General features: G+C 44.6%; 62 protein-coding genes (1 of these 62 only partly in view). 14 read left to right on the top strand and 48 right to left on the bottom strand.

Annotation, left to right across the window (positions count from 1 at the left end; translation table 11 throughout):
- The 19 genes from K08M4_RS19920 to K08M4_RS20005 all read right to left on the bottom strand — a co-directional run.
- Positions 1-127 carry the start of a phage tail-collar fiber domain-containing protein gene (locus K08M4_RS19920; RefSeq protein ID WP_086051172.1) on the bottom strand. Its footprint begins 1394 nt before the window's first position, so 127 of the gene's 1521 nt are visible here — the first part of the coding sequence; its start codon is at positions 125-127; the stop codon falls past the left edge of the window.
- Between the two features lie 35 nt (positions 128-162).
- Complete coding sequence (locus K08M4_RS19925; protein ID WP_086051173.1) at positions 163-825, bottom strand: phage tail protein; 663 nt, start codon at positions 823-825, stop codon at positions 163-165.
- Positions 826-828: 3 nt separating this feature from the next.
- Complete coding sequence (locus tag K08M4_RS19930) at positions 829-2022, bottom strand: baseplate J/gp47 family protein (RefSeq protein ID WP_086051174.1); 1194 nt, start codon at positions 2020-2022, stop codon at positions 829-831.
- The gene (locus K08M4_RS19935; RefSeq protein WP_086051175.1) at positions 2019-2384 is read right to left on the bottom strand and encodes a DUF2590 family protein; all 366 of its coding nucleotides are present in this window, start codon (positions 2382-2384) and stop codon (positions 2019-2021) included. Before K08M4_RS19935 ends, K08M4_RS19930 begins: the two co-directional genes overlap by 4 nt.
- Complete coding sequence (locus K08M4_RS19940) at positions 2365-4263, bottom strand: phage tail tape measure protein (RefSeq protein ID WP_086051176.1); 1899 nt, start codon at positions 4261-4263, stop codon at positions 2365-2367. Before K08M4_RS19940 ends, K08M4_RS19935 begins: the two co-directional genes overlap by 20 nt.
- A gap of 30 nt (positions 4264-4293) precedes the next feature.
- Positions 4294-4482: a DUF6890 family protein gene (locus K08M4_RS22565; RefSeq protein ID WP_372156481.1), complete on the bottom strand. Its 189-nt coding sequence runs from the start codon at positions 4480-4482 to the stop codon at positions 4294-4296.
- Complete coding sequence (locus K08M4_RS19945) at positions 4479-4760, bottom strand: putative phage tail assembly chaperone (RefSeq protein ID WP_086051177.1); 282 nt, start codon at positions 4758-4760, stop codon at positions 4479-4481. The genes K08M4_RS22565 and K08M4_RS19945 overlap by 4 nt, the downstream gene beginning before the upstream one ends.
- The gene (locus tag K08M4_RS19950; RefSeq protein ID WP_063522084.1) at positions 4757-4993 is read right to left on the bottom strand and encodes a hypothetical protein; all 237 of its coding nucleotides are present in this window, start codon (positions 4991-4993) and stop codon (positions 4757-4759) included. Before K08M4_RS19950 ends, K08M4_RS19945 begins: the two co-directional genes overlap by 4 nt.
- Positions 4994-5578, bottom strand: a complete 585-nt coding sequence (locus K08M4_RS19955) for a 3TM-type holin (RefSeq protein WP_086051178.1) — start codon at positions 5576-5578, stop codon at positions 4994-4996.
- 2 nt (positions 5579-5580) lie between these two features.
- A complete protein-coding gene (locus tag K08M4_RS19960) occupies positions 5581-6003 on the bottom strand; it encodes a DUF5675 family protein (RefSeq protein WP_086051179.1) in 423 nt (140 codons plus the stop codon).
- A gap of 9 nt (positions 6004-6012) precedes the next feature.
- A complete protein-coding gene (locus tag K08M4_RS19965; protein WP_086051180.1) occupies positions 6013-6231 on the bottom strand; it encodes a TraR/DksA C4-type zinc finger protein in 219 nt (72 codons plus the stop codon).
- Positions 6232-6252: 21 nt separating this feature from the next.
- Positions 6253-6705, bottom strand: coding sequence for a phage protein (locus tag K08M4_RS19970; RefSeq protein ID WP_086051181.1), 453 nt, complete (start codon positions 6703-6705; stop codon positions 6253-6255).
- 3 nt (positions 6706-6708) lie between these two features.
- Positions 6709-7842, bottom strand: coding sequence for a DUF2586 domain-containing protein (locus tag K08M4_RS19975; RefSeq protein WP_086051182.1), 1134 nt, complete (start codon positions 7840-7842; stop codon positions 6709-6711).
- Positions 7843-7844: 2 nt separating this feature from the next.
- On the bottom strand, positions 7845-8504 hold the full coding sequence (locus tag K08M4_RS19980) for a phage virion morphogenesis protein (protein ID WP_086051183.1): 660 nt from the start codon (positions 8502-8504) through the stop codon (positions 7845-7847).
- Positions 8497-8985, bottom strand: a complete 489-nt coding sequence (locus K08M4_RS19985) for a phage tail protein (RefSeq protein WP_086051184.1) — start codon at positions 8983-8985, stop codon at positions 8497-8499. Before K08M4_RS19985 ends, K08M4_RS19980 begins: the two co-directional genes overlap by 8 nt.
- 11 nt (positions 8986-8996) lie before the next feature.
- The gene (locus tag K08M4_RS19990; protein ID WP_086051185.1) at positions 8997-9461 is read right to left on the bottom strand and encodes a head completion/stabilization protein; all 465 of its coding nucleotides are present in this window, start codon (positions 9459-9461) and stop codon (positions 8997-8999) included.
- Between the two features lie 115 nt (positions 9462-9576).
- Positions 9577-10293, bottom strand: coding sequence for a phage terminase small subunit (gene gpM, locus K08M4_RS19995; RefSeq protein ID WP_086051186.1), 717 nt, complete (start codon positions 10291-10293; stop codon positions 9577-9579).
- Positions 10294-10302: 9 nt separating this feature from the next.
- Complete coding sequence (locus tag K08M4_RS20000) at positions 10303-11313, bottom strand: phage major capsid protein, P2 family (protein ID WP_086051187.1); 1011 nt, start codon at positions 11311-11313, stop codon at positions 10303-10305.
- Positions 11314-12183 (bottom strand): GPO family capsid scaffolding protein, encoded by an 870-nt coding sequence (locus tag K08M4_RS20005; RefSeq protein ID WP_086051188.1) that lies wholly within the window; start codon positions 12181-12183, stop codon positions 11314-11316.
- A 176-nt stretch (positions 12184-12359) separates the two neighbouring features.
- Here K08M4_RS20005 and K08M4_RS20010 point away from each other — a divergent pair, with 176 nt between their 5' ends.
- Both K08M4_RS20010 and K08M4_RS20015 read left to right on the top strand, forming a co-directional pair.
- Complete coding sequence (locus tag K08M4_RS20010) at positions 12360-14138, top strand: terminase large subunit domain-containing protein (RefSeq protein WP_086051189.1); 1779 nt, start codon at positions 12360-12362, stop codon at positions 14136-14138.
- A gap of 4 nt (positions 14139-14142) precedes the next feature.
- The gene (locus tag K08M4_RS20015) at positions 14143-15162 is read left to right on the top strand and encodes a phage portal protein (RefSeq protein ID WP_086051190.1); all 1020 of its coding nucleotides are present in this window, start codon (positions 14143-14145) and stop codon (positions 15160-15162) included.
- Positions 15163-15657: 495 nt separating this feature from the next.
- Here K08M4_RS20015 and K08M4_RS20020 read toward each other — a convergent pair whose 3' ends face one another.
- Positions 15658-16275: a hypothetical protein gene (locus tag K08M4_RS20020; protein WP_086051191.1), complete on the bottom strand. Its 618-nt coding sequence runs from the start codon at positions 16273-16275 to the stop codon at positions 15658-15660.
- Positions 16276-16427: 152 nt separating this feature from the next.
- On the opposite strand from K08M4_RS20020, the gene K08M4_RS20025 reads away from it, so the two are divergent.
- The gene (locus tag K08M4_RS20025; RefSeq protein WP_086051192.1) at positions 16428-16679 is read left to right on the top strand and encodes an Ogr/Delta-like zinc finger protein; all 252 of its coding nucleotides are present in this window, start codon (positions 16428-16430) and stop codon (positions 16677-16679) included.
- Here the strand turns inward: K08M4_RS20025 and K08M4_RS20030 are convergent.
- The 10 genes from K08M4_RS20030 to K08M4_RS20075 form a co-directional block, all read right to left on the bottom strand.
- Positions 16676-16897 carry a hypothetical protein gene (locus K08M4_RS20030; protein ID WP_016789666.1) on the bottom strand — a complete coding sequence of 74 codons (222 nt, stop codon included), beginning with the start codon at positions 16895-16897 and terminating at the stop codon, positions 16676-16678. The genes K08M4_RS20025 and K08M4_RS20030 overlap by 4 nt on opposite strands.
- A gap of 111 nt (positions 16898-17008) precedes the next feature.
- On the bottom strand, positions 17009-19660 hold the full coding sequence (locus tag K08M4_RS20035; protein WP_086051193.1) for a replication endonuclease: 2652 nt from the start codon (positions 19658-19660) through the stop codon (positions 17009-17011).
- Positions 19660-19845: a hypothetical protein gene (locus K08M4_RS20040; protein ID WP_086051194.1), complete on the bottom strand. Its 186-nt coding sequence runs from the start codon at positions 19843-19845 to the stop codon at positions 19660-19662. The genes K08M4_RS20035 and K08M4_RS20040 overlap by 1 nt, the downstream gene beginning before the upstream one ends.
- Positions 19842-20072: a hypothetical protein gene (locus K08M4_RS20045; protein WP_086051195.1), complete on the bottom strand. Its 231-nt coding sequence runs from the start codon at positions 20070-20072 to the stop codon at positions 19842-19844. Before K08M4_RS20045 ends, K08M4_RS20040 begins: the two co-directional genes overlap by 4 nt.
- On the bottom strand, positions 20072-20473 hold the full coding sequence (locus K08M4_RS20050) for a hypothetical protein (RefSeq protein WP_016788132.1): 402 nt from the start codon (positions 20471-20473) through the stop codon (positions 20072-20074). The genes K08M4_RS20045 and K08M4_RS20050 overlap by 1 nt, the downstream gene beginning before the upstream one ends.
- Positions 20470-20913, bottom strand: coding sequence for a DUF3850 domain-containing protein (locus K08M4_RS20055; protein ID WP_086051196.1), 444 nt, complete (start codon positions 20911-20913; stop codon positions 20470-20472). Before K08M4_RS20055 ends, K08M4_RS20050 begins: the two co-directional genes overlap by 4 nt.
- A gap of 2 nt (positions 20914-20915) precedes the next feature.
- The gene (locus tag K08M4_RS20060; protein ID WP_065682340.1) at positions 20916-21320 is read right to left on the bottom strand and encodes a hypothetical protein; all 405 of its coding nucleotides are present in this window, start codon (positions 21318-21320) and stop codon (positions 20916-20918) included.
- Positions 21321-21430: 110 nt separating this feature from the next.
- Positions 21431-21724, bottom strand: a complete 294-nt coding sequence (locus K08M4_RS20065) for a hypothetical protein (RefSeq protein WP_086051197.1) — start codon at positions 21722-21724, stop codon at positions 21431-21433.
- A gap of 11 nt (positions 21725-21735) precedes the next feature.
- Positions 21736-22275: a phage regulatory CII family protein gene (locus K08M4_RS20070; RefSeq protein ID WP_016798828.1), complete on the bottom strand. Its 540-nt coding sequence runs from the start codon at positions 22273-22275 to the stop codon at positions 21736-21738.
- A gap of 114 nt (positions 22276-22389) precedes the next feature.
- On the bottom strand, positions 22390-22602 hold the full coding sequence (locus K08M4_RS20075) for a hypothetical protein (RefSeq protein ID WP_076666784.1): 213 nt from the start codon (positions 22600-22602) through the stop codon (positions 22390-22392).
- 90 nt (positions 22603-22692) lie between these two features.
- On the opposite strand from K08M4_RS20075, the gene K08M4_RS20080 reads away from it, so the two are divergent.
- Positions 22693-23313: a phage repressor protein CI gene (locus K08M4_RS20080; protein ID WP_086051198.1), complete on the top strand. Its 621-nt coding sequence runs from the start codon at positions 22693-22695 to the stop codon at positions 23311-23313.
- Entirely contained in the window at positions 23314-25125 is a 1812-nt protein-coding gene (locus K08M4_RS20085) for a DUF4365 domain-containing protein (protein ID WP_086051199.1), read from the top strand.
- Positions 25126-25191: 66 nt separating this feature from the next.
- Here K08M4_RS20085 and K08M4_RS20090 read toward each other — a convergent pair whose 3' ends face one another.
- On the bottom strand, positions 25192-26718 hold the full coding sequence (locus tag K08M4_RS20090; protein WP_086051200.1) for an Eco57I restriction-modification methylase domain-containing protein: 1527 nt from the start codon (positions 26716-26718) through the stop codon (positions 25192-25194).
- A gap of 135 nt (positions 26719-26853) precedes the next feature.
- Between K08M4_RS20090 and K08M4_RS20095 the strand changes: the two genes are divergently transcribed.
- Together K08M4_RS20095 and K08M4_RS20100 are read left to right on the top strand one after the other, a co-directional pair.
- Positions 26854-27834: a BsuBI/PstI family type II restriction endonuclease gene (locus K08M4_RS20095; RefSeq protein ID WP_198299335.1), complete on the top strand. Its 981-nt coding sequence runs from the start codon at positions 26854-26856 to the stop codon at positions 27832-27834.
- Between the two features lie 3 nt (positions 27835-27837).
- Positions 27838-28410 carry a DUF7961 domain-containing protein gene (locus K08M4_RS20100; protein ID WP_086051202.1) on the top strand — a complete coding sequence of 191 codons (573 nt, stop codon included), beginning with the start codon at positions 27838-27840 and terminating at the stop codon, positions 28408-28410.
- A gap of 23 nt (positions 28411-28433) precedes the next feature.
- On the opposite strand, the gene K08M4_RS20105 is transcribed toward K08M4_RS20100, so the two are convergent.
- On the bottom strand, positions 28434-28814 hold the full coding sequence (locus K08M4_RS20105; protein WP_086051203.1) for a hypothetical protein: 381 nt from the start codon (positions 28812-28814) through the stop codon (positions 28434-28436).
- A gap of 133 nt (positions 28815-28947) precedes the next feature.
- On the opposite strand from K08M4_RS20105, the gene K08M4_RS20110 reads away from it, so the two are divergent.
- On the top strand, positions 28948-29979 hold the full coding sequence (locus tag K08M4_RS20110) for a phage integrase (RefSeq protein ID WP_086051204.1): 1032 nt from the start codon (positions 28948-28950) through the stop codon (positions 29977-29979).
- Between the two features lie 124 nt (positions 29980-30103).
- Here the strand turns inward: K08M4_RS20110 and K08M4_RS20115 are convergent, their stop codons facing one another.
- The 5 genes from K08M4_RS20115 to K08M4_RS20135 all read right to left on the bottom strand — a co-directional run bounded on the left by K08M4_RS20115 (position 30104) and on the right by K08M4_RS20135 (position 35687).
- Positions 30104-31147: a GMP reductase gene (locus K08M4_RS20115; RefSeq protein WP_009844818.1), complete on the bottom strand. Its 1044-nt coding sequence runs from the start codon at positions 31145-31147 to the stop codon at positions 30104-30106.
- Between the two features lie 860 nt (positions 31148-32007).
- Complete coding sequence (locus K08M4_RS20120; protein WP_009844817.1) at positions 32008-32445, bottom strand: PAS domain-containing protein; 438 nt, start codon at positions 32443-32445, stop codon at positions 32008-32010.
- A gap of 1 nt (position 32446) precedes the next feature.
- On the bottom strand, positions 32447-33451 hold the full coding sequence (locus tag K08M4_RS20125) for a response regulator (RefSeq protein ID WP_012600962.1): 1005 nt from the start codon (positions 33449-33451) through the stop codon (positions 32447-32449).
- Positions 33452-33832: 381 nt separating this feature from the next.
- Positions 33833-34078 carry a hypothetical protein gene (locus K08M4_RS20130; protein WP_009844815.1) on the bottom strand — a complete coding sequence of 82 codons (246 nt, stop codon included), beginning with the start codon at positions 34076-34078 and terminating at the stop codon, positions 33833-33835.
- A gap of 256 nt (positions 34079-34334) precedes the next feature.
- On the bottom strand, positions 34335-35687 hold the full coding sequence (locus tag K08M4_RS20135; RefSeq protein ID WP_086051205.1) for an MATE family efflux transporter: 1353 nt from the start codon (positions 35685-35687) through the stop codon (positions 34335-34337).
- 100 nt (positions 35688-35787) lie between these two features.
- On the opposite strand from K08M4_RS20135, the gene K08M4_RS20140 reads away from it, so the two are divergent.
- Entirely contained in the window at positions 35788-36798 is a 1011-nt protein-coding gene (locus tag K08M4_RS20140; protein WP_086051206.1) for a LysR family transcriptional regulator, read from the top strand.
- A 42-nt stretch (positions 36799-36840) separates the two neighbouring features.
- The gene (locus K08M4_RS20145; protein ID WP_086051207.1) at positions 36841-37740 is read left to right on the top strand and encodes a DMT family transporter; all 900 of its coding nucleotides are present in this window, start codon (positions 36841-36843) and stop codon (positions 37738-37740) included.
- A 294-nt stretch (positions 37741-38034) separates the two neighbouring features.
- Here the strand turns inward: K08M4_RS20145 and K08M4_RS20150 are convergent, their stop codons facing one another.
- Complete coding sequence (locus tag K08M4_RS20150) at positions 38035-38451, bottom strand: VOC family protein (protein WP_009844811.1); 417 nt, start codon at positions 38449-38451, stop codon at positions 38035-38037.
- Positions 38452-38830: 379 nt separating this feature from the next.
- Here K08M4_RS20150 and K08M4_RS20155 point away from each other — a divergent pair, with 379 nt between their 5' ends.
- Positions 38831-39097: a DUF3081 domain-containing protein gene (locus tag K08M4_RS20155; RefSeq protein WP_086051208.1), complete on the top strand. Its 267-nt coding sequence runs from the start codon at positions 38831-38833 to the stop codon at positions 39095-39097.
- 30 nt (positions 39098-39127) lie between these two features.
- The gene (locus K08M4_RS20160) at positions 39128-39748 is read left to right on the top strand and encodes a CIA30 family protein (protein WP_198299336.1); all 621 of its coding nucleotides are present in this window, start codon (positions 39128-39130) and stop codon (positions 39746-39748) included.
- 151 nt (positions 39749-39899) lie between these two features.
- On the opposite strand, the gene K08M4_RS20165 is transcribed toward K08M4_RS20160, so the two are convergent.
- Positions 39900-40925 (bottom strand): zinc-binding alcohol dehydrogenase family protein, encoded by a 1026-nt coding sequence (locus tag K08M4_RS20165; RefSeq protein WP_086051210.1) that lies wholly within the window; start codon positions 40923-40925, stop codon positions 39900-39902.
- A 206-nt stretch (positions 40926-41131) separates the two neighbouring features.
- On the opposite strand from K08M4_RS20165, the gene K08M4_RS20170 reads away from it, so the two are divergent.
- A complete protein-coding gene (locus tag K08M4_RS20170) occupies positions 41132-42064 on the top strand; it encodes a LysR family transcriptional regulator (RefSeq protein ID WP_086051211.1) in 933 nt (310 codons plus the stop codon).
- Between the two features lie 144 nt (positions 42065-42208).
- Here the strand turns inward: K08M4_RS20170 and K08M4_RS20175 are convergent, their stop codons facing one another.
- From K08M4_RS20175 to K08M4_RS20205, 7 genes are all read right to left on the bottom strand, one after another.
- Complete coding sequence (locus tag K08M4_RS20175) at positions 42209-42595, bottom strand: hypothetical protein (protein ID WP_009844806.1); 387 nt, start codon at positions 42593-42595, stop codon at positions 42209-42211.
- A 152-nt stretch (positions 42596-42747) separates the two neighbouring features.
- Positions 42748-43512 (bottom strand): Fe(3+) dicitrate ABC transporter ATP-binding protein FecE, encoded by a 765-nt coding sequence (gene fecE / locus K08M4_RS20180; RefSeq protein WP_086051212.1) that lies wholly within the window; start codon positions 43510-43512, stop codon positions 42748-42750.
- Between the two features lie 2 nt (positions 43513-43514).
- Complete coding sequence (locus K08M4_RS20185) at positions 43515-44486, bottom strand: iron chelate uptake ABC transporter family permease subunit (RefSeq protein WP_086051213.1); 972 nt, start codon at positions 44484-44486, stop codon at positions 43515-43517.
- A complete protein-coding gene (locus K08M4_RS20190; protein WP_086051214.1) occupies positions 44486-45541 on the bottom strand; it encodes a FecCD family ABC transporter permease in 1056 nt (351 codons plus the stop codon). Before K08M4_RS20190 ends, K08M4_RS20185 begins: the two co-directional genes overlap by 1 nt.
- Positions 45538-46515 (bottom strand): Fe(3+) dicitrate ABC transporter substrate-binding protein, encoded by a 978-nt coding sequence (locus K08M4_RS20195; protein ID WP_086051215.1) that lies wholly within the window; start codon positions 46513-46515, stop codon positions 45538-45540. Before K08M4_RS20195 ends, K08M4_RS20190 begins: the two co-directional genes overlap by 4 nt.
- Before the next feature lie 87 nt (positions 46516-46602).
- Positions 46603-48726 carry a TonB-dependent receptor family protein gene (locus tag K08M4_RS20200; protein WP_086051216.1) on the bottom strand — a complete coding sequence of 708 codons (2124 nt, stop codon included), beginning with the start codon at positions 48724-48726 and terminating at the stop codon, positions 46603-46605.
- Positions 48727-48966: 240 nt separating this feature from the next.
- The gene (locus K08M4_RS20205) at positions 48967-51003 is read right to left on the bottom strand and encodes a TonB-dependent receptor (protein ID WP_086051217.1); all 2037 of its coding nucleotides are present in this window, start codon (positions 51001-51003) and stop codon (positions 48967-48969) included.
- A 516-nt stretch (positions 51004-51519) separates the two neighbouring features.
- Here K08M4_RS20205 and K08M4_RS20210 point away from each other — a divergent pair.
- Positions 51520-52158: a hypothetical protein gene (locus tag K08M4_RS20210; RefSeq protein ID WP_086051218.1), complete on the top strand. Its 639-nt coding sequence runs from the start codon at positions 51520-51522 to the stop codon at positions 52156-52158.
- A gap of 205 nt (positions 52159-52363) precedes the next feature.
- Here K08M4_RS20210 and K08M4_RS20215 read toward each other — a convergent pair whose 3' ends face one another.
- Both K08M4_RS20215 and K08M4_RS20220 read right to left on the bottom strand, forming a co-directional pair.
- A complete protein-coding gene (locus tag K08M4_RS20215; RefSeq protein ID WP_086051219.1) occupies positions 52364-53557 on the bottom strand; it encodes an acetate/propionate family kinase in 1194 nt (397 codons plus the stop codon).
- Between the two features lie 773 nt (positions 53558-54330).
- Positions 54331-56340 (bottom strand): DEAD/DEAH box helicase, encoded by a 2010-nt coding sequence (locus tag K08M4_RS20220; RefSeq protein WP_494338370.1) that lies wholly within the window; start codon positions 56338-56340, stop codon positions 54331-54333.
- Between the last annotated feature and the right edge of the window lie 281 nt (positions 56341-56621).

The raw sequence follows: 56621 nt of genomic DNA on the forward strand, positions 1-56621 counted from the left end.
TTGGCTGGCTTGGGTCTAACCCCGGAATGTGCGCAAAAATCATTTCGTTCATGTCAGGAGCATTACCGACACTGATCTGATTTTGCAGGTAACGCTCAAATTCGAGCGGGATTGCCGTTTGGCTCATTGGGTACCTCCTCGATACCGATAAAAGGTCGCAACCTAAAGGCTGGCAATAAAGACTTGTTGTTGATGTTCAACTGGCTGTGGTTTCACATTCATTTCAACGGCTTGTTTAGTCTCTGCTAAAAACAGGCTGAAATTGTGTGAGAACTCACCACTGGCAACGGTTAAGGTTGTCGGGAACGTCACTTGAAAGCGGTAACGGCGACATGTCCGCCCATACTGTTCAATCAGTGTTTGAACCAACTTGGTGTTATTGGAAATATCACCGTCTGTTAGCTCAATAGTGCAAACATCCCACTGCACTGCATCTTCACGTTCTTTAAACGCTACGATACCAATGCCCAACCTTTCAAAAATTCGCTTAAACCCTGCAACGCTGCCTGCGTCTTTGGCATTCACGGCCGCGTATTTCACTCGCTTTCGAAACAGCGAAAGCGGCTCACCCTCAAAGCGTTTGATGTCTCTATCCCACGCCATTAGCTCCAAGGTGTTTTCGCTGCATGTCAGCGAATCCATTTGGCGAAGCGGGAACAGTAGCCAACCCCAAACCATTTGGAAGAATGCGAACACGCCTTTTGATAGAAAGTGCGGCTCTTTGATTTCTTCCGACGTGGTGCTTCCGTCTTGCCACCATGGAACTACCGTTTCCGGTAACTTTGGTGCATGTTGCTCTTGGTTATCGCTTTGAGGTTCAGACATGGCTTACGACCTTACCATTAGCGTTTTCAAACGTGGTTGCTCTAGGTCGCTGATAATGTCCTCTTGAACCTTCCCGCCTACGGTGAACTTTACCGATTCGACCTGCGCCATATTGGTGTGAATATCAGTACCAAGCAGAGAAAGGCTAAAGCGGCTTTCTGGTTTGGCGCGGGTCATTTCTGGATAAGCTGCCGTCTCACGAAATGCTGCCCTGATACGGTCTTCGACTTCCAGCAGCTCGTTAACTTTGTTTGCTTCGTCTAAGTTGGCCACCAAAACAACATCGGCGATCACATCGTGCTCAGTATCTGGAATAGCCTTACAAGTCAGCACATCACCATGACCGTGATGCCCTTTAGCCATAATGTGGTCATTTAACTGGTCAAGAACGGGCTGCGGTGTTGCTCCGACTTCCATCAAGATCAACGCTTCTGCAGTGCCCGGCGTCACTTCACCTGTATTGTTGAAATAGATGTTGTCGCTACGAATCCCGGCAACACTGGAAATAATAGAGCGGTAAACATCATCAATATGCCACTCACCTGAACTGGTGAAAGCGTTCTGAATACGCAGTGCCAGTTCTTCATTGCTTTCAGCATCTGCGCCTAATTGGGTTATCCAGTCAGGTTCGTTAACCGCATCGACAATGCCAGGGATCTCTTCTGGAATGATATTGAAGTAACCGGCAGGTAAATTAAAAGCTGCGCCAGCTTCGAATGCTTCAACCAATACTTTGCCCGTTAGCTGACCAGCTTCAATCACGGTTTCAGCAAGCACTCGAACTTTATATACCACACCATCAATCGGCAGGGTTTGCACCACCTTACCCGCATCTATCGTTACGGCATCAGCCGCGTTCGCCTTGGTTAATGTGATATTGCCTTGTGTTTTCTCAGCGTCTTTCGGCTCGATGTCATGATCCCAAGCTTTCAATTCCAAGGCCCAACGTTCTGCAGTCGCCACAAACATATTCGGCATGACGTGTTCTGCTAATAGTGTTCTGATTAGCCATACACATGGAGTAACCACGGCTGCGCGAACCCATCGCCAAAACGGTGACATTTCAGAGTCGTTAGACACCTTGCTGCCAGCGCCTACCACTTCTAGTTTTAGTTTGGCCTCGAATTCATCTTCGGTAACCGGTACACCCGACTCACTTAAAATCTTGATAAAGTTTGCACTTGGTCGTTTGCTCATGCCCCGTTACCTCCTACAGAAAGTTCTAGATCACCATATTCATAAGCGGTTGCGGTTAAGGTGATGTCACCCGCTTCTAATTCTGTTGCGGTGGCAGTGCCAGGAACGACTCTGACATCACGCTCGGCTAGCTGCTCTATCTGCACCATTACATCACTGCGCAAGGCTGGGTTACGCTCTGCCACCAATTGACGCGCCAAACCTGACTCCATAATGGCGTGTTTGATATCTTGCGCGATACTGTATAAATCGCTGCACTCGGCAGGCTGTTGGCCCGCGTCCATATCCCAACCACCATCAATTACTTTGATGTCGATGTATTTTTTGCTTTCTGACAAATCGCTATCCGGCATTGAGTTCATCCCATTCAGCTAATTGGTCCGGTGTAACCCCGTTCGGCGCAGTAATGTAAACGTCACCGTATGAAGTCATGTTGCTACCTTGCGGTTTATGTGTAGTCGTGACGTTCTGAACCATATTAGGCGGAAGCGTTGGCATTGTGCCTGGCTGTTTATAGTCAGCAATGCTGCCACCGTTAGACGGCGGTATTTCTTGCGTATCAGACACCAGTGACGGATTGTTTGCCATATCAACAGCGGGATGAGGCTCTGAATTTACAAATGCAATTTCAGGAGCGTCGAACGGCACCGCCTCAATTGACTTAGGTGCATGGCGCTCAGCTTCCACTGCGGCGCTTACCTCCGGTGTTTCGATCTTGCTACCCAGCTCAATATCAACACCAGGGATCATATTGAGCAAATCAACAAGCCCCTCAATTGCTCCTGCTATCACATCAAACCAAGAAGCGTCTTTGAATGCGGCGGTTAAGTCGTCCCACCAATAAATTGCCGCTGTAAGTCCACCAATGAGTAGCGCAATACCCGCCACCACCCAAGTGATTGGGTTCGCCCATAACGCTGCGTTGAACAACCAAGCGGCGGCAGTGCTTGCCATCGCACTGATACGCAGTAACTTCATGATGCCGTTTAAGCTAGCCAATGTGACAGCCCAACCTGCAGACATCATTTGTCCGATTCCCATTGCGAGTGACAGTGTTGCCACCACACCACCAAGGGATAAACCTGCAATAGCGACATAGCCCAAAATTTCGGCCAGAAAAGGAAACTCGTCGGCCCAACCGACAACCATCATCAACCCGTCAGCCATCGAACCAACAACTGCATTGATAGATGGAAGAATGGCACCAAACACGGCTGCGCGAACGGCAAACCACACGGCTTGCAAGCGTTCCCATTGGTCGGTCATGTCACTTGCCATTTGTTCAGCTTTTGACATGCCCTGTACTTGGCCAAGTGTTTCAATGCTCCCTGCTAACCCTTCGGTATCAGCCATGAGTAACTTGATCATTGCTGTGGCTTCTTTTGTGCCAAACGCTTTATCCAGCTCTGCCGATTCCGCTACGCTAAGCGTATCGCCATACTGACCTTTGAGCTTTTCAAGGATATCCAGCATTGGAAGCATATTGCCGTGACTATCCGTAAAACTGAGCCCTAGTTCATCTTGGGCCTTTGCTACCCCACCCAAGAAAGCGCGATACTTAGTACCCGCTTCGCTGCCACTCATTGTTGCTTGTAACTTACCAAGAATCGCCATTTGCTCTTCCATGGCAATACCAGCCGCCGTTGCATTCGCTCCAACACTGGTAAAAGCACTACTCATGCCTGCGCCCGTAGTCTTGAACATCTCAACAGATTGAGCGGTCATGCCTGCGACTTGCTTAGACCAAATCCCAGTTCCCATTTCATCGGCACTATCTTTAAATATGCCGTACATAGTGCCCATATAATTGGTAATGGTGGCCGTGTCTGCTTTGGTTGCGGCCGCAAGTACTGCTGAGCTTTTGGTTATGTCTGAAAGCTCAGCACCGCGAATATCACCAAATGCCGATTTAATATCGTATGAGGCACCGACAATATCTGTCGCTGACTTACCATATTGAACCGATGTCCAGAGTGCCGTTTTTGAAAGCTGGGTAAGATCCTCATCCAGTACGCCCAGTGATTTCACTTCGCCTAACTTTCTGTCCATTTCAATCGCAGGCATCAACGCGTTTTGAATAGCAAAGCCAGTTGCAACCAAACCCGCGCCACCTGTCGCCATGTTCTGCATGCCTTGCTTGCCTGCTTCCATGGAAGATTGCACTTGTTTGGTAATGCCTTGCAGTGGCTTGGTTATTTGATCAACCAGTGCCACGTGCATCAATAGCTTTTCCATACTCATTGCGTAATGCTTACCCGCTCTTTACTTCTACTATTTACTGAACAATCGGCTGATTGCGCTCATCACGGCTCGTTCGCTCCGTTCAAACTGGTTTTTATCGAGCCAGACGGCACGACTTAAACTTTGTTCATCGTCGAGCTCATTGGGTAGAAAATGACGACGCAGGGCAAAGGCTTGTTCAAGTGGGTTATCTTCAATCCGCTTTGCCCTGTCGGTTATTTTTTTAGTGAGATTTCAATCCCACCTTTAGAGGCATTACTCACCGTTGCAAATAGCTCGATGGTTAAACCAGGCACGTTATCAAGCAATGCGATCAGCGCGTCTTTCTGATCCTGTTTTACCGTGCGAGTCAAATACGTGTATGCAGGCGCCACTTTGTTGTTTGGCATCATGTCATTGGTATGGTTGTTCGCGTCTTGCACCGTTGGTGTGAACTCAAAATCAGTACCACCGATTACGACTACTACAGGTTTTGATGTGAAAGTTGGTTTAGTCATGCTGCGTCTCTTCCTTTCAATAAGTTGTAAATTCGATCAAAGCCCGATGCCATATTGCGCTCCATTCGGTCGCCCAACTCTTTTACATCGTCTTTGGTTGCGTAAGTTTCAGCTACGTGGGTTTTATGTTCAGCCAAATCTTTAGAAACAGCTGTTAATCGGGTGATCACCGCACCCACGACTACGGCAATCAACATTCCTACTGCTGCAAGTGCAGCTAGCCAGTCCGCCATCTAGCCCCCTCTAATCGCCGTTTTCAGGGTATGAATTGCGCCCAATGGTGTATTGCCCATAGACACTTGCTTGTCTTGTGAACGTTTGTGAATGTTGATACCAAGAACTGTCAGCCCAATACCAAACAGAGGCGTCATAGCTACCACGCTATTCACTACAGTGGCGGCTTGCTCTGGATGAAACATCATGACGACAGCTAGGCTCAAAAACAGCAATACCCAAGCAGCGCACATCGAGTAACCCCAAGTCGGACGCCAGCGACGCACATAAGGATCATTACTAGCAAGCTCAGCCTGCATCGTTGCGTGTTGTTGAGTGAGGGCTAACTTGCGTTCTTCGCTCTCGAGCTTTGCGTGCTCAAATGCCAAGTGTTTCAGCTCTACTTCATGAAGCGCTTCTAACTGTTTTAGTTTCAAAATGGCTTCTGGATTTGCTGCCAGTTCTTTCTCTATTGCCTGCTGCGTATTTTCGACACCGAGTGCGCTAGACACCAAGCCGCCCACTGCCGTACCGACAGGCCCGCCAATCAACGTTCCAATCAATGGAGCAGAACTGCCGATCAACGATTTAACCTTGTCCCACATAATCAGTCCTTAATAATGGTGAGTTGCGCAGTTTCGCCAGCTAACTCTGCCATGAGCACATTGAATGCTGCCGTGGAATTCACAACGGCCCACTCACCATTAACAAAACCAAAATCAACGCCTGGAGCTAAACATCCTTGCAACTCTTTAGGTGAGTTAGCCTTGTGGATTAGAATATGTGTGCGCAGACTTGGCCCCTGTCGAGTCACACCCAAAGTGCCCGCTTCTAAGGCATAGCATTCACCAAATCGTGAGGACTCATGAGGGAACAAGCTATATGTACCTTCAACAATGCAAGATTCGCTTGGCTTGTTATTCAACATTGGTCGTTCAACAACACAACACACTTTGCTGCCATCTTCACGATGCAGAGTCGAATACGTTCCGTGTTCAAAGTAGCGGCGTTTCATCAATAATTTTTTCATTGGGAAACCCTAAATTAGACCTTTCTCTGCTAGCTGCTGACAGCTAACGCAATACTTACAACCTGCGACTTTAATACGGCGCAGCTCTGGGATTTCATCGCCACACTCATGGCACTCTTGCTCACTTTCTTGCTCGCTTGTTTGAACTGACCGTTTACGTTGGCTTGCAATTGCCATTTCGGTGAATTTGGCTTCATTACTACTGGCATGGTCGATAAAGTCCGGCATTCGTTATCTCTCTAGTTAGGCTTAAAGAAGACCGCGAGTGTCGTCTTTGCTTAGGTATGAAATACCATTGATTCGAACAAAGAGCGGACTTGTCACAAAGCCTTTCAGCTTGCGCTTGGTCTTGTCACTGCTGTTAGGGTCAATGCTTAACAAATCTGAAATCTGCAGCTTCACACCGAATAGCTCTACTTTGTCTTCGTCGTCACCCGTATTCGCATAAAACATGCAATCGTGAGGTTTGATACCACGCCAGCTACCTGCTTCACGTGCCTTTTGCTGCAACTTACGAAAGTTGTTCAAGTCCAACTCATATTCCACTTCACAGCCAACTGCACCGTGAGTAAAACCCGTTGGAATACCACGCTCTTTATCAACGGCTGATTCATCATTGATGGTGGCGGTTGCTGATTCCACATGAACCAGAACACCCAGCATGTTTACGTCGAAGCTTCGACCTGTATAACGAGAATGCATTGATTACTCTCCTAGTCGTTTGTTGAGCATGATGCCGATGGTAATTTTCACTGGGCATTCATAAGGCGTAACCGCGAGCAAAATTTCCACTTCTTCACTGTTAACCCAAGTGATAGTGATGTCTTCATCTTGTGGCGGTTTGATTTCACCAGGAAACTCGTAGTCTCCGATTTTCTTTACCACTGCCATTTCGCGCAGGTCTTGAGTGAAATAGAGCTTGGCACTTGCTTCACTGCCTGGTGTCGAGTTGAATTCACGGTCAGCAATTCGAGCAATCGCACGTACACGAACTTTACGCGCGGCTTTCATCGCCACACGAATATGCCGCGCATCTTGAAAGTCACCACCAGGCACATCTAAGGTGCGGCCCGTTGTCCAATACTGCCCCGGATAATCTGGGTACCACATCGGAACTGCAATTCGAGCCGCTTCCAATGCTTTCAGCGTTGCCAGCTCCAAAGGCTTGCCGTCTTTATCCGTTGCCAGAGCCATGCTACCCAGTACGCTGCCTGTTTTTACTCGTGCCGGGGAATCTGCGATCGATACTTCTTGGTTTGCCAAGCGGCCTGCGTAGATACCTACCGTTGAGTTTTCTTTGTGGACTTGAGGAACAACGGTCATGTACTCACTTGCGATGCTTTTTGGTACCGCGACTGTTGCTGCCAACCACTGCGCCCACGTTTCACCTGACACCGAATCATCATTGATAGCGGGCAAGGTGCAGATCATGAGCACCTCACGACCTAACTTAGCTTTGAGTTCAGTCCGGCAAGTTACAGCGGCTTCTAGGGTTGATGTGCCAGTATCGGGTTTATCAAGCACAACCGCTTCGAAGCTCGATGTTTCATTGGCTTTAAAAACGGCGGCTTGCCAACTGTCTGCAGGGTCTAAAACGATTACACCTGCAGTCCAGTTTTGTTTCCCGTTTAACTGGGCCGCTTTTAGTGTGAGCATGTGCACTGGGTCGATGTTATCGAACGTGCTATCAGCAAAGTCTGTGGTGTTGTCTACCATGATTAGGTTGCGCTCAGAGCCCGCAACGGTGCCGTACACAACAAACAGAAAGTGAAATTCAACGCCCGGAATAGGTCCGCGCATCATGTTTAGAATGTTAATAATGACGGTAGGCCATGCCATGTTTAGTTGCTCCTGTTTCGTTTCAGTTCGCGCTTGATAATCATTGCTGCCCGTTTGGGGCTGATGCCTATCAACCGGCGCTCTTTTCTATCGACTGCCCACTTACGAGCAGGCTGCTTGTTTTCCAAGTCGCTAATCAGTTTGGCGACCTCTGCCACCGTCATGTTTTGAGTAATAAACTTTAACGTCGGCTTTTTGCCTCGTTTCTGCCGTCCTTGAGGCGGTAGCCTAAAACCTAAATCGCGTAGCTCTTTCGCCTGTTCTCTCGTTGCCGGGTCTGTTTTCTTTGGCTCTTTGGCTTTCTTGGCCTGCTTGAATCTCTGCTGCAATCCGCTTTGTTCTGCTTCACCAGTATGGTGAGCCAACGCAACAGAACCTCGTCTTGATGGCCAACCAACAACCAGAGTCCGGTTACTGTCTTTTTGAAAATGCTTTAGCCGCTTGGTAAAACCCCTAAGCATTTTCTTTCGGCCTTTCTTACGCTTCGCCCAAGGAGTGCCGTCTGGGTCACGCTGCGCTCGAATGTTCTTTTTGGTCGTCTTGGTGATGTATTTTCCAAGCTCTTTCAGCACTCTAGATCTGGCTTTTTTATTAAGTTTTAGTAGCTCGAACTGCTCTTGAACTCGCAGGTAGCTACGCTTATCGGCCCGTATCTCAAGCATTCCGAATAACTACCTTTGATAGTCTTTCCGCTTGCCAAATATCATACTCTTCAATCTTCCAACGTTGACTATTCCAATAGATTGGTCCGCTTGGATCTGCCTTCACTTTGACAGGTTCTTCAAAAATGACTGAGATCAGCACTTCGGCGTTGCTCTCATCTTCTAGCACTATGTCGACGTCTGGGTCGTCTAGGTCTTCAATGCGGAAACGGCCTGAATCGTTATCCATCAACCAAGCTCCAACATTCGCGAACAACACCGCTGGGTCATATTCTTTAAAAGGAAACTTATCGAAGTAAAAGTCAGCAACATAACGTTGATAAAGCAGGTCGAAACCTTGCCCCATGTGCTTCGTTTCCAGTTTCAATTCCACCTTGCCCATTTCACATTCCATGCGCTTGGCTATCTTGTCGCCCACTACACTGGATAAAAATGCGTTTAAGTCTCGTAACTTGTAACCGGCTTGATACTGAGTATTCATCGCCGTTCCTTTCACAACAAAGCAGCCGACGAACGAGAAACACCCAGCATATTTCTAATCACTCGTTGGCTTTCTGCCATTAGGTCGTCACGTGTGTCTGTTGATCTATCAGCGAGGTGGTCACCTTTATCTTTGGTATGAACCGTTGCAATATCTGGAAGTAGATCAGCTTTAGCCCTCGAATTAACCGCAGATTCATACTGAATCACTAAGCGGTTTTTCCCATTTACAATGGGGGTTACAGGTACATCAGCTGCACTCCCATAACCTTGCTCTAGATACTGTGTCTTTAATTTTGCGAGAGCTCTGTTCACTTCTGCCATTGCATTCACTAAAGCAATCGTGATGCGATCAGGATCTTGCGCTGCTGGTATTCCCCTACGCTTTTCAAAATCACCGACGTTTAAGTTGGGCCAGAAACCATCATTAGTGATTTCCGTATCTTGATAACGCGCATCTGAAGAACCCGTAAACATGCTTAATCCCTTTTAAATAGGTGCGCCTCTAGCCACTGAGTCGACGGAATAAACAGGGTGATAAATCACTTATTCTTCCTCGTCAGCCGAGGCGCGACGGCTTAGGAGCTGTTAATTAGAGGTTGTCGCCACTCTCTAATGCTCGGATACGTTGGTCGATGTTATCGATCATGGTTCCAACACCAATAGCACTGTATTGCTCATGCGCATCTTCAAGGTGTGTACGGGCTTTCTGAAGCGTTTCAATATCACCGACAGAAGCCGCATGAGGCTTGCCTTCATCGTTACGAAGTAGATACAAACCTGCGAACTTCAACCATTTCGCCGTGGGCTTTTCGTTGATGCTCCACTCGTTGGTCACTTTCTCAAACACCAGGGAGAAATACGGTTCAATTGATTGGCCTTTACCCGCCATACGCTCCGACCAAGCCAACACTTCATCAGCGCAGAATGTGGCAAAGTCTCGCTTGAATCGCTCAGGAGTATCTAACCCGCGTTCGATAGCAATGTCACACCACTCAATGGCGGTTTCTAGATCTTCGATATCGAAGAGCCAAATTACCATTTGAGCAAATAACGGGTTATCAAACTGCTCGTCACCAGCAAGGTAAGCTTCAATCGCTTCACGGTATTTCGGGACCAAAACTTCACGCTTGTGGTTAACCTTTTCATCCGTTCGATTGAAGGTTTTAAGCACCTTCAAATCACTTTCGAGTTCAGCTAGAAGCAGGTGTAAACTGTTTGGGTTAGCGACAAACTGCTTCTCAGGTGTCGATTTCTTTTGCTGTTTTGCCAATGCTTCTTGGCGTAACTTAGCTAATGGACTTGCCATGATTCACCCTTACGCTGGTACTGGTTCAACAACAGTTACGTCTTCGATAGCTGCAAACTTGTTGTAGTTGCCCACGGCATAACCTTCTTGGCGAAGATATGACGTTTCGAAGCGCTTACGGTCTTCTTCATTGCGAGACTTACGCCACTGCGTACCCTTTTGAGTCAGGATCTGCAGGTTGGTTAAGTTCGTTACCCAAATCATATTTGGTGGGAAAAATGGCGGTGTATACACGGTTTTACCAGCAACGGTCTTAGCCAAGCTCTGCGCGGCTTTATGCTCAGTCGGTACTTCCGCTGATTCCAATAAGCGATGCTGCTCAGCAGCCACTAAGTTGCGGCCAATCAGTACGACTAAGTCAGGGTCACCTTGGTGAACCTCATGAATAGTTGTATTGATTAAATCATTCACTAGCGAATCGAGGTTTTTATACGCCCCTACAGTTACGCCTGTTGAATCTAGCTTGGCAGCAGGAAGGACTTGAGCTGGAGCCTTTTCTTTCGCTAACTGTAACCACCCCTTATTTACGTCTTGCCCCATAGGGTTAGCTTTGGGGTCAGTACTCTCACCCGCAATCGAAGTACCGTGGAAACCAATACGCAGCTTATCTAAGGCAAAATTACGCGTGATGGCGTTATTCATCAGCTTCATCCACTGACCTTTGCCACCCGAGTTCGCCCAGATTGTCATCGTAATCCAGTTGATATGAGCGCCTGAGTCCGTTTCGGTAAGCTCGTAGGTATTGCCGCTTTGGTCAAGAGAGCCCATGAATCGACCGTCTTTAACTCGACCTGTCAGTAAACCACTGTCACCCACATCGATCACTTGGCCTTTAATTTGGTCAACCGAGATATTCGAAATACGGTTTAAGAAAGAGTCAGATTCAACAATGGCTTGGCGAAGCTTCGTTTCCATCACAGGCGTGATGTTGAATTGCTTAGACGCATCTACAACACCGCCCGCTTTTGCTACGGCTTGGCAATATTCATCTAAAAATTGAGTCGATACTGCATTGAGCATTTACACGACCTCCACAGTTGATTCGCCGCCATTGCCTTCTTCACCTGGCTTTTGACCTGGCTTTTCTTGCTTTAGCTCTGCGAACTGGGTTTCAAGGTTTTGTACTTGCTCGGCTACAGGAGCAAGCTGCTTCTCTAATTCACTAGAAAACTGTTCTAAAGAGAACGTTTGAACTTCACCTTCAGGTGTAGGTTCGCTAGGTGTTTGCGCCTGCAGGTTAAACTCTTGCTTGAGTTCATCCTTTAGCTCACCTTTCATAATGCCGAACTGCTCTTTCATTGCAGCTTTGAATTGTTCTTCTGTCACTTCTTCTTCCTCTGGTTCAGGATCAGGTTGTGGCTCTGGTTGTTCATCACCAGAATTGAAAAAGGCATTACACAAGGCAAAGAATCGGTCTGTCTTTGAGTAACACTCATCAAGGCTGATTTCTTCCAGTTGGCTGCAACTCAGCTCTGTGGTTTGACCTTCTTGTCGCGAAAACTGAAGTAATGAAACACCAGACGACGCTGGGGAATCAGTCACGGCTAATCCCATCAGGTAGCACTTTCCTTGCCCTTTATAGTCTGGATTTGGTTCTATGGAGGTAAACAGCTTCTGCCCAAGCTTATTGGCTTCAAGTAGATATTGATTAGGTTCAAGTTTGGCAAACAAGCGCATTTTCCCATCCACTTCTTCAGCTTTAACCGCAAGCACTTTGCCCCAGTTACTTCCGTAACCAGCAAAGCGTTTGTGTTCAGGCCAAATCAAAGCGGTGTATTCACTCAAGGCATAATTTTCTGCAATCTGCATGAGCCATTCTCGGGTGATCTTACGACCATCAACCGTTGGCCCTTCTGTTGCTACAATTTTCCAATCACTGGTTTTTGCCATTTGAGTTTTTTACCTAGTATTAATTTGTCAGTTAGGTGTTTCTGGCATTCACAATACGCCTTTGATTTACCTGTTTCAGCCACTTCAATTCCGACCAATTCGGATACAGGACGTATCCGAATCCATCCGAATTTTGCTATGCAATTTAGGCCGTTACCTCGGCGTATGATTGGTTCATGGCATATTCTCCTGAAACACGACACGCGGCCCGTTCCCTTTATTTAAAGGCTTGGACGCCCAATGAAATCGCTTCCGAACTAGGTTTGAACAGCACCAGAATCATTTATCACTGGGCTGACAAATTTGGATGGCGTGATATGTTGCGCGAGCAAACGATTGATGAATCGATAGCGCGTAGAATTGAAACCCTGCTTGAACTGGAAAACCCAACCAAAGGCCAGCTCGACATGCTTGATAGGCTCATCAAGCACCACGTACAACTTAAAAAATTCCATGCTCAAGCTCAGCCAGTTGGAGAGAAACACTCACCCACTGAAACAGAACCTACGGCTAAAACTAACAGTAAAAGCTCTCGTTCTAGTAAGTCTGACGACAAGCAGAAAAAGAAGAGCAAAAAGAAGAACAACATTGCAGAGCTGACCAAAGAGAACTTCGCGACCTGGCATGAATCGCTCTTTGAATATCAACACACGATGCGTAACAACCTGCACCAACGTACTCGTAATATTCTTAAGTCCCGTCAGATTGGCGCCACCTATTACTTCAGTGGTGAAGCATTAGAAGATGCGATTTTGACTGGCGACAACCAGATCTTCTTGTCCGCTTCTCGTGCACAGGCAGAAGTTTTTAGAAGCTACATTATTGCGATTGGTGAAGAGTTCTTAGGTGTTGAATTGACGGGCAACCCGATCATTCTGTCTAACGGTGCCGAGCTACGCTTTCTATCGACCAACTCAAAAACCGCGCAAAGTTATCATGGCCACGTTTATGTGGATGAGTATTTCTGGATCCCGAAATTTGATGAACTCAACAAACTCGCGTCAGCCATGGCGACCCATAAGAACTGGCGTAAAACCTACTTCTCGACCCCTTCAGCTAAAACGCACCAGGCTTATACATTTTGGACCGGTGACCAATGGCGTAGAGGTCGTGATACTCGCGCCAATATTGAGTTTCCTACCTTTGACGAATATCGAAACGGCGGTCGACTTTGCCCGGATAAGCAGTGGCGTTACGTAGTCACGATTGAAGATGCAGCTGCAGGTGGTTGTGAGCTTTTTGATATTGATGAACTGCGCGACGAATACAGCAAAGACGATTTCGATAACCTGTTTATGTGTATTTTCGTTGATGGCGCCAGCTCCGTCTTCAAGTTCTCAGCCCTTGAAAAAGCCATGGTAGACATTAGTCGGTGGCAAGACTTCAAGCCCAATGACAAAGACCCCTTCGATCGCCGTGAAGTTTGGCTAGGGTACGACCCAAGCCGAACTCGAGACAATGCTTGTTTAGTTGTCGTAGCACCGCCCATTGTTGCCGTTGAAAAATTCAGAGTACTTGAAAAGCATTACTGGCGAGGGTTGAACTTTCAGTATCAGGCGCAGCAAGTCTCAAAGGTCTTTGAACGTTATAACGTGAGCTATTTGGGTATCGATACAACGGGCATTGGCGCGGGTGTCTATGACCTGATTAACAAGAAACACCCGCGTGAAACCGTGGCTATTCAATACAGCAATGAGAGTAAGAACCGGTTGGTGATGAAGATGATAGATGTGGTCGAAGCCAACCGCATTCAGTTTGATGCTGAGCACAAAGATATCGCCATGGCATTCATGGCCATCAAACGAGCGACCACCAATAGCGGTAACAACATGACCTTCAAAGCAGAGCGCAGCGAGTTAACCGGACATGCCGATGCATTCTGGGCGATTTCTCATGCCTGCATTAATGAACCGCTCGATCACTCTGAAAAACGTAAATCAACATGGCAGATGTAAATCAATGACTGAACAGACAACCGAAATAATCACGAAAGAATCCGCTAATGATGAAAGCTTGATGTTTAGCTTTGGTGAGCCGGAAATCATGGACCGTGATTTCACCAACTACGATTACAACGAGCTTTACTACAACGAAGACGGTGACTACTGGGAACCTCCTTTGGATAGAGCTGGGCTAAACAAACTCACTAGAGCCAACGCTTATCACGGTTCTATCTTAATGGCTCGCCGCAATATGATCTCAGGTCGTTACACCCAAGGCGGAATGCAAAAGCAACAAATGCAATCAGCCGTGCATGACTTCTTAGAATTTGGTGACACTGCCCTGCTTAAGCTGCGCAATTACTTTGGCAAAGTCATTGGGCTATGGCCTATTCCTACTATGTATTTACGCAAACGTAAGAATGGTAATTTTGCTTTCTTAGAGCGGGGCGACAAACAGAAGAGTTACAAGAAAGAAGACGTCATATTCATCAAACAATACGACCCAGTCCAGCAAGTTTACGGTGGACCAGATTACCTTGGTTGTGTTCAATCAGCTTTACTTAGTCAAGACTCAACCACGTTCCGCCGCCGCTACTATAAGAACGGTTTGCACATGGGCTTTATCTTCTACGCGACCGACCCGAACTTAAGTAAAGAAGATGAAGACGACCTAAAGCAGAAGATGGCTTCAAGCCGTGGCGTGGGTAACTTCCGTTCTATGTTCATCAATATTCCAAACGGCAATGAGAAAGGGATTCAACTCATACCCGTTGGCGACATTGCGACCAAAGATGAGTACGAGAAAATTAAGAACGTCACCGCACAAGAGGTGATCACCGGCCATCGCTTCCCTGTTGAACTGGCTGCTATCATTCCAAACGGTGGTACGCGTGGTGACCCTATTAAATTTGATTACGTTTACTGCAAAAATGAAGTGATACCCGCTTGTGAAATGTTCATGGACGCAGTGAACCGCGACCCAGAAGTACCCAAACACCTGCATTTAACCTTCAATTTGAACAATGTTGCGGCCTAAGTAGCGTGACATTTTTCGCAATTTTGTTTTTCTCTTTAATTTGCGTTCAGCCCTTGTGCCATAAGGGCTGAACAACACCGAAAATGATCATCACAAAAAACAAACGATCATTAAAAAACTGACCTAAAACACAAAAACACAATACTTTCAACCACTTAACAAAACACATCAGATCAACACTGATCATCAGAATTTCAATTCCTTGCAATTTTTTGCATTCTTCGCAAATTTATTAGGCGCTCTGTAAGCCATTTTAAGCACGACTAACTTAATGCGATCCCCGTTATTCCTAAAGGGCTAGCGGCCTGTTGGATTCCCATCACGGCGGCAGAATTTCACTGAAATAGAATTGCGAAAAAATGAGATCAAAAACGTCGCAGGCGGGTAGGAGGAGTGCGTTTTCCGTGGGTTGGTTGTGCTTTCTGTGGGTTTGCAGGCATTTATTTCAAGCACAAAAAAACCACCGCGAGCGGTGGCTTAGCTTATAATGAAAATCTATCTAACTTCTTTTTCTTTTACTCGTTCAATCGTAAGCTGTTTTACACGGTTCTCAATGAAAACAAACACGTTACTTGAGAACATACCCACGATCACAGCGACCAATGCCATCAAATAAAAGTCATCACCTAATTTAAGAGCAGCTCCTTTAGCAACTCCTTGTGCCTCTAAATGTGGGGCTGCAATCATCAGTAGGATTTGGCTTTTTATACCAATCCACGAAAACATCGCCATCAATCCAGATGCTCCAATAGAGGCTACCGCTTTCTTAGCTGGAACATCTGACAACATAAGGCGAGAAAACGCCCCTAACATTCCAAATAAAAATGCGATAGATAATGTAACTCCCGCATTAAAAGCTAAATTCAATAACTTAAGTGTCTCTTCAGACAATATAAAAGCGCTTGCGTTACGAAATGCTATTAGGTTTAGCATCCAAACCATGAAAATAACAACCAAGACTAACAGAGATAGTCGGTTAAACGTTGACCTCTTATCAGCTTTCATCTGTCTGTTTTCTCTCTGAAGCACAGAGTTGTCTATAATTAGACCAGAAGTCTTCGAGTTCAATAAAGAGTTTTCATACTCCAAATCTTTAGATTCTTTTTCCGCCATTGATATTCCATATGCAACATTTTTATTTGCGCAGACAATACCAGAACAAGATCAAGTATTCCATCGGCTTTCGATTCAAAGCTAGAACTGTATAAATCATCACCATAATTTAGTACCATGGGCTTATCATTTAGATAGGTTTATGGTGTCATATGAGAGTTATTTGCCCTGAGTGTGGCGAGAAATCCCGCATACAAAAATCAAACCGTATTTCAGCGGGTTATAGCGATTTATATTGTAGTTGTAGTGACCCCGAATGCGGTCATTCCTTTGTGATGAACCTAACCTTCAGCCATACTCTTAGCCCTTCGGCTAAAACGACTTCTCAGTTAGCTTTTGAAATGGTTAAAGCCCTGGCACCCGATCAGCGCCAAGAACTAAAACAACAGCTATCAATCCTCTAAAGTTTAAATTCTGGGCTATCTCCACCATCAGCCATCTCAATTAGCTGCTTCATTGCGGCTAACTTTTCAGGCTTCAACTCTTCTCTTTGGTCTGCAACCAATAAACCCATCAAATAAATACCTACATCAGCTCTGCTTTCACCTTCAGTGCTGAGTGCTACAGCATCTATAATGAACTCCATCGCTTGTAAAAATATGTCCTGTTGTTTTAATGACATAGCTCTACTCCAAACCAAAAGACTGGATGAATATACAGTACTTTTGTAAATATTCATACAGTGTTTTTATGAAGCGAGATTCATCCCTCATTCTGATAACTAATCTAAGCTTCATACCAGCGGCCATTCAGCGATTTCAGAAAAGAACGACAAATTAGGCTGTTCATATTCATAGTCGTCATCTTCTCCAGTTAAAGGTTCAGGCTGTTTTACCTCGAATTCATCTAGCCAGCTTAAATCTGGCTTGGGTTGATACTCTTCAACAAGCTGGGCTGTGCGAACCGTGCCGCATGGGAGGTGCTCCGCAGGGCGGATTCTTATACTCGTTTCATCATCTATTCGAATTGAGCTACCTTGTTGCAGCGCGATTAGAGCTGAACTATCAATGTTTGGCGGTAACCCACCACCTACTGAGTAAGGTTCTAATAATCGCTTAAGCTGATCGCTGACCTGTACTTTCTGCGGTAGCGTACAGTTATTGACAGAACTCCGAGAGGAATCGGAGATTCCAGAAAGAGCAAGATCAAAAGCCCCCGCTTCAGCTTCATCGCTCTTTTCTGTTTTTGTTACTATCTGCCAGGTCTTAAGGCGTGTCTTTACCAACTCACCTGCAGCAACAAAGCCTTCTATCTTGCGAACGTCTTCGCCATGCGAAGAAGCAAACGGCAGCACTTCATAAGAGTTCGTGATCAACAAATCCTCACGCTTAACGAATGGCCCACCCTGCCCCATGATGTAGCCTTGCCAGTTACCGTGGTCGGCCGCTTTCATTGTTCCTGCGACATTCACTTGGTTTGTACTAGCTCTCGCCTCATAGTTCTCAGCAATCACAGCCACTAATTCAGCATTCGTCATGACATGCGCAGGCTTAAAGGGACCAACCAAACGGTACAAAGACATTAGGTAAATAGAAGCCAGTTCTTCACGTTCTTGCTTGAAAACGTATTCCATAAAGGCTTTCTTGTTTTGGCTAGCTAGGCGGCGTAGTTCACGGTAAGTAGTAACCGGCGCCCCACCAAAGAATTGAAATTGACGAATACCCCAACGGCTCTTCCAGGCGTTGACGTTTTTGGCCATAGCTTGCACAGATTGCCCTGTCTCTTTCGAAACCTCTTCACCCATGGCATAGCCATCAACATTTTTAGAAATGTACTTAGCGATGTAGCCTGTTGCTGTGCCTTTTTCTGGGTCGATGTACCCAAAGTCACAACGAGGCTGATAATTGAATGGGCCTTGAATAGATTGCTTCTTCGCTGCTCGCTTTGCGTTGCGATCGAAGAACGGGTAAAGCTCTTCTTTGTCTTCAACAACCGCATAGCGAATAAATACATCACGCACCTTGGCCACATGCTCAGGCTTAACCCAAATCAGCAAATGCCAGTGCGGAGTACCATCATGATGTGGCTCAGCAACGCGAATACCAAACCAACGAATTTCATCACGGCCTAACTTGGCACGAACGCGCTGCCAAACCTTATTCAAATAGGTTTGTGCTTCACGTGGGCTCGCGCCGTTCCAGTGTGGAATGAAGCCGCCTTTCTTATAGCTATTATGATATTTCGATGGTGTTGTCAGCGTTAAGAACAAACCTTGTAGGCCAAGTTCATTACCGATATCTTCACAGCCACGACAACGAACCATTAACTCATGGCGACGAATGGCAGGGTTCGACATGCTTTTCAACACCATGTCTTCCATTTCAACTTCTTCGCCAGTGGTCTCTTCTCTAAGTAGCTGGCCCTGAATGAAATCCCAGTTCTTCTTTTGCTGAACTTTATGTTCTTGAATGCAATCCCATGAAGCATAAGGTGACGCCTTCGCCGACACTTGCCCCATAGCAATAGCCAAGTGCTCGCGCATAATTTTGCGAATGCGCTTTAAGCGTCTAAACCACCACTTTTCACAACTCAACTTTGAGATAAACGACATGATATTTTCAGGCGTAATCTTCTTGTCATCGCTTGGCGTTTTTACCCCAAAGCTACGCACCAAAGAAACGCACTGCTTGTAGACCATTAGCGCTGCGATGTTCTCACCGTTCTCGGTTTCACATTCAATTGTCTGAGTCAGTACCGTTTGATAACGAATCAAGATAGACACAATTTTAAATGCCATCTGTCGAAGTTCATCTTCAACTAACTCGGCAATGATTTTGCTTCTAACAGGTTTCCGATTTTTCTCTGCCTGGTCGAAGTCGAAACTGGCTTGTTGGTCCGCTTGTTCAAAGTTGTTTTGCTGAGGCTTGCTATCATCATCGACAGCATCACTCAGCAAAGCAACCTTAGAAGTAGTAGGAAGTTGTTTGTATTGCTCTAACACCAACAGAACACGCCTATGCGCGGGTACCATTTTTTCACGAATGAAAGTGTTTGCGACAAAGCGGCCTTGCTTCTTAAAAATCGAAACATAGCGATTTGCGAAGTACTTAGTTAGGTAATGAGGGAGTTCGGCAAAGTGTTCAGAAAGCCATTCTCGATCTGCGGGGTTAACTTCATATAACTTGCGCTCAACAACAGAAAGGTTTTCAGGTTCACGCTCGAACACCTGGCGAGAAGACAGAACCAAGTTGTCTGGGATTGGGGTAACTACTTGTTCACCACCAACCCATTCAAGGAAGGCTTCATGTGATCGCTCTTGTTGCTGTTCATTAAATTCAATACTGCTGATATCAACATCTTGATACCACGAAATAAGGCGCTCACCAGAGGTTTGAACCTTCTGTTGCGAGCGCCTATTTTTCTTGGATGCATAGGTTGATTTCATTAACACTCATCCAAGAAATCTTCGGGGTTACGAGTGATCTTCAATTGAACCTGGATAGACTCATCACCAGATAGCAAAGTACCCAATAGCACTTCATTATCTGGGTGCTCACCTTCCAGCATTTCTACTAATAGAGTTTCAATATAATCAGGCGCTTCAGCCGCAACTTTCTGTGCTTCGCTCATAACGCAGCTAGCTCCTGTGTATCCATAACCATATGGCCACCGGTGTGGTTACCTTTGATAATCACACCGTTCAAAACGTGCTGGCAGTTGAACCGCTCGCAAGCCGTATCAATCGCAGGCTCTGGTGAGTCAAACTCACCCAACAACACGTTCTTTACTTCATTGGTTTCATCATGGCGAACAACGCCACCACCGCTATTCAGGGCAACTGCTACATAGCTCAGCATCAGCAAGCCTCCACAGTTGGGTAGCCATGTTCATCGGCCATATCACGCCACCACATTTGCATTTGAGTGGTTTGAGAAGTGGACTTATTACAAGCCGACACAAAGAACAGAGCACGAACGGCGCCTAAGGCTTGGTTTGCGATGTCTCGATCAGAAGCTGTGTTGTACACCACGATCCAAAAAGCCCACCAAGCGGTAATAAAATCTTCTAAACAAAGTCCCTGTTCAGTACCGTTCACATTCACAAGTAGTGCTCGCGTAGAGTCCAAGCTCAGCACATCGCCTTGGCTAGTTTCTGTGATATTGAAAACACGCATGAACTGTTCAATCTTACGAGTAGTAAACCCTTCTGAACGCAACGCGTGGTTCAAGTCTTTCTGATAAACAGAGATAGTGCTCATGCAGCCTCCTCCCCTAACTTTTTAAGTAGAGTCGTTGCCTCTGTAGCAAAATAGCGTGAGTCTTGAATCTGTCTTTCTAGATCAGCGGTTGTGAGTCCTGCCTCTCGAACCACGTCAATACCCGCTTCCATGCAGTCGGCAGCTTCAACTAAACGATCTCGTAAATGCCCCATCAAAATCACACTGTTTAAATGAGATGAATTTGAAAGAGAAAGAACGCATACCTCTTTGCTTAAACCAAACTTACCGCCTCGCAGTACGTGCGTAATTTCATGAACCAGGGAAGCCCCCGTTTTATGGCCTTCGCTGTCTACTTCATGCTGTATCAACACATCGTTGGCTTGATAGTTACGATCATTGACTCGAATTTCAGCCGTTTTACGGCCTAAACGAACCTCGTTGAAAAACTCTGATTGGGTTTTTACTTCATGTAATTTCATGCTTACGCCCCCACTGCCGATAAACAGAACTGCTCGAATTGATATAACGCTTCATCATCAAAATGGCCTAAGTCACGGAGGCCAAGCATTTCAAGAAACAGGTGGCGGTTACTCATATCCAAGTTCGCCCAATGGTGAAGCTGTGAAACTTGTTCAATCGAACCGTTGCGGTACCAGCTTGGAAATGAATAGCCAAAGAACACACGAGCTCGATCGCTTTCCATTGCTTCTTTGATATCGGCCAAAACGTCTTCTTGTGGGCGGTGGGTTGCGACCAGTTCTTGCTTCTTCGCGATAGCATCGAGCTGAATCAAAACTTGGTGTTGCTGCTCTTGATTGCTTGAATTAAAGCGCTCTGCGATTTGGTTAAAAGACTGACTAAATAGGTGTTCTTCAATATTACTCATCATCATTTCCTCAAATTTTGGATATAAAAAACCCTCCCTCTTTAAATCAAAGAGGGATAAAAGGTGTAGGCATAATGCCTAGTGGTTAGGTTGGCTTGGGTGTAACTGAGTTATGACCAGCGCGAAAGTACATCCTGCGCGTTGGCATCAATTCGGTTAATTTCCCGTGAAAGGCGCATTTGTTCAGCGCGGCAATCACTCTTGGAAAACTGAGCTTGTAACTCTTCACGTCTTGAACGAAGTGGCTTTAGTTGGCGCTCGCCAAGTTCTCTTCGCGTGCGCTGTAATGCAGAAAGGCCACGTTCTTTTTGCTCACGGTTCAAAGACCAACAAGGCAAATCAGGGCATGGGTTTTCTAGCGGTGGGACATCTAGGTTTGAATGTTCGACTGTTGCAACTGACATACTATTTTCCTCTAACTTAAACCAGGAATAGCCGAACCATTAGCGACCAAATCCACACTCATAGCTAAGAATGGGGAAACGCCTTTTGTGCGGCTTTCTATATCGTTGATAAGAAGCACAAGGTTGCTAATACCCGCTTGTGCCTTTTGAATAATGACGTGTTTGTTAGTGCGACTAAGGCGATCATTTCCCGCATGCTCTAAAGCCATGCGAGACAAGTCACCAGAGTGCATCGCGTTTTCTAATGCGCGCTTAATGAAAGTTTCTTCACTCGCATCATTGGGGATTTGTGCGGTCACCACACCGAGGCCAAGCAAAAGGCTATTAAGAATGGTGAAGTTGCCACTCGCCTTGGTGATCATCACAAGTTCTACACTGGTAAGGATGTGCGGCTGCTCTGGGTTAAGCTTGTTACGCAGCATTGTGGCATTCATATCCACGGCCTTTGCTAACTTGGTCATGTTCTCCGAGTTCGCAAATGCACAACACGCTTCGTTAAATGCCTTTTGTTTAGAGCCACGGAATTCGCACATTGAGTCAATTTCGTTCATAACCAATACTCAATTGAAGACAAACGGGACGAAAACGAAGCCCCAACCAAGAACATTAAGCCATAGCGGACAATACTCTTTGGTTGGAATTAGGGAAGATAAACGCATGACGGCCTACCCTAACTTTTCCATAGCTTCACGAGTCGCCATTTCAACTAAGGCGATCATGTTGATGAGAGGGGTTTCTTTACCTTTTGCTTTCTTTTTAATAGGTAAGCGACCATCAGCTACCCAATCCATGATGGTGCGTTTAGGCATTCCAGAGAACTGAGAGTATTGGTCATACGTCATGAAAGGCGTATTTAGGACTACTTGATATGAGAGCATAGTGATATCCTGTTATGTTATTGAATGTGTTGTACCGGACTAGCGAGTTGCACCTCGCGGTTAACCGTTGAGTGAAAATGTAGACTTTTTATGAGTGAATATCAAGAACAAATACCCTCTTTTGAGTACATTGGCGGTAGAGATGTAACAGAAAAGATGAAGCTCGTCACAAAAACAAGTGACTTCAAGTCGCTTGGTGAGTGCTTAGGTGTGTCAAAAGGCACGATATCGACTTGGCATCAGAGAGGATTGACCCCTTACGAAGTGATTGTGAGACTTCATTTGAGGACTGGAGCTTCTATCAAATATCTAGCCTTGGGAGAAGGTGAACCGTTTGATGACAAGAAAACCCATACATCCAAGAAAAACGAAGTAAAAAGACTCTTCGATGTTGATCTCTTTTCACTTTCAAACGGCAAGCTTGTTGGCAATGAAACGCTAGCTTTTGATAAAAGCTACTTAGACAAACTTGGGGTTCTGAATGTAATGGGCATCGAGCACGATGGGACTACATTCATTATCGATAAAGAAATTCACCAAGCAGTAAGCGGCACATACTTAGTAGATATGGACGGCCTACTATCGCTAAACGACATTCAGCGTTTGCCAGGCAAGAAGCTAGCGATCAGCTTTAACGGCTCGACTCTAACAGTCGAAGAAGATGAAGTGAGGGTTGTGGGTAGAGTTGCGTTGGTTATGGAGAAAAAGTAATTGGGTACACCGGAAAGAAATAACAGTCACGTGACGGGAGACGTTGGTGAACAAAGCGCAGCTTTACAATTTACTAAATGGGGTTGGACTTCTGAAAAAATCACCTGTGACTATGGTGAAGATTTATCTTGTAGCATATTCACTAACAAGAAAAAGACTCCTCTCTACTTCCGAGCACAAGTAAAATCTTTTTACTCAAAAACAGGGCAAGTGAGCCAACTATGTTCGGGAGAATTTAGTGTTCCAATAAAGTCCTCGACTTGTCTGTCATGGGCGCAAAGCTTTTTCCCTGTTATTTTAATTGTATATGACGAATATAACGATCAACTCTATTGGTCCGATGTAACACAAACAGTAAGAGCTAAGTCATTACAACTAAAAGGAGAAAGCATTTCTCTCCGAGTTAAGCCTACTCTACTCAAAAATAGCAAAACTGAACTTGAATCCTCCATAGCAGCTTTTTATTCGCAAATGTTAATGTTGAATCAGCCTGAATTTAGATGTGATTTAATTCCTGTTTTAATGCCTGAATATAGAGCTTTGAAAACATTGGGAATAAATGGGATTGGAGAATTACTCCCACCGGAAAACATGTCGGTAACGCCTTTCGGTTTAAGGTCATATCAGGATTTACCCGGTTGGTTGAGCACTATTTCATCACTATATCCGGACTCAATAGAGGTTTTTAAAGTAAGATCTAGTACTCAAAGCTTAGATTATTTTTTTAAAGAGTTAGAGTGTTTGATTGAATCCTTAAAAGTCTCTCATGATCCTGAACATTGGATATCTTTCATTGTTTCCCCGGTGTTGCTAACAGATGCGAATTCTGATGATTTTGCTTACCATAACATTTGGAGCAAGACCTTAACTGACTGGTCATGTTATAGCCTTTTTCACGAGAAGAGTTTTAACGACTATGACTTCGCTTTTTCGGTCCCGAGTAGTTTTAGTCGACAGATAGCAAGAAGATCTAGGAGTGTTCAAGGCTATTTTTATATATCGCCATCAAAAAAGTCAGCGGTACAAACATACGCACTTTGTAATCCCCCATATTCAGTTATTCAACATAGTGATAAATTTAGCTCTCTAGTTAAAAAGAGTTTTGCTCCATGGCAATGTTTAGAGCATGAAATCCAATCAATCGAAATTATGCTAAAAGAGTTAAGTTTAGTGTTCAAAATCTTAGATACAAATGATGATTTGATGAGTGGTTATATTTGTGAACCTCAATTCAACCCAGAAGCCGGCGGTATGTTCTTGCCAACAAGCTGGGAAGAGTATGATGTAGCCAGCGTTAAGGAACGGATTTCGTCATATTCAGGCCCGATAATCGGAGAACCAGGTACACAAGCAATCGAACAATCAGTCCTGACGAATTTCCAGCTGAACTCGAATGAGTCAAAACTGCCTCTATTAAGCATGCCTACCGATCATACTTTAGGCCTTCCACTCATTCATTCAGAAAGACAACTACTAATACAATTTTATTTTAACGAAAGTTCGGCATTTTCTAGTAAAGACCATTCATCGATAATAAGTCATCTAGTCAAGAAAACTCTGTTAAAGCCGATTTTTTTTGAAGTATATATAACTGAATCAGAGTTATGTGAAAGAACGTCAGAGCTTTGTATTTGTTTTAAACCCAACTTTGATCTTTCAACGGAAGATTTTTTAGCCAACAATGAGAGTAATATAACGGGAATAGTCCATAATTACCTAGTAGAGCTTAATTGTAATGTTTTAGCCCCTGAAGAATTTCTAAGTCTTAATGGAGAGATATACTTTGAAGGCAGTTCACCTTGGGGCAACTGAATTAGTAAATATTTATATTTAATAAAAAGCCCTGATATACAGGGCTTAAAAATTAATAAACAAAAACTATTCTAGATATCCAGTTCTAAATTTATCGACTAATTCATCAACTTTGGTTTGTTCTAAAAGAACACCATCATAATGGTTAGCTATTTCAACTAACTGTTCGTATGTTGGATACCTTAAGGTTCGTAAATCCGTAGCATTTACTTGAGTATGCCCGTTCATTTGCCTAAAGTATTGGTCTACTAAAGTACTGTTTAAAAATATCCATAATCCTTTCGCCAAACCTTCGTCTAACGGCATATTATTGGAATGAAAGTAGTTTGTCTTATTTTCGAACCCGACAACTGATACATCTGCAATATCAGCTGTATATATAGAAGCTGCGATCCTGCGCTTTTCCTCTTTCGCCGTTAACCTTCTGGTAAGCACATACGTACCATTAGGTACCACTAATTTTTCAGTGCTTTCATTGTTAAGCAAAGAGTTAGGCTTCTTAGAACCTTCGATAGGCCATTGAACCCCGCCATTTTGTAAATGCTGTGGGAATATCAAAGGCACTGAATGATCACATGTATCTTGCACCAAATTCTCACGAGTTCGAAAATCCACTACTCGCCCAGTACTTGCTTGAATACCCAAATCTTCTAAAGAACATGGTAATCCACCTGCAGCATGTGCAACTTTTTGTTCTTCTTCATTAGTGATTATATGAATAAATCGGTCTGGGTTATTCAGACTTACAACATCAGAAAACGGAACTTCAAATACCTCTGGATTCGGATCTTCAGCACATGAGCTTGATGCAACCTGTACCGTTTCAACTTGTTGTGCACCTTTCTTAAGGTGGAATATCACGTTCTCTTGAAGCACTTTGTCTGTTTTAAATGCAGATTTACGACTGTTAAATACATGTATCTTATTTAAAGAGCATTCATCAAGAATAAGCTTTCTGAAGTCATTGAAGTATGGCCCGTTACAAAAGCTTCTAGGAGTAATAGCAACAAGCTCTCCTCCATCCTCAAGTAACTTAACAGCTAATCCAACAAAAGCTGAATAGAGGTTACCCGTTTCAAATTTAACCTTTTTTATCTCAGCACGTTCTGGACCTTTGGCTGAAATTTTTAAATATGGAGGATTAAGTATCGCTTTATTGAAAGAAGGAGCAAACTCAACTTTAGTCAGCTCCTCTACAGCTAGTTTGATGAAGTCTTCTCGAATGACATTAGGACTCCAGTCCACATTAAATTCATTTAACAACTCTCCACATAGCTCAAGAGTTTCACCTAAATGTGATGCCATAACATCATCAATTTCATAGGCTGTTGCAGAGATTGAGTTAGCAGAGGCAGCGGCTTTAGCTACAAAAGCGGCGGTCAAGGATCCAACACCAGCTCCGGCATCTAATAGGCGAATATCACCAGACATATCGTCGAACATACTCGCAAGCAAGTTAGATACAGATGAAGAAGACATAAACTGACCTAACTTTCCTCGAAGGCTCTCATCCAAAAGAGAATTAGCTCTTTCTCGAATCCCATTTACTTCCATGTTGATGTCGTTCGGTATAGCCATAGATACTTCGCTCATATATTGTTCATTTGTACAGTAGTTCTCTTGATTAGAGTATGTCAGAAGTCACCTATTTGATAAAGCCATAACGAATGATAGGATGTAGTAAAGCGCACTAAAGCGTTACATAACGTTGTTAAGGCTATGGAAATAATGAAAAAAAATGACAAGATCACGTTTATAAGAGACGTTCTATCACGTTTAGGATTACCCGAAGCACAGCAAAATGACCGTTCCTGCCTAACTCTAGTCGCCCTTGCTGGATTAGGCGTCAATTCAAGCTACACAGATACGTCAGCAGAGCTAGTTACGACTCGAAATATAATGGATTTCATTCGAGATGAATATGAAGTCGAGTATGCAGCAAATACTCGCGAAACCATTAGAAGGCAAACTCTGCATCAAATGGAACAAGCCGGACTACTCGAACGTAACCGAGATGACCCTGCTCGTGCGACTAATTCGCCAAAAAATAATTACTCGCTAAATGCCCCTATTGTCCAAATTCTATCGGAAGGGCCAACAGGCGACTGGCAAACTCTCGTAGATCACTTTCACACCGTAGTACCAAAGCTAACTGAACAATACGAAAAGAAAATCAATAAACACAAGATTCCTATATCTCTTCCTGACGGGAAGACCATCGAGTTATCACCAGGCGCCCACAACCAACTCCACGCAGATATAATTCATGAATTCTGCCCTATTTTTGTTGGAGCCGGATGCAAAGTTTTATATATCGGTGATACCGCAAGTAGTCGTGGAAAAGAAGGTGGGAAATTACTTCACCTAGACACTGAATACCTGACCTCTATCGGTGTACCTCCAATGTCACATGAGAAGCTTCCTGATGTGGTCGTATACGATGATAAGCGCCAGTGGCTATTTCTTATAGAAGCCGTAACAAGCCATGGCCCGGTGAGCCCAAAGCGTTGGAAAGAGCTCGAAGATATGCTTTCAGAATGTAAAGTTGGTCGTGTTTATGTAACCGCTTTCCCCGACCGAAAGGAATTTAGAAAAAATGCTGCTGATATTGCATGGGAAACCGAAGTTTGGATTGCAGACAACCCTGACCACATGATCCATTTCAATGGCGATCGTTTCCTTGGGCCACATGACACAACGAAGGGCTGAAGTATGCCAAGTGAGATTAACCAATTTGGTTGGGTAATTCTCGACGTTCCTGAGGGGGCAGAAAGACTGGCTATCCAAATTCGACAAGAGCGCGACAAAATGTATGGAAACATATATGCCGAACGAGAAACCGACGAGCGCTGGGTCGGCGACCTAGGAGAAATTGTTTTTAAATCTTTTTTAAAAGACCGCAAAGTACCTAAAACGCAATTTGAGTGGATTCAAGAAGATGCTGCTGGGCGAGCTGACTTTATAATGATGGACAGCTCCAAACTTGATGTAAAGACAGTAAAACGAAAAGTGCCAGTTCGCTCCGACTACACAGCTCAAATTACAGCCCAACACATTGAAGAAGATGTTGAGCATTATTTTTTCATGTCTTACCAAAACAATGAAAAAAAAATGACTTTAATCGGTGGTATTTCAAAGGCTGAGTTTAAGAAACATGCCATCTATTATGGTGAAGGGGCACAAGTACATAACAACTATACAATCAGAGCAGGCCACGAAATATATAATATTAATGTGACAAAGCTTATTCCTCCGGATAGATGGTTAGAACAATTTACTAAATAAGAGCTCTAGAGCAAGTTTGAATATCAAAATAATCCAAAGACGTTGTTTTTTCCATCTTGCTCTAGGCCTTTAATTTGATGGTGCTTAGGCTCCCCACCAAACAATAAAATGTACAACTTCCGGTCTTGATACGTCCCCACTACATAGTGGTCTTTTTGTATCACGTATTCGATAGTTTCGGCTTCCTCATCGGTACACAGATACTTAATATCGACCAGCTTCACCCACTTCAAGCCGATTACATTTTCAGCTTCTATAAACCCACCAAATGGAGCCGTAAAGCGATTGCCTAGCTTCAATAGCGCATCAATCACCCCTTGGTTCTTCTTACTTTCCCCAATTGGACCATCACTGTTGATTTTGAAATGACTGTAGCCAGCAGTCACATGAATTGATTGATACATAACAAAAACCTATTAGCTTTCTTAGCACTTTGAGAAAGGTCTCTAACCTGTGCTTTTTGTCCGATATAAAACATTGTTCTCCGTTTTAGCTCGACTTATACTGTTTTTATATACAGTTATTTTAGGCTTTATTATGTCTATCCGCAATTTAAAAGATGGCTCTACCAAACCTTGGATCTGCGAATGTTACCCAAATGGGCGAGCGGGAAAGCGTGTTCGTAAGAAGTTTGCGACTAAAGGCGAAGCCAAGGCCTTTGAGCTTCACACAATGAAAGAGATTGACGATAAGCCCTGGATGGGTGACAAGCCGGATCATCGCAGGCTTTCTCAACTTATTGAGCTTTGGTACTCCCACTATGGTGCAACCCTTGCAAATGGCAGTGTCATTCATAGTAAGTTTCTAAGAATGGCTAACGCGATGGGTAACCCTGTAGCGACTGTTTTCGTTGCAAAAACATACTCTGAATTCAGAAGTAACCGAATGAGTGGGCAAATTAGCTTTGTTGATGCTCGCTGGCAAAAAGGGGCACCTAGTATCGCAACGCTAAATTCAGAACTCGCGCGCTTCAAGGCTATGTTTGCTAAGTTGAAGGAAATTGGAGAGTGGAAAGGACCGAATCCTTTAGAAGAAGTTAAGCCATTTAAAGATCACGAACGTACCATGTCTTTCCTTCATAAAGAGCACATTATTTTATTGCTTGAACACGTGTCTAAACACAACCGAACAGACATGCAGAGAATAGTGAAGCTATGCCTTGCCACTGGGGCTCGCTGGAATGAAGCAGCTCAGCTGAAAGGCTCTCAGTTAAGCAAATATAAAGTTACCTTCACCAACACCAAGACTAAGAAGAATCGCTCTGTACCCATCTCTGAAGAGCTTTATAACGAGATATACAAACCAACCTCAGGGAAGCTATTTGAAGAGTGCTATACACCTTTCTGCTACATATTGAAGAATAAACTGGGCATCACCCTGCCCTCAGGGCAAGCCTCCCATGTTTTGCGTCATTCGTTCGCAAGTCACTTCATGATGAATGGCGGCAATATTTTAGTGCTAAGGGATATTCTAGGCCACGCCGATATCAGCATGACAATGCGCTATGCCCACTTCGCACCTGATCACCTTTCTGAAGCAATTATCCATAACCCTCTTTCTAACCTGTAACCTGTCGCCACAAAATTTTTTGCTCGGCTGTCGCCACTTTGTCGCCACTTGCCAAATTTCAGGTAAAAAAAGAGCCACTCTAAAGTGGCTCAGTTCTTAAAAATTTAAACAATCGTTTTAAACGTTACTCTTTACCGAATACGTTGTTCTCTTGCTCTTGTACACGGATGAAAGTCGTACGCTTAGTTAGCTCTTTAAGCTTTGCTGCACCTACGTATGTACAAGTTGAACGTACACCACCAAGGATGTCAGAAATTGTGTTGTGAACTGAACCACGGTATGGAAGTAAAACAGTTTTACCTTCCGCAGCACGGTACTTAGCAACACCACCTGAGTGCTTGTCCATCGCCGACTGTGAAGACATGCCGTAAAATTTCATGTATTGCTTACCGTCTTGCTCTACTACTTCACCGCCTGACTCAGAGTGACCAGCTAGCATGCCGCCTAGCATTACGAAATCAGCACCGCCGCCGAACGCTTTAGATACGTCACCCGCACATGAACAGCCACCGTCACCGATGATCATGCCGCCAAGGCCGTGTGCTGCGTCGCCACACTCAATGATTGCAGAAAGTTGAGGGTAACCTACGCCTGTTTTAACACGTGTAGTACAAACAGAACCAGGGCCGATACCAACCTTAACGATGTCTGCGCCAGCTAGGATTAGCTCTTCAACCATGTCACCTGTTACAACGTTACCCGCAGAGATAACTTTAGTCGGGAATTCAGCACGTACTTTCTGTACGAACTCAACAAGGTGCTCTGAGTAGCCGTTAGCGATATCGATACAGATGAATACAAACTCTTCGCTAAGAGCCATGATCTTCTTAACTTTCTCGAACTCAGCTTCAGATGTACCCGTTGATACAAATACGTTGTTCAGTGTTTTCTTGTCTGCTGTTTTAGCGAACTCAGCCCACTGCTCTACTGTGTAGTGCTTGTGTACTGCAGTCATAACACCGTGCTCTGCTAGAGCAGCTGCCATTTCAAAGCTTGCTACCGAATCCATGTTCGCTGCAATTACTGGAGTACCAGACCATTGACGACCGCTATGCTTGAATGTAAAATCGCGGGTTAATTCAACTTGAGAACGGCTTTTAAGGGTAGAACGCTTCGGACGGAAGAGTACATCTTTGAAACCTAACTTAAGTTCTTGTTCGATACGCATGGTGTTTTCCTTGATTCATAAAATTATGTGTCTCTCGCGAAATGCGTAGTAAAACCGTTGGCAGACGAGTTTACTTTTCTTCGGACACAAAAAAACCGGAGCGTTGGCAGACGCTCCGGTTTTCAGCATTATAGGTCGTGATTTAGTAACAGCAAGTCTGATATTTCACTTTTTTTTGTGCTATCCTCTCAAAGATTCCATACCTGCTTCAAACCCCTCAGCTTTACTTTTCCACTAAATTCTTATTAATTAATAACTTAGCGAACTATTCACGCAAACGCTGTCGGTTTATTGCGCAATCGTTTTCCTCCCTATCTCACTCAATATCACCCTCATTAAGCAATAATGTGAAGAAAGTGCCTCGAAATCACATAAAAATCACACTTTTCTCCAACAAAAAAATGTCTTTTTTCTTAAATAAATTCGATTATTTTCCAATTTTTATCTGTTTTCGACCAAACTGGCCAATTTGGTGACGTTTTTGTTTTGCCGTCACTTGGAAAAGTAGAGTGAAAACGACTCAATCTAGAGGCCAATACTCACTTGGGTTTGATAATTCAGCCCTCGCACTCCACTAAATGAAGCTTTCAAACTCAAACTTTATAAATCCACTTTCTATTCACCCGTAGCATTGCCGCGCCGAAAGCACATTTCGTGGCTTCCCTTTCGTTCATGTAACCTGGAACATTCAGTAAAGCGCATAGAAAAAGAAGATTGATTGACGTGAAAATCTAGGGGAAAGATTAGATTTGAAGAATAAAAAGCAAAAAAAAATGGCTAAGGTAATTAACCTTAGCCATTTTTATTCGATGTTTTGAATTGTTCTTTACAAGCTATTGAGTATCGAATTAAGACAGGTGTTAATTCTTTTGAGCGCTTAACGCTTCTGCAGTCGCATCTTGAATCGACAAGAACAATGACGTGATTTGTCCAGTAGGCGAACGCATCGGGTTTAGCGTCACGTTCTGGTACATGAAATCAGCTTGTTGAGTGACAGGGCGAACATTGCGGCACTTGAACAAGTAAGGTCTTTGTGGCCATGTAATAAAGCTGCGACAACCTAAATCATAGACTGGCTTGGTTTTCAGCCTAAACCACTCCTCTGGGATTTCAGGGAATAATTCAAAGATCGACTTACCGATAGCATCATGTGATTGCTTACCGCTATGGTGAGTCATGAAGCCATTCCAAACTTGCACCTCAAAATCGCGATTAATAACCACCAGCCCCATGTCGACGTTCTGAACCATGTCCACCATCCAGTGGAACTGTTCAAATTCAGCAGGAAGATTCAACATATTAAAACTCCTCCATTAGGTAGGCCAATTTATTATCTAGAAGTGGCAAAGATTCATCAACAAACATGAATAGAAGGTCACAACGGATTGAAGTGCCGTCTATGTTATAGCTGACTTCGAAAGTCATCGTTTTCTTGAATGAGCCGCCGGTATTTTCGATAACGGAATCGATTGAGATGTGTTGACCAAGCAACACAGGAGAGCTCTGGAAGAAACGAACTTCTGACTGCTCACCTAACCCATTCAGGAATGAACCCACAAGGATGTTAGATACATCCATCAACAGCTCTAACTCTTCTAACTGTTCGCTTTCTGTTGGCACCTTCATGAGCTTTTTAAGATCGCTCACACTGGAATCACTCAACAAGACTAACGCTTCGCCTGCAATGCCTTCTCCGCTAAAGCCTTGGCAAACACCCGACACTTGGTCGTTGTCTGCTAAGTCGCGAAGTGCCATGTGCAATTCACTCACTTCCAAAATATTCACGTTCGGTAGTGGTAAATGGACAAATACATCAAAGTGGCGCGCCAATGCATCGGCAGCACGGCCGATTGCTACGTTCGCCACTTCCATGTAGATATCACGTCTGCGTAGTATTGGGAGATCTAAAGCGGTAGGGGTAACCACCTGAGGCTGCGTTGGCGGCTCAACAAGTTCACGTAAAATGCCTTTTAACGCTTCTTTATCGATCGGTTTTTGTAAAAACGCTTTAGCACCAAGGTCCATGACCCTCTGCTGCGCTTTTGGCTGGATGTCACCGGAAACAACGACAACAGGTGTGTTATCACCTAAGCGTTGCATCTCTTCCAATGTGCCATAGCCATCTAGCTCTGGCATGGTCAAGTCGAGGAACATCAGTTTAAACTGGTTTTGAGCTAACTCTTCAAGTGCATTAAGCCCATGAACAGCAAAAGTTATATCTGCATTTAGAGAACTAGGCAATGATCGAGCCATCTGCTTCCTTGCTAATGCAGAATCATCACATATAAGAACTGGGAACGACATAAATGCACCACCGACAAATTAAAGCTAATTTCGAGGAGTGTAACAGATCATTATCGTATCAGGTACGGGGTGAATGAATTTATATGTAGATTATTAGTCAGATTGATGGGAAAAGCGGATATTCGATTATCTCTGATTATTCTTTATGAAAAACAATATGCTACAGAGATAGTAACAGGCCTTTTTATAAAGTAATTGCACTATTTCATGAAATGACTGCGATAATTTATAGAATAACAGCCTTAATAAGTAGCCTATTAAGGCTCGACTTGCCGATTCACGCAACAGCCATAGATGTTTGAACGCCTATTCGTGTTGATCGCCTACTACGCGTTTATCAGGTTGACGTTTTATCCGTTTTACATAGTGAGTACAAGGGAGCTAAAACTGATATGTAGGCCATAGAATCAGTAATGCGAAACGAATAACCACAGCAAACACCAGTAAAGCGATGCCCAGACGGTACCATTTGTATTCCGCAATATTCATTGGGATACGCTTATAAAACATCGTAATCACGCCTTTCCAATCACTACTGCGTCTTCCGTACTGCATCATGCTCGTCAAAACAAACAGAGCGCCAAGTACTAGCATTCCTTTCTCTGCCCAAAACAATCCAACTTCCATTTGTATTTTCCTTGATAAAACGGTGAGCGACTTAAATCATTCTAGCCACCTTTACGCTCGGTTTCTGTAAGACCAAGGTCTAAATTACGAAGTACGCAATTCAGGGCTTTTAGCTGATAGCTGATAGCGCATTGTCGGTAATTAGAAACTGGTAATTGGTAACTGGTAACTGGTAATTGGTAATTGATAGTTCTCGGTCAGCAGTACAAAGTTTATCGTTCAAGGTTCCATGGTAAAGGCGAGCATCACAAGCAGATCACGAATAAGCATGAGTCGAGAGATCCGGAGACTGACTGTTCTTTTGAATGACACGCATCAGCTGGATAAGCAGCAGAATACCTGTCACACCTAAACCAACACCGATTCCGCCCCAGATCCCTGCCAATTCAAACTTAGACATCAAATACCAAGCCGCTGGCAAACCAAATACCCAGTAACCAATGGCTGTCATTACGGTTGGCATTGAGACAATCTTCATCCCTCTCAACAGGTTAATCGCCAATAACTGCCAAGCGTCTACAATAAAGCACAACGCAACCACCCAAATAGCAGAGGCCAATAGCGAAGTCATTGCGCCCGTACCATCGTCTAACTTGAAGATAGACGCGATCATTTCTGGCCAGATGATGAACACGGCAGACAAGGCGACACTCAACACAGACACCAAGATAAAGCTTAGAATCGAGGTTCTTTTGATGCCTTCGTAGTGACCCGCACCGAAATCACGGCCAACCAAAATCGCCGCAGCTTGTGAGAAGCCGAAATTGAAGTTCCAAGTAAAGCTTAAGCATTGCAGTAGGATTTGGTGCAGTGCTAGAGAAGCAATACTGATCGTCCCCGCCATCAGAGTTCCGCCGTATATCAAGCCATGTTCAAGTAATGCAGCGAGCCCAATAGGCAAACCCATCATCAATAAAGGGCTCATTAATTTGATTGAATACTCTTCTGTGTTTAACCAAGGGGCGAACTGCTTAAACTCGTCACGCTTAAATACCCAAACCGTGTATCCAACCATCACGATAAAGGCCGCGATAGCCGTACCTAGCCCTAAACCGGTTAAACCCATGTCTAATTGGAAAGTTAAGAAGTAGCTCACTGGCACATTCAGAATTACCGTGATAATAGACATCACCAGAATAGAGCGCACATTACCGAAGGCACTGGTTAATCCACGCAGTACCAACAAAATAAGCGAAGGCAGCATCACCCATTTCAAGGCATGCACATATTCCATTGCTAAAGTAATCACTTCTTGGGGCTGTTTTGCTGCCTCTAATACCAACGGAGCAAACCAAAAGCTGGCCATTAAGGTCACACTCAACACAAATGCCAACATGGTGGCACCTTTAACGGCTAATCTAATTTGTGTGTTACCAAACTCAGGGCGAGCCACTCGCTGACCGTAAGCGATCGCAATCAAGTTCGCGACACAACCCACGGTGCTGCTCGCAATAATAAAGATGAAAAAGTAGATAGAGGCGCCTAGGCCACCAGCCGCAAGGGCTGACACACTGATACGCGACATCATCCAAACATCAGTAAGGACTAACGCCATGGAGATCAGCTGTGAAATGATCAAAGGGAATGCAAGAGTGAGTATTTTTTTCATGAGCGCCTCAGGTAATTTCGCCCAAAATACGATCGATGAGGCTGGCGTTCAATTGATAAATTTGCGACTCTAACATTCCATAAACTCATGCGAACGAATTATGACCCCATATCCTAGCTTGCCATCATCCCATAATGGCTTAAAAGCCTTCGAAGCTGCTGCAAGGCTGATGAGCTTTACGCTGGCCGCCGATGAGCTGCATGTGACACAAAGTGCGATCAGCCGTCAGATTAAACAGCTTGAAGATGAGTTAAACGCATCATTGGTTATTCGTAAGCATCGAGCGATTGAATTAACAGAACAAGGTCACGATTTGTATGTAGCTTTACGTGAAAGCTATGCCAATATCGAAGCGGTTATTGCTTCTTGGGGCGAGCCAAAGCAGAAACGTATTGTGATCAAAGCGACTTTGAGTTTCGCGACGCGCGTATTGATCTCTAAAGTAAGGGAATTAAACGAGCGTTATCAAGACTATGAAATCGTCATTGTGCCTGTGATTGAGGAAGACGAATCGATCAACAGCAGCGAGTACGACTTGTTGATCTTTCACACGCGCTTCAAAAAACGCTATGACAAGGCACCTAACATCACCTTCTTGCGTGAAGAGTTTATGGCACCAGTCTGTTCGACTAGTTTAACGAATTCTGCCAGCTTAGGTAATTCTACCAACTTAACGAACAAAGATACTGACCTCGATTCGATCTTAACCTTACCAAGACTCCACCCAACCTTAGATCATCACGACTGGAAAGTGTGGCTGGCTGATGTCGAGTTCCCGCCGAAAAAGCCCGTTAGAAATACCAGCTTCTTGTCTTTGGATATGGCACTCAGTGCTTGCTTGTCAGGTGAAGGCGTCACGGTGACGGATTTGCTGTTGGTTTTGCAGGATCTACAACGAGGCTTCTTGTACTGCCCTAAAGATGCAAAGATTCAACACAGTGCTTGGACTTACTTCATGCACCAGCGTACACACACACCTATCATCAATGACCTTATTGAATGGCTGAGGGAAGAGACAGCAAAAGAGATCGAGTTGCTAAAATCACTCGCACAGCAATATCAATGGTTTGGTGTAATAGAGCAAGACAAAGGCTTTGGTCGACTCTCTTAAATTAAGCTATGATTCCCCTTCCCTCACCCGATTGATATTTTTATGCCTTCTTTCTCTGTTTCAATGATCCCTGTTGGGGTTAGGTTCATGATCCTCTCCGCTTTTGGGTTCGCACTGATGTCTGCTTGTGTGAAATACATCAGCAACTACGGTATACCTGTATTTGAAATCGTTGCAGCAAGGGCTTTGGTGTCTTTGGTCATCAGCTATATCGATGTGAAACGAAAAGGCATTTCGATCTGGGGCAATAACAAACCTTTATTGTTTGTTCGTGGTGCTGTCGGTACTGCGGCGTTGATGTGTGTTTACTACGCTGTCACCACCTTGCCATTAGCAGAAGCAACTATCCTGCAATACGTACATCCCGTGTTTACCGCGTTGCTTGGCGTGTTGTTCCTCAAAGAGCGCGTGCAAAAGTCGACCATGATCTGCATTGCATTCTGCCTCGCGGGATTGTTGGTGATGGTACAACCAAGCATGAACAGTGGCGTAAACAGCGAGTTACCCATGTTCAGCATTATGGTGGCGTTATTGGGCGCGTTTGGTAGCTCAATTGCTTATGTAATTGTGAGAAAGCTTAGCCAAACTGAAGATAGCTCGGTGATCATCTTCTATTTCCCGCTGGTTGCTCTTCCAATCTCAACAACCCTGATCTGGAACGACTTTGTATGGCCGAGCTTATTCTTAACCGTTATGTTGGTTCTGGTCGGGATTTTCACTCAGATAGGTCAATACGGTTTAACCAAAGCGATGCAAACTCAAGCTGCCGGTAAAGCTTCAGCTTACTCATACGTTCAAATCGTATTCTCAGCGCTGTTAGGCGTGTGGATCTTCAATGAGATTCCATCAGTTTGGACTTACCTAGGTGGTGGTCTAATTGTCACGGGCGCACTCATTAACGTGTTTGGCAAACAGTTGTTAGTGCCATTCAAGGCTAAGTAGCTAAGTAGCTAAGTAACCAACTAAGCAACTAAGCAACTAAGCAACTAAGTAACTAAGCAACTAAGCAACTAAGCAACTAAGCAACTAAGCGACTAAGCGACTAAGCAACTAAGCAACTAAGCGACTAAGCGACTAACAGAGTAAATATCAATTAGCCAATCAGCTAATAGATCTAAAAAGGGCATTGCGGAATATTCCACAATGCCCTTTTTGTAAGTCTTCCTAGCACCCTTTCTTGGACGTTTTATTTCGAACAATCTTGCTCTAGTACACCAACTCGATTAACGAGTTTTATTACGTGGCATTGCGCAGCTTGGGATCATCACTCAAGTACTCTACAAATTCGATTTCAAAGCCCGCAGGATCAACAAAGTAAACGTTTTTGCGATAAGGTTCTTCAGCCCCAGGTTTGGCAATAGGGAAACCCGCATCAATAAGGCGCTCAATCACGCTTTCGATATTGTTGGTTACATAAGCAAAATGCGCGAGACCGACAGAATGCCCAGCCAAATCCCTGTTTTCTCCTTCGCCGTGATCGCTCAACGCGATGTATTGGTATTCATCACCAAAATGTAGCCAGTTACGTGGCTTGCCAGACCATTCGCCTTGCCCTTCATCACGCACATACCAGTGAGGGAAAGCTGCTTTATAGAAAGTCAGCATCTCTGGGATATCTTTAACCACTAAATTTACATGTTCAAGTTGGATCATTCTTCTCTCCTTAAAGTATTCTCTTAAGCAACGTTGCATATCCTAATACCTCAAGTTAAGTTGAGGTAAAGAACTAATTTACGTTTATTTTCGAGAACGTCTTTAGAGTCCAAGTTGTTCTGCTTTGACTACATACAAACTGTAAGTTTAGACGACCTAATCCAATGTAACTCTCTGCCTCGTATTATGTTTTTTGTACTTAATACCCGTTACTTTATGGGAGGTGTTATCTCCAAACCACACCTCCTATAAAGTGAGCCGATGAAATGGATGTTGTATACAGGCCTCCCCTCAGTGATCGCAATGCAGAACCAAACCGTAGTTAATTAAAATACAAGCACTTAGTATTTTTTAGTCGACTGCGTAGCGGGAGTGATACATGGACAGCAGAATTACCATCAAAGAATTTCTCAGAGTGTTCGATTACCTTCGTTCAACGGGCGAACAGTTGGACAATAAATATCAATTAGGTGAGATGTTTGCTTGGCACGATTACGACGGTTACACCTGTTGGCTAAGCTACAGAGACGTTACGGTAACCCTGATGTTCCACGGTTCATTAAAAATCGAATACGACAAAGCGTCGAACTATGAAGACTTCATCAACCATTGTCTGGCAATGCTTGCTACAGAGCCTTCTCCATAAGTACGAAAGGTCAACACGCCCTAACAACTAATGGAGAAAATCATGCACGAAACTGACTTTAAAACGCACTTACTGCGTGAACGAATCGCTTCTTTGTGGCTAATACTCGGCCTTTCTTTTTTATGGTCTCAAGTATCTGTAGCAGGAATAGATATGATTGATTTTACACAAGCGAACGAACAGAAGAACTGGACAGCGACCAACGACAATGTGATGGGCGGCATCTCAACAGGCGGTCTTATTCATGATGGAGAGACGAGTCAATTTAAGGGCGAACTATCGTTAGAGAACAATGGTGGCTTCAGTTCAATCAATCGCTCTGTTAAAACACTAAGCTCTGAAACGGACAGCGTAGAGTTGACGTTTGTGGGTGATGGTCGTACTTACCAATTAAGGTTCACAACGTGGATCGATGGAAACAGGACCAACTACAAGCACAACTTTGAGACAATTAAAGGTGAAGAACTCAAGAAAATCTTCCGACTAAAGGACTTTCAAGCGGTGTTTAGAGGTCGGTTACTCAACGAAGCTCCGGGGCTTAAAGCTCAAGACATTAAACAGATCGGCTTTTTGATTGCAGACAAACAGCCTCTGCCCTTCGAGCTAAACTTACTTCAGATTCAATTCAAAGCCTCGCAAGAAACGGAGTAACGCTTTGTTGAAATAAGGTAAAGTCTGAATAAACCACAGACAAACAAAAGCCCCTGATATCTTACCGATTCGCGATAGATATCAGGGGCTTTCCATTCAAGCGTTCAAAAGATCAATGCTTCAAACCGTCAAAGATCTAAATCATTAACTATTAATATTTAATGGCTGTTTTTCCAATCGACGTACTGCTTTCAATACGTTGGTGCGCATCTTTCAGAGTCTCAACACTAAAACCATTCAACGTCGTCGTTAGTGTCGATTTAATGCGGCCTGCATCAATCAAGTTCGCAGCTTGGAATAAGATGTCTTGTTGCTTCTGGATATCGTCGGTGTTGAACAGTGAACGTGTAAACATCAGCTCCCACACAAAACCGACAGACTTACCTTGAAGCGCCGACAGATCAATTCCACCATCGAACTCCACAATCGAACTGATCATGCCTTGTGGTGCAATCAGCTCCACCATCGACTCCCAGTGCACTTTGGTATCCGCAACATTAAAAATGTAATCGACATGCTGGATGCCTTGCTCGCGCACAGACTCAACCAAGTTACGATGATTCACCACATGGTCTGCACCCATATCCCTTACCCACTGCTCGGTTTCAGGTCTTGAAGCCGTCGCAATGACAGTCAGGTTAGTCAGTTGGCTCGCCAATTGAATCGTGATTGAGCCTACGCCACCAGCGCCGCCAATGATCAGAATCGATTTTTTCTCTTCAGGACGAACACGTAGGCGATCGAACAACGCTTCCCACGCAGTGAGTGTCGTTAGCGGCATCACAGCAGCAGCTTCATCAGAAAGGCTCTTTGGTGCTTTCGCCGCAATACGGTAATCAACGGCTTGGTATTCCGCGTTAGCTCCCATACGTGTTACGTCACCAGCGTAGTAAACACGGTCACCTAATTCAAAACCTTCAACGTCTGTACCTTTACCGACAACTTCACCGACTGCGTCATAGCCCAGCACTTTAGGTTGTTCGAGTGTTTTATCCTTAGCATTACGAATACGAATTTTTGCGTCAGCAGGGTTGATAGAAGTCGCGCTCACTTTTACAAGCAAGTCATTTTCTTTTAGTTCTGGAAGATTCGTTTCAAACTCAAATAAACTGTCTTGCTCTGTAATCGCAAATGACTGAGTAAATCCAATAGCTTTCATTTTTGATGGTACTGACATTGTGCTTTCTCCTTGAATTAGACGAGTTAATCTTAGTCAATTCTCACTCTAGATAAACCGTCTAACATTTGAATGATTTTCAAATATATTTTGATAATTAAGCGTATAAAATTAGCTTAGAAGAGGTAAATAAGGATTAACCCGCTTTGTGATTAGCAAAGATTTCAATACAATGTTTAGAACATTATCAAACACAGGTAGATAAGATGCTTCTTGAAGACTTACAGGTCATTTTAAAAGTGGCGGAGTTTCGCAGCATCACCGCAGCAGCCACCAACCTAGACATGCGTACTGCAACCGCGAGTGCTGCCGTCAAACGAGTTGAAGCCGCACTAGGCGCTGAACTGTTTGTAAGAACCACTCGCCATTTAAGGCTATCTTCAGCAGGCGAACGCTATTTACCTGAGTGTGAACAAGCCTTGAAAATATTGGAGCAAGCCAAGCTCAGCATGCGCGAAGAGCTTGGTATTATCGATGGAGAAATCCGCATTGCGCTTTCATCGGATCTAGGCCGCAACCTCATCACACCTTGGCTTGATGAATTTCTGCTTGAATACCCCAAGGCGACACTTCGCACCAGCATTAGCGACAGTAATATCGATTTTTACCGTGATTCTGTTGATATGGCGCTACGTTACGGCTCTCCGACTGACGCCAACATGTATGGTTTCAAGATCTGCGATGTGCCGAGAATATTGTGTGCGGCTCCTGAATATTTGGCTGAAATGGGAACACCAAAACACCCGAATGACTTAGCTCAGCATAATGGTTTGCTTTATCAGCTACATGATATGTTGCAAGACGAATGGGTGTTTAAGGATGGTAAGCAGGAGCACAAAGTGAAGCTGAATGGGAATCGTGCATCGAACGATGCTGACCTTGTTAGACGTTGGTGTGTTGCTGGTAAAGGCGTGGCGATAAAGTCTTGTTTAGATATGTCGAAACATTTGCTTTCTGGTGAAGTGGTTAAAGTTATGCCTGAATTTAAACCAACCCCAACCGAGCTGTGGTTAGTCTGCCCTAGTCGTCAATCCATCACACCAACAGTTCGCTTATTAAGAGATTTATTCCGTAAGAAAACCGCAGAGATCCTTTCTCAACTGGGAGACCAAGGTATTCTAGAAAATAAAGCATCATAGGATCTAATGCTGCTTAGAGATAAGACGCAGAGATACAAAAAAGGCGTTAGTGAACTTTGAAGCCACTAACGCCTTTCTTCATTTGAACATCACCCTGTATTAATGGATGTATCTACATTAATACTAATACTTAAATGCGAGTGCTTAGTTTGACTCTTCTTCAACATCGCAATCAGCACAGCACTGAAGCGCAATTTCATGTTCGAAGGTGATTGTATCTTGGCCTTCTTCTAGAAGTTCTGCAATTTCATCCGCGACTTCTTGCTCATCATCAGCTTCAATTCCGCTCGCTAACTCTTCTTCTGAATAACCGAAGAAATTCAGTAATAGATACTCGCGAGCTTCGTCTTTGGTACAAACCACATTTGCTGAAAGATCAGGCGTAACTTCACCTTCCGCAAGTGTCTTTGTCACTTGCTCTAGAGCAGTATCTTTCATCGCAGGCGTTAACCAACCAAGATCAGTACTTACTGTCGTTTTTTTACAGTCGAAGCAAGGCAGTTGGTGAAAGTAGTATTGAAAGGTAGTCATAGGTAATTTCTTCTTTAAGTGTTGTATAGCGAGATTATGCGCGTTTTATAGCAAAATACTATCTCAATCAACACCAAAAATTGATTCGCTCTGATTATTTTAACCAGATGCACAGCAAGCCATACTGACAACTTTAATCATCGGCTATTTGCTTAAATCGCCACACACATCGGCGTATTGGATATAGGGTCACGAAATACGCTCGCTTTGAGATCAAAAACATCATTCAGTAATGTCTCGGTCATCACCTCATCGGGGGTGCCTTCAGCCACTAAACCACCTCTTTCTAAAACGATCAAATGATCGCAGTAACGGCTCGCTTGGTTCAGATCATGGAGCACAACCACCACCGTTTTTCCCTTGTTATTCATCTGCTGCATCAAGTTCATTAATTCAACTTGGTGAGACATATCAAGATAAGTGGTAGGTTCATCCAACATCACGACATCTGTGTCTTGCGCTATTATCATCGCTATCCATGCTCTTTGACGCTGCCCACCCGACAGTGCCTCAATCGGTTTATCAGCGAACTCAAGTACGCCGGTATCATGCATTGCTTGTTCGACAATAGCTTGGTCTTCTTGCCCTAACCTTCCCCAATGGGACACATAAGGAGAACGGCCATATTCAACCAGTTTTCTTACCGAAATGCCTTCAGGGCTGACCAATATTTGCGGCAGAAGAGACAACGAACGCGCGAGCACTTTATCGCCATAGCTAGACAACGGTTTGTCTTCAAATAACACCTCTCCTGTCACCGGCTTATTGATCCTGACTAACGTCTTTAATAAGGTAGATTTACCACACCCATTGGGTCCAATTAAGGCTGTGATTTTTCCCTTTGGGATGGACACCGAAAGGTTCGGTATGATCGTTTGTTTGCCGTACGCGACGGAAAGATTCTGCGTTTTTAGCATGGTTACCAACCTCGATAGCGATAGAGAAGAAAGATGAAATAAGGCGCGCCAATGACAGAAGTAAGTACCCCTGCAGGTAATTCAATCGGTGGTTGTAGACCTCTTGCCAAGCCATCGGCACAAGTAACCAGAATCGCGCCCACCAGAGCAGACGCCGGGATTAACAACTTATGATTATGCCCAAACAACAAGCGCGCTAAGTGAGGTGCTAATAAACCCACAAAACTGATCGTTCCAGCCACTGAAACGCTGACGCTGGCAAGCAACACAGCGGCCAATAGTGCAAGAGCTTGTATCTGTTTTGGCTTAGTACCCAATGTGGTGGCACTTTCCTCACCAAGCCCCATAACATCCAATCGCCAAGCAAGCCAAAATGCCATTGGCAACAACAAGAGCAATGCTCCCCAAATAAAGGGAACTTGCTGCCAATTTCGTCCCCAGAGGCTGCCGGTTAGCCATACCATCGCCGTGTTGATCTCGATGGGGTTAGTGACAAGCAAGAAGTCGATACAACTCGCCAGAAACGCACTCACTGCAATACCAATCAAGGCCAACTTGGCGGGTGTTGGCCTTGACCACCATGCCAATAGCGCAATCAGCCCAGCAGCCAATACCCCACCGAACATCGCTACGACAGGAAGCACACTGACTGGTGCATTGGGGAACCAAACTAAACTCGCTGTCGCAGCAAGCCCTGCCCCAGCGCTAATACCCATAAGATCAGGCGATGCTAACGGATTACGTATCACGCCTTGTACTAATACGCCGGATAGCCCCAACCCTGCGCCCACGCTTATCGCGAGTAACATACGTGGTAGTCGATACTGATGGATAACAAAGTCGTCACTGGAAGATGCGACCAAATGTTCGATGACTTGAGGAATTGAAAGTGACGCCGCGCCGACAAACAAACCCGCGGATGCCACTAATATGAGAACCCCTGATAACAAAACTATCTTAGTGTGATGGTGCATTAAGATCTCCTCGTCGCAATCAAAATAAAACAAGGTGTCCCAAGTAGGGCTGTAATAACACCAACGGGCGTTTCAGTCGGGAAAGCAATCGCTCGTGACAACGCATCTGACCAAGACACTAATGCTGCGCCTGCCATTGCAGAGATAGGAATCAGTAGATGGTAATTGTGCCCAACCATGGGCCGAACCAAATGAGGAACCAACAATCCAACAAAACCTATGGGACCAGCGATAGCGACACTGGCACCCGCAAGCAACACGATAGCCAATCCACTCATGAGGCGAGTAAGCCGGATATTACTGCCCAACCCCACAGCCACTTCTTCACCAAGCGCCAGTAAGTTGAGGTTACGAGCAAGGCTAACAGCCAACACCAAACCAATCACTGCTGGCGGCCAAAGCTGTTGCCACTGTCCCTCATCCACGCTAGACAATGAGCCGGTAAGCCAATGCAGCACGCTATAAGCCATATCATCAGCTAGAATCAACGCTGCTCGAGTTAACCCAATCAATAAAGCAGTAATGGCGATACCCGCTAAAACCAAACGTAACGGATGAGAACGTTCGGAGAAAAAGCCACCGAGGAGCATCACAGCACCACCGCCTAGCAATGCACCAAGAACGGCATTAAGGATCGGGTTTAAATCACTCACCACAGGTATGCCTATCGCAGCTAAAGCCATAAAACAGGCTGCGCCAGCGTTAATACCTAGGATTGATGGAGACGCAAGTGGGTTACGTGTTAATCCCTGCATCAATAGCCCTGCAACCGCTAAGCTTGCACCAATCAATAACCCAGCGTGAGCCCTTGGAGCTCTTAGTGTCGCCAATATTTGATGAGTCATATTGCTCTCATCAAACGCAAACCAATAGTGAACTAAGTCACTCAATGTCAGGGAGAAATTCGACCAACCTAGCATAGAGGCCACGTAACCAGACATCGCAAAACACGACACTAAAGCCGTAAATAACGTGACTCGCCACGACACTAATACCGTAAGCCACGACACGATAAGAGAACGTCGCTTACCTCTAGAGAGCAACATCGAACTCATGAACGATCCAAGATCTGCTCTAGATTTTTCGCCATTTGTTCTGCGGCCAACATGCCTCGATTCAATGACCATAGTGCTGGTGACACTTCTACCACTTGTTGATTCTTCGCGGATGTTAATACATTAAACAGTGGGTTTTTCTGCCAATCATCAACGATATTTGGATCTGAGTAAGCACCAAGGAGCAACCAGTCAGGATTTGTTTTCAACAACAACTCAAAGCTGGTTGGTAAGTACGCCTTGTCTGTCGGATCCACTATTGGGCTAGCAATACCTAATGTGGTGAGTACACCTCCTGCATACGAAGCAGGGCTATGTAGCCACATTCCTTTTTCCGACACAACAGCAAATTGGACAGTTTGTTTAAGCGAGAAATGACTTTTAAATTCCACCATGGCTTGTTGATGTTGGTGAATTCTTTGTTCCATTGCCGATTGCTTATCGAGGGCGATACCGACCTTAAGCGCAGATTCCAAGTTCTCTTGATAAGTCTCTCCACGGCTTTTGAGCATCAGAGTTGGTGCGATTCGCTGTAGATCTTGATAAACCGTACGATGACGCTCTGCATCGGCAATGATCAGGTCGGGCTTTAATACCGCAATGGCTTCTAGACTAGGCTGCGAACGCATCCCAACCGATTCCCATGGTTGCACTAATTCACGCACCGCCGGAATCACTCGCGAAGTATCATTGTCATCGGCAACACCAACCGGAGACACGCCTACCGCAGCTAACGCATCGACAAATGAGAACTCCAACACCACAACGCGTTGCGGGGTAGTCGCTATCTCAAACTGACCTTGCTCATCTTGAATGATCCTCGTTTTTGCTGAACTGGAGAATGAGAACAAGCTTAAAGCCAACAAAGCTAAGGTTATCGCTATCCTGCTGAATAAAAAATGCCTTTTGAATGACAGCAGTCCGTTCGGCAGCAGCCATTGATTCGAAAATAAAAGTCGAGAGCTGTTTTCCATATTTACTTTTCCTTAAACACTAGAACCGGGAAAGTCGCCAACAGTATTGGCGACTTATATTCGTTATTATTTTTAATCAATTACCCATTAGAACTGATAGTTCAGATCCAAAGTGTATGAACGCCCTGGCGCTGGATAGCGGCCAACCGGACTGGTATCAATACCGCGGAAGTAGTAGTCCTCAGCAAACAAATTGTTCACTGCGACATTCATACGTAACTTACTGTTTTCATCCTTATACAAGTCTGAACCTAGGTTTAAGTTCCATACCATGTAAGCAGGTACTTTGCCTTTCGCACCCGTTGCATCTTCAACACTGGTATTGGCATTGTCAGAATAAGACTCACTGAAATAGTAACCAGATAAGGTCGTATCTACCCTGCTAAAGGCGTATGTCGCATCCCAGCTAAGTTGATGCTCCGATGTGTAAGGAAGTTGCTTACCTTTGTTTGCACCCTCTGCCTCTATCGTCGCATCCAAATAGTTATAACCCGCACCTAAACTCAGAGCTTGCATAGCCTGCGGAACATAACGACCTGAAAGCTCAATACCTTGATGAAGCGTTTTACCAATATTATCAAAGGTCTGTGTTCCGCTTTGCCATTGGAGTTGGTCTTCAAAATCAATGCGGTAGAGCGCGACATTAAAGCTAGTTGAATCTTGATTGTAACGAGCACCCAACTCGTAGTTCCATGCGAGCTCACTGCCCTCTTCACCCTTGCCTCGGATGTAAGCGATTTGTGGTGCGCGCAAAGATTTCTGCGCATTGGTGTACCCAACCCATTGCTCAGTTAAATGGTATGCCACGCTTAAGCCCGGTAACCACTCGGTCACTTTGTTGTCTGTACTCTGTACTTTACCTAAATCATTAAAGGTCATATCAATCGATTCGTAACGAATACCCGGAGTAACCTTTAGCACGTCGTTAAACAGGCCAACTTCATTGCTGATGTAACCTGCGAAAGCATCGGTATTCAAGTTCCAGTCACGTGGCACTTTTGTTACTCCGCCAGCAATTGGCGTTTGCGTTAGCTTGTAATCGATATCTTCATTTACATAGCGAGCACCCACGATCAAGTTTTGCGTCACCGTATTACCGTCAAAGTACATCGCTAACTTAGGTTCCACACCATAAACAGCGAATTCACGTGGTGAAGTGCGAATATCTGTTGATGGTAATGCCGGATCCGCCCAGTGACCGCCTGCGCTATTAAAGCCCCATTGGAAGAAACGCTCAGAGTGGTGACCGAATGTCAGAACCTCTAACTCTGCGCCATCCGCAATATTCAAATCATGCAAATACTTCAGGCTCCAACGTGTTGATGTGCCTTTGTATTCGTCATATGGTCGCTTCGATTGAGTACGATCTTTCTGGTAATCTTTTGGCGACAAAGCGCCCGGCATTTGGGTATCGGCGTCGTAACGCTGAACAAATGCTTGTAGCTCCTGGGTATCGCTGAGTAACCATTGCAACTTCGCTTGGAAGTTTTTTACATCCGTATCCGAGTGCTCACGGAAGCTTTCACCTTTTAGGAAGTTACCTTCCACTTGAAGCGCAAGCGTATCGGTTAACCAGCCACCCGTGCGTAGGTAAAAGTCATTCAGTGGTGTATCGCCATCCTCGAATACAGTAAAGCGATTACTGATCTCCGTTTGCCACTCGTGTGGAATAGGCTTAGTCACCAAGTTGATCACACCACCGACGTTGTTTGGCCCATACTGCACAGCAGCGCCACCACGTACGATATCAATTCGATCAAGCATCGATAGCGTTGCCGGGAAAATCGATTGTCCGGTATGACCATAAGGCGCAAGAGTCAGTGGTACGCCATCCATCAGGAATTGAGCGTGACCACTGCGGCTCGCCTTCAAGCCACGCACCGATATGTTAGGTAGGGCACCCGTACCGGTTTCGTCTTGAACCTTAATACCCGGTACACTTTGAAATGCTGAATCAATCGAGAGTGCGCCAGTCTTTTTAATTTGTTCGTTAGTTAGAACGGTACGCGCTCCCGGATACTCTTTCACATCCTCTAGTTCTGAGTCACCGATCAAGCTACCCGTCACGACAACCGTTTCCATGGTTGTCGTTTGCGGATCAGACGCAGCGAATGCACTCATGGAAGTCACTGCCGCAATGGCTGTTGCAAGTGCGCTCAAGCGAAGCTTATGTTGTGCGCGGGGTTTACCATCCAAATTCTGGTAAGGCATGAAAATCTCCTAAGTAGGCAAATTAGGGTCAAAGGCTGTGCTTTTAAGTTATGCCAACGCTTTGACCCATTGGGCTAAACGACCTCAAAGAGGCCAACTGTTCACTCACTCGTAGCGAACAAATCAATAGTTTTTTCAGTTGAAATAGCTTTTAGTCACGTACTAGCTTTTAGTTACGTACTAGCTCTTAGAAACGTAATAACGCTTAAAAATTAACGACTCTTAGATCTGAACTCGCTTTTAGAACTGATAACCGTAGCTGAGCATGAATTCTGCTGGTGCGCCGTAGCCAATCTGATTCGTGCCCGACTTACCACTGGTTGCCCCAAGAATGTATTTCTCGCCAAGTACGTTATAAGCGTTCGCTTGAACTTTGTGACGACCCGTGGTGTATGCAGCCATCAAATCAACAGTGGTGTAATCACCTAATGCGACGGCTTCATTATTCCCCGCGTAGCGGTCCCCTACGTATTTCACACCACCGCCTAAACGCCAGTTTTCGTATAATTGGTAAGTACTCCAGAGTGAGAACAGGTGATCAGACACATCATTAGGCTTTTTGCCTGTATCTTTATCTTCTGCATCTAAGTAGCTATAACCAACTGAGATATCCCATAGTTCTGTAATCTGACCGCGAGCTTCCAGTTCAATACCTTGGTGACGTGCTTCAATCTTATTGATAACGTCGCCATTAATATTGGTTTGTGGTTGTTCTTGATCAATTTGGAAAATAGCGGCATTGAGCATCAAAGCGCTATCGAGTAAGTAAGCTTTCGCACCCACTTCTTTTAGATCGGTATGGAAGAACTCAGCCAGTTTAGGGTTGATATAAATACCGGAGTAAGGCAGTTGCCACGAACGAGCTAAGCTTGCGTATACCGACATATCGTTGTTGATACGGTAGACCAAGCCACCACGGTAGCTCACTTTGTTATCATCTAGCTTCTCTTGGGCTTTCCCAGCTTTTTGCTGCTCAAGTTCCATAGAGTCGTAACGCACGTTACCGATCACCGATAGATCACCAAAGGTGTAAACGTCTTGAATGTAGACGCCAGTGGTCGTTGTCGTGTTATCACGGAAAGGCTTGAAACCCGGATCAGGCGTTGCTCCTACAACAGGGTTATAGATGTGTTTTGGAGGTAAGGTTTTATCACTTGCTAACGTTAAATCGATATTGATCTGGTTATAATCCGCACCAATCATCATTTGGTTAGAATCGGTTTCCCACACTAATTCGGATTGCATCGTCGTTGTGGTTCGAGGGTCATAGCCGAAATTGTTCACGGTTTGAGAAACTTTATCTCCCGCCACAGTACCTTGACGCGTGCCCTTTTGCTCAAGTTCGATATGATTGTATGCCGCTCGGTTTGTCCATACCCACTCGCTATTCAAGCGCCACTCATAATTAATGCCAACACGCAGGCTATCGGACTCTTGATAATCGTTAGTGCCACCGTAGAAAGAACTCTCAGAGACATCGACAGGTTTGCCATTTTTAGATGGGACACCACGATATGGCACCAGTTCTTGGTGTGCGTATTCGACATCTAAATCAACGGTATGCCCTTCAGCTGGCAGCACTCGAATGGTTGGTGCGATAAAGAAATCATTAGAATCGACATGGTTAACATACGAATCAGCCTGTCGGTGTTCCAGGTTAATACGTCCATTGACCTTATCTGAAAACGCCATTGAGCTATCCACCTGCCCGACAAATTGGCTGTTACTACCAACACTACCGTTCACATTGGTAAAACTGTCACCGTTAGCACGCTTAGTGACCAAGTTGATGATACCGCCCGCGGAGCCTCGACCATAAAGTGCGCCTGCAGGGCCTTTAACCACTTCGACACGCTCAACATTAGATAGGCTTCGGTACGACTGTAATGTTCCATCATCACGCATACCATCGCGGTACATGTCATTCAGCGCATCAAAACCACGAATCACAAACTGGTCTCGGCTGCCTTCACCTAAGGTGTTATTAACACCAGCAACACCATCAAGCGCATCCACTAAGCGGACGGCACCGCGGTCTTCCATCTCAGTTTTAGTGACCACCGATACGGCTTGCGGGACATCTAGCCATTCGACATCTGTTTTAGTACCCGATTGCGGCATATGTTCCGCATAACCTTCGTACTGATGACCAATAACTTGTAGGGTTTCATCCACCGTTACTTCTTCTGAAGCCATTACATTCGACACGGTAGCTACTGCGGTTAATGCACCTCCAATTGCCAAGGCGCGGGGGGAGAAAGCCAATCTAACGTTCATATTCTAATTCCGGTTTAGTTTATAAGATTACGATTGACGCGAATAAGAACAAATATCATTTATATTTGCAATGTATATTTTACAGACTACCTTACCGGCAAGGTATGCAACATCGCTAATTACAAAATAGTCAATAAAAACAAACCTATAAAAAAGCAAATCTTTTAAAATTATTGGAAAAACGAATAAAAGTAGGTGACAACGACGTCGGACAATTGGAAAGACTCAGTAAAGAAGACTTTTCGATAAGGTGAAAAACGGCAAATATGGGTAGATTTGAGCAAGGCAACGGATGGGGTTAATACCCTTTAGTACGGCGTGCCTATTAACTGGTCACACCTCAAAATCAGGTTCAATAATTCAAGTCGACATCACTTAATGGCTAGCAAACATCGAAGTCTCATATATGCTCATATATGCTCATATATGCTCATATATGCTCATATATGCTCATAAACGAAAGCTTATTTTTATAAGAATTCATACGCATCATGAATAATAACAAAGGACTGTTTTATGCCATTGACATTAGATCAAGCTGCTCAGCTAATGAATCGAAATTTAGAACAATTTTTACATCGTTGTCCGCTTTCCATTAGTAGTGCTGGCCAATCAAAAGGAGCACTTACCTTTTATTTATATAGCCTCGGAGATACGGCGCTTGGTATCGATCAAGGTGTTCAAATGCCAGAGATGCGTTTGCGCTTATCTAAAACGGCGCTGTCAAGTAGCGCTAAAGCTCTTCAATGCATCCACATACCGGTATCTCAGTTTGAACAACTTAAGCCTGAGTCCATTTCTAAAGTCACCCACTATGATTCTGTAAACTTCCTTGTTACCACTCAATTAACAGGTTGTACGTTTGCTATCCGACCGGGGAAAGGAGGCGGGCTTGAGTTTTTGCATGTTCAGCCAAATAGAGATTTTGATGGCGCAAAAATACAGCAAGCGATAAAAAAGGAGTTTCAAGTGTCTTTCGGTAAAGGGAATAGCTCTAACGGTACTACTTATGGGAATAATACCCGGGTTACTGTTTTAGGGGAGAGGAAAAATGGCTTGTGGAAAGTTTATGCACAGTATCAAGACGGCAACGGAAATGTGACTGGTGTTGATTGTATCTACAAAGAACCCAGCTCAGTAGCCTATGTTGACTGACAAGCATGATTAGCAAAGAAGGCGTGCCATATTCTCGTCTTTTAGCGTTCTCGCAGAAACGGGGATTCAACTAACGAGCATTCCCCTCAAAAGAGATGATGATTAGCGCGTAGTTCCATATAAGTAACCCCGAACAAGAAACTAAAAAGCGAGCCACCAGGGCTCGCTTTCAAATCGTCTATGTTTACTTAAATAGTTACTTAGATTACAGAAGTTCTACAGACTGTTGAGCAATAACGAATTCTTCATTGGTTGGAATAACCATTGCTACTGCGCCTAACATCTCTGATTTAGCGATGATACCTTCAGCACCAAAACGAGCGGCTTCATTGCCTGCTACGTCTTCAACAAAACCAAGAATCTTAAGGTTGCTTAAGATCTCGCGACGAATAGGTAGAGAGTTCTCGCCGATACCACCAGTGAAAATGATGCCGTCTAAAGAGTCTAGCGTTGCAAGGTAAGAAGCAACGTATTTAGCTACGCGGTAAGTAAACACCTCGAAAGCAAGCTTAGCGCCTTCGTGGCCCTCTTCCATCGCTTCTAGGATGCCACGAGCATCGCTCGTAAGACCAGACACGCCAAGGAAGCCAGACTCCTTGTTTAGAGAGTTAAAGACTTGCTCTTGTGACCAACCTTTCTTAAGTAGGTATTCGATAATACCTGGGTCTAAGTCACCACAACGTGTGCCCATCATAAGGCCAGAAAGCGGTGTGAAACCCATTGAAGTATCAACACTGTTACCGTCTTTGATAGCACATACAGAAGCGCCGTTACCTAGGTGAACAGAGATAAAGCTAGCTTCTTCAACTGGCTTGTTGACCATTTTCGCAGCTTCACGGCTAACGAAGTAATGGCTAGTACCGTGGAAACCGTAACGACGAACACCAAAGTCTGTGTATAGTTCTTTTGCGATTGCACCCGTAAACGCACGTTGCGGCATTGTTTGGTGGAAAGCCGTATCAAATACAGCGAACTGAGGTAGAGAAGGGAAAGCTTCAATCGCAGCACGGATACCGATAGCACCTGCCGGGTTATGAAGTGGAGCTAGGTCAGATAGGCTCTCAATCTCACTTGTTACTTCTTCAGTAATGCGAACAGTTTGAGTGAACTTCTCACCACCGTGAACGATACGGTGACCGATAGCCACAATATCTGCCGTGAAGCCTAAATCTTCCATCAGGCCTACCAATTTGCCAATGGCAATTTTGTGGTGGTTATCCTCACCTTGAATAGCAATTTCTGTTTTCTGACCTTGATACTTCCAGCTCATGCGAGCATCCTCAAGACCAAAACACTCCCCTAAGCCACTTAATACTGCGTCACCAGAAACAGAATTAATGACAGCAAATTTTAGGGATGAACTACCCGAGTTAATAACCAGAACAAACGAATTAGACATTGGATATGGATCCTGTTTCAGTACGAATTGGATGAAGTGTTTACTTCAATTTTAGTTAAGGCCATTATTCAATAATTTTTGAATCTTTCAACTTTTGTTTTGCAAAAACCACTAAATGAACACAGTTAAGTTGATCTTAGTCATTAATTTATTTCTTTCGAGAACGAAAATTAAAAAATAGTTGAATTAGATGAAGCAAATGGACTTATGAAACTGATGGATTCATACAAACCACATAGAGAACAAAGTCACCTAGTGTTGGAAGCTTATTCAAGAGCCTAATTCATGGATTAAGCCCTATAAACCTATAAACCTATAAACCTATAAACCTATAAACCTATAAACCTATAAACCAAGCTATCTTTCTGGCGCTGCGACTTCAAAAAATACAGCACAACGTTGAAATATAGAGCTCGTTAGTTACCAATCTCCATTGATAGTTTTAAGACGTTTAACTACGACTCAGAACTTGAAGATCTAACTTACATGGGTCGAACGGTTGATCTATTCTTAGGTCAAAATTTAATTTCATTCTTCATTATAGCTGTGCATTTCTTTTGCTATACATCGGTCTACTCCCATACTTCCAGATCAAACACCCTAAACAGCGCCTTAAGCGCATGTGAGTGTGATTGTCTTGTGATACGAGGCACAACCTAAATCAGGGCTCAGGACGTGCTACAGGCGCGAAAGATGAAATAGCAGGCACAAAAAAGCCGAGCATTAAGCTCGGCTTTCAAAGTCTAGACTAAAACATCTAAACGGCAGGTTGATTAACCTTCGCTGCGCTCTGGACGACGACCGCGGTTGCCGCCATTGCCAGCTGCTGCGTTGCCATGGCCACGTTCGCCACGGTGGTTACCACGGTGATCGCCACCACGGTTACGGTCGAAGCGACGCTCGCCATCACGACCACCAGCAGAGTTACCATCACGTGCGCCGTCACGGTTGCCACGGTAGCCACCACGACCGCCATTGCCACCTTCACGGTTACCACCTTCGCGATTACCGCCTTCACGGTTACCACGGTAGCCGCCACCATCACGACCGCCACGACCGCCATCACGACCGCCACGGTTGCCATCACGACCACCGCCGCCACGACGAGGCTCACGGAAGTCGTTGAAATCAACAACTACAGCGCCAGCTTCTTTTTGACGAATGCGAAGTTTGCTTAGCTTACCAGCAGTTTCAGAGTTCATTGCTTTTGGCAGTTGAACGTAAGTAGAACCTTGGTCTAGCTTGATAGCACCGATAGAACCTTTAGTTAGGCCTAGTTCGTTTGCTAGTGCGCCAACGATGTCTTTAACCTGAACGCCTTGCTCACGGCCAACTTGTAGTTGGTACGTATCCCAATCTTGAGTATTGAAGTTACGACCACCACCGTCACGACCATTGTCACGATCTTCACGACGCTCTTTGCGACGGTTCTTATCACGCTCAATAGCTGCGATCATTGGGTCTTCGCCAACGTAGAATAGTGGGCTCTTACCTTGCTGACGCTTAAGAAGCATTGCAGCTAGAGTAGCAGCATCAACTTCTAGAGATTCTTGTAGTGTAGAGATTAAACCTGCGAAGTTTTCTAGAGCTTTGCTCTCTTTCTCAGTTTCAAGCTCAGCACCAAGCTTAGCAACACGTGCAGCAGCAACTTCGTCACGTTTTGGAAGTTGGATTTCTTCCATTTGAGACTTAGTTACACGCTCGATAGTGCGAAGCATACGGATTTGGTTAGTGCGAACTAGTAGGATCGCTTTACCTTTACGTCCAGCACGGCCAGTACGACCAATACGGTGGATGTAAGATTCAACATCGAATGGGATGTCGTAGTTGAATACGTGAGTAATACGAGGAACATCAAGACCACGTGCTACAACGTCAGTTGCAACTAGGATATCGATAACACCTTGTTTGATGTGATCAACAGTGCGCTCACGTAGAGACTGAGGAATATCACCGTGCAGTGCAGCAGCTTTGAAGCCACGTGCAGATAGCCAGTCAGCTAGACGCTCAGTGTCTTGACGAGTACGTACGAATACGATTGACGCGTCAGTTTCTTCAGTTTCAAGAAGACGAGACATTGCTTCGTCTTTCTCTACGCCTTTAACTACCCAGTAATTCTGCGCTACTTTGTCAACTGTGTGGTTAGTACCAGCAACGTCAACTCTAGCCGGGTTACGTAGGTAACGGTCAACAATAGTCTTAACCATTGGAGGCATAGTTGCAGAGAAAAGTACGCGTTGTGCAGTTTCTGGAGCTTGCTCAAGAATCCAAGTAACGTCATCTACAAAGCCCATTTTCAGCATTTCATCTGCTTCATCAAGAACAAATGTATGTGCTTCATCTAGGTGTAGACGGTCACGAGTTAGTAAGTCTTTAACACGACCTGGAGTACCAACAACAATGTGAGCACCGCGGCTTAGAGCACGCATTTGGTCAACAATTGAAGCACCACCGTAGATTTCAAGAACTTTAAGACCGTTGATGTCACGACCTAAGTTTTTGATTTCCGCAGCAACTTGAATCGCTAGCTCACGAGTAGGAGCCATGATGATTGCTTGTGGTTTGTGTTGGTTCAGGTTGATTTTGTTAAGTAAAGGCAGAGAGAATGCTGCTGTTTTACCAGTACCAGTCTGTGCTTTACCTAGTGCGTCACGGCCTTCAAGAAGAAGAGGAATAGCTGCTGCTTGGATTGGAGTCGGAGAAACGAAACCCATGCTATCAAGAGCTGAAAGAATGTTATCGTTAAGGGCTAATTCATTAAATTGAATTACAGATTCGGACATTGGGATCCCACTATATATAAGTAAACAAAAGGTCCCGGGAGCTCTATCAATTCCAATACTGATCCAATCAGATACTGATTCCATTCAGAGTTACGAAGCAGTAATAAAACACTTCAAGCCATTAGGGACGTCTAAGGGAGGCGGATTATTCCCTAAATGCATAAAAAAATCCAGAAAAAATTGAAATACATCACATATTTTTCGCTTTTACATCAATACTGGCTATCATATCGTCAAAACTTGATGAATATCTCGTCACAACACCCATCTTCTAGCAAATT

It is taken from the genome of Vibrio syngnathi, from assembly GCF_002119525.1.
Taxonomy (GTDB): domain Bacteria; phylum Pseudomonadota; class Gammaproteobacteria; order Enterobacterales; family Vibrionaceae; genus Vibrio; species Vibrio syngnathi.

Excerpts from the sequence above, each read along its gene's own strand:
- K08M4_RS19925 (WP_086051173.1), bottom strand. The coding sequence starts at position 825 with ATGTCTGAACCTCAAAGCGATAACCAAGAGCAACATGCACCAAAGTTA.
- K08M4_RS19930 (WP_086051174.1), bottom strand. The coding sequence starts at position 2,022 with ATGAGCAAACGACCAAGTGCAAACTTTATCAAGATTTTAAGTGAGTCG.
- K08M4_RS19935 (WP_086051175.1), bottom strand. The coding sequence starts at position 2,384 with ATGAACTCAATGCCGGATAGCGATTTGTCAGAAAGCAAAAAATACATC.
- K08M4_RS19940 (WP_086051176.1), bottom strand. The coding sequence starts at position 4,263 with ATGAGTATGGAAAAGCTATTGATGCACGTGGCACTGGTTGATCAAATA.
- K08M4_RS19945 (WP_086051177.1), bottom strand. The coding sequence starts at position 4,760 with ATGACTAAACCAACTTTCACATCAAAACCTGTAGTAGTCGTAATCGGT.
- K08M4_RS19950 (WP_063522084.1), bottom strand. The coding sequence starts at position 4,993 with ATGGCGGACTGGCTAGCTGCACTTGCAGCAGTAGGAATGTTGATTGCC.
- K08M4_RS19955 (WP_086051178.1), bottom strand. The coding sequence starts at position 5,578 with ATGTGGGACAAGGTTAAATCGTTGATCGGCAGTTCTGCTCCATTGATT.
- K08M4_RS19960 (WP_086051179.1), bottom strand. The coding sequence starts at position 6,003 with ATGAAAAAATTATTGATGAAACGCCGCTACTTTGAACACGGAACGTAT.
- K08M4_RS19965 (WP_086051180.1), bottom strand. The coding sequence starts at position 6,231 with ATGCCGGACTTTATCGACCATGCCAGTAGTAATGAAGCCAAATTCACC.
- K08M4_RS19970 (WP_086051181.1), bottom strand. The coding sequence starts at position 6,705 with ATGCATTCTCGTTATACAGGTCGAAGCTTCGACGTAAACATGCTGGGT.
- K08M4_RS19975 (WP_086051182.1), bottom strand. The coding sequence starts at position 7,842 with ATGGCATGGCCTACCGTCATTATTAACATTCTAAACATGATGCGCGGA.
- K08M4_RS19980 (WP_086051183.1), bottom strand. The coding sequence starts at position 8,504 with ATGCTTGAGATACGGGCCGATAAGCGTAGCTACCTGCGAGTTCAAGAG.
- K08M4_RS19985 (WP_086051184.1), bottom strand. The coding sequence starts at position 8,985 with ATGAATACTCAGTATCAAGCCGGTTACAAGTTACGAGACTTAAACGCA.
- K08M4_RS19990 (WP_086051185.1), bottom strand. The coding sequence starts at position 9,461 with ATGTTTACGGGTTCTTCAGATGCGCGTTATCAAGATACGGAAATCACT.
- gpM (WP_086051186.1), bottom strand. The coding sequence starts at position 10,293 with ATGGCAAGTCCATTAGCTAAGTTACGCCAAGAAGCATTGGCAAAACAG.
- K08M4_RS20000 (WP_086051187.1), bottom strand. The coding sequence starts at position 11,313 with ATGCTCAATGCAGTATCGACTCAATTTTTAGATGAATATTGCCAAGCC.
- K08M4_RS20005 (WP_086051188.1), bottom strand. The coding sequence starts at position 12,183 with ATGGCAAAAACCAGTGATTGGAAAATTGTAGCAACAGAAGGGCCAACG.
- K08M4_RS20010 (WP_086051189.1), top strand. The coding sequence starts at position 12,360 with ATGGCATATTCTCCTGAAACACGACACGCGGCCCGTTCCCTTTATTTA.
- K08M4_RS20015 (WP_086051190.1), top strand. The coding sequence starts at position 14,143 with ATGACTGAACAGACAACCGAAATAATCACGAAAGAATCCGCTAATGAT.
- K08M4_RS20020 (WP_086051191.1), bottom strand. The coding sequence starts at position 16,275 with ATGGCGGAAAAAGAATCTAAAGATTTGGAGTATGAAAACTCTTTATTG.
- K08M4_RS20025 (WP_086051192.1), top strand. The coding sequence starts at position 16,428 with ATGAGAGTTATTTGCCCTGAGTGTGGCGAGAAATCCCGCATACAAAAA.
- K08M4_RS20030 (WP_016789666.1), bottom strand. The coding sequence starts at position 16,897 with ATGTCATTAAAACAACAGGACATATTTTTACAAGCGATGGAGTTCATT.
- K08M4_RS20035 (WP_086051193.1), bottom strand. The coding sequence starts at position 19,660 with ATGAAATCAACCTATGCATCCAAGAAAAATAGGCGCTCGCAACAGAAG.
- K08M4_RS20040 (WP_086051194.1), bottom strand. The coding sequence starts at position 19,845 with ATGAGCGAAGCACAGAAAGTTGCGGCTGAAGCGCCTGATTATATTGAA.
- K08M4_RS20045 (WP_086051195.1), bottom strand. The coding sequence starts at position 20,072 with ATGCTGAGCTATGTAGCAGTTGCCCTGAATAGCGGTGGTGGCGTTGTT.
- K08M4_RS20050 (WP_016788132.1), bottom strand. The coding sequence starts at position 20,473 with ATGAGCACTATCTCTGTTTATCAGAAAGACTTGAACCACGCGTTGCGT.
- K08M4_RS20055 (WP_086051196.1), bottom strand. The coding sequence starts at position 20,913 with ATGAAATTACATGAAGTAAAAACCCAATCAGAGTTTTTCAACGAGGTT.
- K08M4_RS20060 (WP_065682340.1), bottom strand. The coding sequence starts at position 21,320 with ATGAGTAATATTGAAGAACACCTATTTAGTCAGTCTTTTAACCAAATC.
- K08M4_RS20065 (WP_086051197.1), bottom strand. The coding sequence starts at position 21,724 with ATGTCAGTTGCAACAGTCGAACATTCAAACCTAGATGTCCCACCGCTA.
- K08M4_RS20070 (WP_016798828.1), bottom strand. The coding sequence starts at position 22,275 with ATGAACGAAATTGACTCAATGTGCGAATTCCGTGGCTCTAAACAAAAG.
- K08M4_RS20075 (WP_076666784.1), bottom strand. The coding sequence starts at position 22,602 with ATGCTCTCATATCAAGTAGTCCTAAATACGCCTTTCATGACGTATGAC.
- K08M4_RS20080 (WP_086051198.1), top strand. The coding sequence starts at position 22,693 with ATGAGTGAATATCAAGAACAAATACCCTCTTTTGAGTACATTGGCGGT.
- K08M4_RS20090 (WP_086051200.1), bottom strand. The coding sequence starts at position 26,718 with ATGAGCGAAGTATCTATGGCTATACCGAACGACATCAACATGGAAGTA.
- K08M4_RS20095 (WP_198299335.1), top strand. The coding sequence starts at position 26,854 with ATGAAAAAAAATGACAAGATCACGTTTATAAGAGACGTTCTATCACGT.
- K08M4_RS20100 (WP_086051202.1), top strand. The coding sequence starts at position 27,838 with ATGCCAAGTGAGATTAACCAATTTGGTTGGGTAATTCTCGACGTTCCT.
- K08M4_RS20105 (WP_086051203.1), bottom strand. The coding sequence starts at position 28,814 with ATGTATCAATCAATTCATGTGACTGCTGGCTACAGTCATTTCAAAATC.
- K08M4_RS20110 (WP_086051204.1), top strand. The coding sequence starts at position 28,948 with ATGTCTATCCGCAATTTAAAAGATGGCTCTACCAAACCTTGGATCTGC.
- K08M4_RS20115 (WP_009844818.1), bottom strand. The coding sequence starts at position 31,147 with ATGCGTATCGAACAAGAACTTAAGTTAGGTTTCAAAGATGTACTCTTC.
- K08M4_RS20120 (WP_009844817.1), bottom strand. The coding sequence starts at position 32,445 with ATGTTGAATCTTCCTGCTGAATTTGAACAGTTCCACTGGATGGTGGAC.
- K08M4_RS20125 (WP_012600962.1), bottom strand. The coding sequence starts at position 33,451 with ATGTCGTTCCCAGTTCTTATATGTGATGATTCTGCATTAGCAAGGAAG.
- K08M4_RS20130 (WP_009844815.1), bottom strand. The coding sequence starts at position 34,078 with ATGGAAGTTGGATTGTTTTGGGCAGAGAAAGGAATGCTAGTACTTGGC.
- K08M4_RS20135 (WP_086051205.1), bottom strand. The coding sequence starts at position 35,687 with ATGAAAAAAATACTCACTCTTGCATTCCCTTTGATCATTTCACAGCTG.
- K08M4_RS20140 (WP_086051206.1), top strand. The coding sequence starts at position 35,788 with ATGACCCCATATCCTAGCTTGCCATCATCCCATAATGGCTTAAAAGCC.
- K08M4_RS20145 (WP_086051207.1), top strand. The coding sequence starts at position 36,841 with ATGCCTTCTTTCTCTGTTTCAATGATCCCTGTTGGGGTTAGGTTCATG.
- K08M4_RS20150 (WP_009844811.1), bottom strand. The coding sequence starts at position 38,451 with ATGATCCAACTTGAACATGTAAATTTAGTGGTTAAAGATATCCCAGAG.
- K08M4_RS20155 (WP_086051208.1), top strand. The coding sequence starts at position 38,831 with ATGGACAGCAGAATTACCATCAAAGAATTTCTCAGAGTGTTCGATTAC.
- K08M4_RS20160 (WP_198299336.1), top strand. The coding sequence starts at position 39,128 with ATGGAGAAAATCATGCACGAAACTGACTTTAAAACGCACTTACTGCGT.
- K08M4_RS20165 (WP_086051210.1), bottom strand. The coding sequence starts at position 40,925 with ATGTCAGTACCATCAAAAATGAAAGCTATTGGATTTACTCAGTCATTT.
- K08M4_RS20170 (WP_086051211.1), top strand. The coding sequence starts at position 41,132 with ATGCTTCTTGAAGACTTACAGGTCATTTTAAAAGTGGCGGAGTTTCGC.
- K08M4_RS20175 (WP_009844806.1), bottom strand. The coding sequence starts at position 42,595 with ATGACTACCTTTCAATACTACTTTCACCAACTGCCTTGCTTCGACTGT.
- fecE (WP_086051212.1), bottom strand. The coding sequence starts at position 43,512 with ATGCTAAAAACGCAGAATCTTTCCGTCGCGTACGGCAAACAAACGATC.
- K08M4_RS20185 (WP_086051213.1), bottom strand. The coding sequence starts at position 44,486 with ATGCACCATCACACTAAGATAGTTTTGTTATCAGGGGTTCTCATATTA.
- K08M4_RS20190 (WP_086051214.1), bottom strand. The coding sequence starts at position 45,541 with ATGAGTTCGATGTTGCTCTCTAGAGGTAAGCGACGTTCTCTTATCGTG.
- K08M4_RS20195 (WP_086051215.1), bottom strand. The coding sequence starts at position 46,515 with ATGGAAAACAGCTCTCGACTTTTATTTTCGAATCAATGGCTGCTGCCG.
- K08M4_RS20200 (WP_086051216.1), bottom strand. The coding sequence starts at position 48,726 with ATGCCTTACCAGAATTTGGATGGTAAACCCCGCGCACAACATAAGCTT.
- K08M4_RS20205 (WP_086051217.1), bottom strand. The coding sequence starts at position 51,003 with ATGAACGTTAGATTGGCTTTCTCCCCCCGCGCCTTGGCAATTGGAGGT.
- K08M4_RS20210 (WP_086051218.1), top strand. The coding sequence starts at position 51,520 with ATGCCATTGACATTAGATCAAGCTGCTCAGCTAATGAATCGAAATTTA.
- K08M4_RS20215 (WP_086051219.1), bottom strand. The coding sequence starts at position 53,557 with ATGTCTAATTCGTTTGTTCTGGTTATTAACTCGGGTAGTTCATCCCTA.
- K08M4_RS20220 (WP_494338370.1), bottom strand. The coding sequence starts at position 56,340 with ATGTCCGAATCTGTAATTCAATTTAATGAATTAGCCCTTAACGATAAC.